Raw genomic sequence first — 57,157 nt, forward strand, 5'->3', positions numbered from 1 at the left:
TGCCCGCCCAGTGGGTCGACTACACGACCATCAACGCAGAGTTCTTCACCGACCTGGGATCCCCCGGCGGCGCCGCGAAGACCGGCGCCCTGCCGTATGACCACCCGGCCGTGGCTGCGCTCCCCCCGCAGGGGCTCTCCGGACTAAGCACCCACGCCAGCGCGGTGGCCGGGCTGCTGTCAATGAAGGGCAAGCGGTTGAACGAGCCGGTACTTGCCGCCGGCGCTCGGTCGTGGTGGCTCGTCTGCCCGCTCGATCTCGACGTGGTCGAGCCCGCTGTTGGCGAGGAGATCGGCGAGCGCGCCGCGGGCGGCCTGCCACGCCTGGTCGGGGTCGATGCCGGTGCGAACTAGGAGCCGAAGCCGGAGCGTGGTCGGGCCGGCGTGGATGATTTGGAACACCTCGATGCCGGGGATCCGGTCGAGCAGCGCCGACAGCGTCAGCGGGGTGACGGTCACCGGGCCGTGCGGGGACGGGAAGCTGAGCAGGTCGGCGGTGCGGCCCTGGACGCGGATCGCGGGCAGCGGGTTGCCGCAGGGGCAGGGGTCGGGGCGGGCCAGGACGCTGTCGCCGAGGTCGTAGCGCAGGATCGGCTGGACCCGGTTGGCGAGGTTGGTCAGCAGAACGGTGTGGGAGCGCCGCCCGGGTGGGGTGGGTTGGTGGTCGGCGTCGACGGGTTCGAGGATGGCCCAGTCGGCGTTGACGTGCAGCCAGCCCTCCTTGCAGCTGTAGGACAGGAACGGGCACTCGGTCGCGGCGTAGGAGTGCCCGACCTTGGCGCCGAAGGCGGCGGCGATGCGCTGGTACTCGCGGTCGGGCAGGCCTTCGGCGGCCAGCACGGCGAGGGTGGGGTGGATGTCCAGGCGGCCGGCCTCCTGCTCGCCGGCGAGCAACGCAGCGGTGCCGGCGTAGGGAGCGAGCACCGCGGGTCGGAACGCGTTGAGCTGGGCGACCAGCTCGGGCAGCGGGGTCTGTACCGAGAAGGCCTGCACCCGCTGTGCCCGCCGGGGCGAGCTGCGCAGCCTCGCGGCGGCCGCGGCGGAGGCGAAGTGGCCCCCGGTCGCGGTGACCAGGGCGATCCGGCCGCCGCCGGCGGCGATGCGGACCAGGTCGACTGGGCGCACCAAGCCGGCGAGCATGCGCCCCATCATCGCAGTGGCCACGGCAAGGGGCAGCTGGTCGAGCAGGAAGATGCCGCGGGTGCCGGTGGTGCCGGAGGTGGTGGCCACGGTGTAGTCGCCGAGGAACTGGTCGCCGATCCGGGTCGGGTCGGCGACGAATGCCTCCACGTCGTCTCGGGTGGCGCGGGGGTCGGTGACCCAGTCGTCGAAGCGGTCCATCAGCTGCGCCTTGCTGGTGACAGGTAGCAGCACCACGTCGTCCACCTGGGGCGGCAGGCCGCGGTAGAGCTCGCGGTAGTAGGGCGAGCGGGCGCGGGCGTAGGCGATCTGGGCGGCGAGGCGGGCTCGTTGGCGGGCCGCGACCGCGGCTGGTCCGCCGCGGTAGGCCCGGCGGGCGTCGAGCAGCAGCCGCGCGGTCCCGGTGCGCGCGGGAGTCGGCGCGACCGCGGCGCCGGGGATGTAGGAGAGCGAAAGGCTCATCGCGCGTCTCCGTTCGTGAGCGGGCGGTCGGCTACTCCGAGCAGGTAGTGGCCCCGGATGCGGGTGGCCCACCGGGTGCCGACCTGCAGGCCCTGGCGTTCCAGTTCGGCGACGAACCCCTCGCCGGTGAACCGGTCGTGGGTGGGGTGGTCGGTCAGCCACCGGTAGCTGCGGGTGGCCAGGGCGAGCGCGGTGACCTGGTCGAAGTAGAACCGGCCCCCGGGGCGCAGCACGCGGGCGATCTCGGCCAGGGCGTCGCGCCAGTCCTCGACGTGGTGGATGATCGCGAAGTCGAACACGGCGTCGTAGCCGGCGTCGGCGGCGTCCAAGCCAGCCTGCAGGTCGGTCACGTCCCCTGCGGCCAGCCGCACCCGGTCGCCGAAGCGGGCCAGCCGCCGACGAGCCCGGTCCACCATGGCCGGGTCGAGATCGATCGCGTCGACCCGGTCGGCGCCGAACCGGGTCAGGATCAGCTCGGTGCCGTAGCCCGGGCCGCAGCCCACCTCCAGCACCCGCGCGCCCGGCGCCAGCATCCCGCCCAGGCGCAGCAACGTCGGGGTCTCGTAGAACCGCTGCAGCGCCCGTCGCGGTGGGCTGTTGACCACCGCCGTCTCGAACCGGTTCATCAACATGACTGGACTCTATCATCGCTCCCACGTATTGACATCGGCAGAATACGATGGATCGCGGCTTCGTCGGCCGCGTCTAGCCCCTGATCGACTGCGGCGCCCGTCACGCCGCTGGCCAACCATTCGATGCGCCCGCTATCATCGTCTTATGACGATTTCACGGGAGATGGCGGGCCCACCGCGCCGGGAGCTGATGCCGGCGGCGGCGCTGTTCCACAGCCTGTCGGACGCGACGCGGCTGGCCATCGTGCAGCGCCTCGCCGCCGGTGAGGCGCGGGTGGTGGATCTGACCGAGCGGTTGGGGCTGGCGCAGTCGACGGTGTCGGCGCACCTGGCGTGCCTGCGCGATTGCGGTCTGGTGGCCGGACGGCCGGAGGGTCGGCAGATGTTCTACTCGCTGACCCGCCCGGAGCTGATGGATCTGCTCGCGGCGGCGGAGACGCTGCTGGCGGCGACCGGGTCCGCGGTGGCGCTGTGTCCGAACTACAGCACCGCTGCCGAGGCGGGGAACCTCGGGGGTGCGCGGTGAGTGACGCCTGCGGCTGCGGCAGCGACGAGCCCACCGTCGCCGGCCAGGAGAGCGGCGAGAGCGAGGGGCGCGAGCCGGAACGGCTGTGGGAGGTCTCTGAGCTGCGGGCCGCCGCGGTAGCCGGGGTGCTGCTGGCGGCCGCGTGGATCGTCGGCTGGGTCGACGGGCCGGCGCCGGTGCAGCTGGGCCTGGAGGCGGTCGCGCTGCTGGTCGGGGCGTGGACCTTCGTGCCGTCCACGCTGCGCCGGCTGGCCAAGGGCAAGATCGGTGTCGGCACGCTGATGACGATCGCGGCGATCGGCGCCGTCGTCCTCGGTGAGGTCGGCGAGGCCGCGATGCTGGCGTTCCTGTTCTCCATCAGCGAGGGGCTCGAGGAGTACTCGCTGGCCCGGACCCGCCGCGGGCTGAGGGCGCTGCTGTCGCTGGTCCCGGAGCAGGCCACCGTGCTACGCGGCGGCGTCGAGATGGTCGTGGCCCCGGGCGAGTTGCGGGTCGGGGACACGATGCTGGTCCGGCCGGGCGAACGCCTGGCCACCGACGGGACGGTCTCCTCGGGGCGGACCGCCCTGGACGTCTCCGCGATCACCGGCGAGTCCGTTCCGGTCGAAGCCGGCCCCGGTGACGAGGTGTTCGCCGGCTCCATCAACGGCAACGGCGTGCTGGAGGTGCGGGTCACCAGCACCGCCGAGGACAACTCGCTGGCCCGAATCGTGCGGATCGTGGAGGCCGAGCAGGCCCGCAAGGGCGCCGCCCAGCGCCTGGCCGACCGGATCGCGAAGCCCCTGGTGCCCGGCGTGATGATCGCCGCCGCGCTGATCGCCGCGGTCGGCAGCGTGTTCGGAGACCCGCTGGTCTGGATCGAACGCGCCCTGGTCGTGCTGGTCGCCGCCTCGCCGTGCGCGCTGGCGATCTCGGTGCCGGTCACCGTGGTCGCCGCGGTCGGCGCGGCCAGCAAGCTGGGCGTGCTGGTCAAGGGCGGTGCCGCGCTCGAGGCGCTCGGCCGGATCCGCGGGATCGCGCTGGACAAGACCGGCACCCTGACCCGCAACCAACCCGTCGTGATCGACGTCGCCACCACCGGGGGCGCCACCCGCGACCAGGTGCTGCACCTGGCCGCCGCGCTGGAGGCGCGCAGCGAGCACCCGCTCGCCCGGGCCATCCTCGCCGCCGTCGATGGCCACACCCCGGCCGCCGACGTCGAGGCGGTGCCCGGCGCCGGGCTGACCGGCCACCTCGACGGCCGCGCGCTGCGGCTGGGCCGCCCCGGCTGGATCGAGGCCGGCGAGCTGGCCGAGCCGGTGCGCCGGATGCAGTCCGACGGGGCCACCGCGGTGCTCGTCGAAGCCGACGGGCAGCTGATCGGCGCGATCGCGGTCCGCGACGAGCTGCGCCCCGAAGCCGCCGAGGTCGTCGCCCGGCTGCACCGCGACGGCTACCAGGTCGCGATGCTCACCGGCGACAACCAGGCCACCGCCGCCGCGCTCGCCGCCCAGGCCGGCATCACCGACGTGCACGCCGAACTCCGACCCGAGGACAAGGCCGCCCTCGTCGGCACGCTGCGCACCCAGCGGCCCACCGCGATGGTCGGCGACGGCGTCAACGACGCCCCCGCCCTGGCCACCGCCGACCTCGGCATCGCGATGGGCGCCATGGGCACCGACGTCGCCATCGAGACCGCCGACGTCGCGCTGATGGGTGAGGACCTGCGGCACCTGCCCCAGGCGCTGCAGCACGCCCGCCGCGCCCGGGCGATCATGCTGCAGAACGTCGGACTGTCGCTGGCCATCGTCATCGTGCTGATGCCGCTGGCCCTGCTCGGCGTGCTCGGCCTGGCCGCCGTCGTGCTGGTGCACGAGCTCGCCGAGATCGTGGTCATCGCCAACGGCGTCCGCGCCGGACGCGCCCAGCCGCTGCCGTCCGCGCCCCCGGATGCAGCAGCGCCGGCTCCCGTCGACGCGGCCGCCGTGCGGGCCTGAGGCAGGCAGCAGCACATCACCGCGAACCGGCACGCGTCGCCCTATCGCCATCCGGCCCACCTCGCACTGCGGCGGTGGGTCGGATGGCACCTGCCGGCCGAGGCGCTCCAGGCCGGAAGAAGAAAGATCAGCCCGAGCAGAGGGTCTCCCAAGGGAATCCGGAGGATCAGCCATGCCCGAGAGCCGCTTCTGGCTGCTGCGTGACATCCGCGCCGCTCGCAAACAAGGGCCGGAGTCGATCCGGCGGCGGCAGCAGGCCCGGCTAGCCGACATCGTCGCCTACGCCCGCGCCCGCTCGCCCTACTACCGGCAGCTCTACCACGGCGTGCCCGATCAGATCACCAACCCGGCACAGCTGCCGGTCACCAGCAAAGCCGAGCTGATGCCGCGCTTCGACGACTGGGTCACCGACCCGGACGTCACGCTCGCCAAGGTGCGGGCGCACGTCGAGGACCCGTCGTTGATCGGCGAGAAGTTCCTCGGCCGCTACACCGTGGCCACCACCTCGGGCACCTCCGGGGCCCGGGGAATCTTCCTGACCGAGGACCGGGCTATGGCGGTGGGCACAACACTTATTGCGGCACGCATCATGCCGACCTGGCTCGGCCCGGCCGGCCTGCTTCGGATCGTGGCGCGTGGCGGGCGCATGGCCGCGGTGGTCGCCACCGACGGCCATTTCGCCGCCTATGTCGGCGCCACCCAGATGCGCAACCGCAGTCGGTTGGGGCGCAAGCAGGCCGAGGTCTTCTCGGTGCATTCGCCGCTTCCGGAGCTGGTCGATGCGCTCAATCGGTTTCAGCCAGCCGTGATTATCGGCTATGCGAGCGTGATCGCGTTGCTGGCAGGCGAACAGGAGTCCGGCCGCCTACGCATCCGTCCGGTGCTGGTGCAGCCCGGGGGCGAGACGCTGGCAGCTGGTGAGTATCAGCGGATCGCCCGAGCGTTCAACGCCACGGTCCGCGACGGCTACGCGGCGACCGAATGTCTCTTCATGGCCTACCGCTGCCAGCACGGCTGGCTGCACGTCAACGCCGATTGGGTTCTGCTCGAGCCCGTCGACGCCGACCACCAGCCCGTCCCGCCCGGCCAGCGCTCCCATACCGTCTTGCTGACCAACCTCGCCAACCGGATCCAGCCGATCCTGCGCTACGACCTCGGCGACAGTATCGAAGCCAGGCCCCAGCCCTGCCCCTGCGGCGACCCGCTGCCCGCAATCGGTTTGCAGGGCCGCGCCGGGGACGTCCTCACCTTCCCCACCCACAGCGGCGACGAGGTCGCCATCACGCCGCTGGCGTTCGGCACCCTGATCGACCGCACGCCCGGCGTCGAACTGTTTCCAGATCGTACAAACCGCGCCGACAACGTTGCGGGTGCGTCTGCGCCTGGCCGGCGACGCCGATGCCGACCGGACATGGCACGCAGTGCACACCGAGATCGCTGGCCTGCTCACCACGCACGGTCTCGACAAAGTCGTCGTCGAACGCGCCCACGAACCACCCGAACAGGCCCCAGGGGGCAAGTACCGCACTGTGATCCCACTACCCGAAATCATTCAAGGAAGCCGCCGCCACACGTCCTCATGAGGCCTTTGGTGGGTGCCCGCCGGCTATGAAGTGATCTCAGGGTCGGCTGCCCGGTCGGGGGTGCACCCGCTTTAGGACCAGCGGCTGCGCCGTCTCGGAGCGCTCCCGCCGCCACTAAAGCTGGCCCTCATCGGTGACCGTACGGTCAGGGCGGCGGGCGCGGTCACCGGGGCTGCGGTCACAGCGCGACACCACGGCACCGCCCGCACCCCAGGACGACGATCGACCAACGCAGCTACGACCGCATCCCTGACTGAATCTCTGCACTCACCCCGCGCCTGGCCGGGTGCGCGTCGCTCGCCGGCGGCGCAGCGGCTGGGCTGCGGCGGCCAGCAGGCCGGCGGCGCCGAGCGCGGCGAGGACCGATTCGACGGTTCCGCCCAGGACGGTGGCCGGAGTGGTCGTGGACCGCAGCGGGACCTGCGCGACCAGGGCGTCGGGGGTGAACTGGGCGGTCTGGTGCCGCACCTGCCCATCGGGGGCAACGGTGGCGCTGACCCCGCTGGTGGCGGCGACCAGCACGGCCCGGCCGTGCTCGATGGCCCGGATCCGGGACTGGGCCAGCTGCTGATAGGTCATGTCGGTGCGCCCGAAGGTGGCGTTGTTGGCCGGCACGGCGAGCAGCTGCGCGCCGCCGCGGACAGTGTCGATGACGGTGTCGTCGAAGGCCACCTCGTAGCAGGTCGCGATCCCCACCCGGGCCCGGCCCATGGCCAGCACGGTTGCCTCGGTGCCGGGGGTGAAGTCGCGTTGCACCCCGTCGACCTTGTCGCTGAACAGTCGCACCACCGAGCGCATCGGCATATATTCGCCGAAGGGTTGGATGCGGCGCTTGACGTAGGTGCCGGTGGGGCCGGCACCCGGTTCCCAGCGGATCGCGGTGTTGCGCAGCCCCCCGGCGGGTGGGGACTCCACCGCGCCGATCAGCACCGGCACCCCGACCGCGGCTACGGCGCGGTCGATCGCCGCCGCGGCGTCGGGGTTGCGCAGCGGATCGATGTCGGCGGAGTTCTCCGGCCAGATCACCAGCTCCGGGCGCGGCACCCGGCCGGCGGCGAGCTGCTCGGTGCGCCGGACGTGGTTGCCCAGCATCGCGGCCCGCTGGGCCGTTGAAGTCCAGACCGACCCGGGGCACGTTCCCCTGCACCACCGCCACGGTGACCATCCGGTCCCCGGCACGGGCCGCGTCGACCAGCGCAAGCGCGGCCAGGCCCGCCACCACCGGCACCAGGACTCACCCCACCGGCCGCCCGAGCCGCAGCGCGCGCCCGCGCCGTCCCCCGGCGCGGGGCAGGAGCAGGGCGGTGATCCCGAACCCGGTCAGTGCGACGCCGAACCCGACCAGCGCCGGGCGGCCAACGGCGCGAACACCCCGTCGGCTGGCCGAACGCCACCCGCCCCCACGGGAACCCACCGAAGGGCACCCGCGAACGCGCCGCCTCCCCGGCCACCCACGCCCCGGCCGCCCACAGCGGCCAGCCGGGCAGCCCGGACACCACAGCGATCCCCGCACCCGTGGCGGCGACGAACCCGCTTGCAGCAGCGCGAGCACCAGCCACGGCAGCGGCCCGACGTAGGCCCCGGTCCAGGACAGCAGCGGCGCGAACACCCCCAGCCCCGCCAGCAGCCCGTAGCCCAGCCCGGCTCGCGCGCGGCGTCCGGACAGCACCACACCGAGCAGGGCAACCCCAGCGGGGCCAGCCACCACAGCGGCCGCGGCGGGAAGCTCAGATACAGCACCCCGCCCGCCGCCAACGCGGCGACGCACCGCAACCAGACTCCCCGCCACCTGCTCCGGGCTGCCGCTCGCGGCCGGTCAGTCGCGGCCGATGTCGCGGCGCTTCCCGCGGCGGACGCCGCAGAGAGGGCGTCGACCCGCGCTTCGGGCATCACAGCGGGAGGGTGTAGCCGCCGATGGGACCGCGCATCCACGCGATGAACGCACCCCACGCCCCGGTGACCAGCAGCCCGCCCAGCAGCAGCAGCATGATCCCGCCGGTGATCTGCAGGGCGCGGACGTGGCGGCGCATCCACCCGGTGGTGCGCACCGCCCACCGGGTGCCCAGCGCGATCAGCACGAACGGGACGCCCAGCCCGGCGCAGTAGGCCAGCACCAACACCAGACCGCGAAGCGTGGTCGGGCCGACCTGGGTGCCGGTGGCCAGCGCGATCACCCCGGTCAGGGTGGGGCCCAGGCACGGGGTCCAGCCCAGGCCGTAGACCGCGCCTAGCACCGGCGCGCCGGCCAGCCCGGCCCGCGGCAGGCGGTGGATCCGCACGTCGCGCTGCAGGGCGGGGACGAACCCGAGGAACACCAGCCCCATCGCGATGGTCACCACCCCGCCGATGCGCTGCAGCAGCAGCTCGTTGCCGATCAGCCAGTCCGACAGGCCCAGCACCAGCAGCACCCCGCCGGCGAACACGACGGTGAACCCGGCGACGAACAGCATCGCCGCGCCGGCCACCCGCCACCGACCCCCCGTGCGGGTCGCCGTCGCCGCCGCGCCCTGGCCGGTTGCGTCCGGAGTGGAGTCTTCCGCGCCCACCAGCCCGGCCAGGTAGGCGATGTAGCCCGGAACCAGGGGCAGCGCGCACGGCGAGGCGAAGGACAGGATCCCGGCGGCCACCGCCAGCGCGACGGCGACCAACAGCGGGCCGGAGATCGCCAGCTCGGTCAGGCTCATCCGGTACCCGCCCCGCCCGGCTGCGGCACGGCGCCGGCGAGCGGCACCGCGACGGGCTCCGCGGCGATCCGCTGCACCACCGGCAGCAACTCGCTGACCCGCAACGCGGTCAGGAAGATCGCGGCGACCCGGTGCTCGCGGTCGAGCACGATCGTCGAGGGCACGGTGTTACGGGGGAACCCGCGCAGCGCGGTCAGCGACCGGCCCGGGTTGTCGAAGATCGACGGGTAAGTGATGCCGCGGTCGCGCATGAAGTCGCGCGCGGCCTCGGCGTTGTCGCGGACGTCGACGCCGAGCAGGGTCACCCCGCTCGGGCGCATCTGCTCGTGGATCTGCTGCAGGCCGGGCATCTCCTCCCGGCACGGGCCGCACCAGGCTCCCCAGATGTTGAGCACGACGACCTGGCCGGGGAAGTCGTGCAGCCCGATCGTGCGGCCCGGTTCGAGCAGGCTCTCCCCGGACAGACCCGTCACGGTGCCGCGCTGCTCGGGCGGGTCGTAGAAGATCCGGTCCTGCCCGCCCGGCGCCACGAACGTGAACGCCCGGGCCTGGCTCTGCGCGTCACCGGTCGGGGTGCCGAACGAGCACCCGGGCAGCAGCACCAGCATCGCCGACACCACGGCGAGCATCCGCAGCCTGGCCAGCGCTGACCGCCGCTGCGGGGCGGCGGTTCCGGCGCGGGCGCGCCTCATGCGGCGTCCCGCTCGCGCAGCGCGCGGCCGCTGAGCCCATCGCGCAGCGTCACCCACATCGCCCGACGGCGGATCACCAGCAGGCCGGCGGCGAGCAGCAGATACACCACGCCCAGCCCGACGCGTTCGATGGTGGCCAGGGCGGGCGGCAATGTCCAGGCCAGGACGAACTGGGCCAGGAACAGCCCGAGCAGCGCGTAGGCGCCACCCCGGGACAGCGCACCGGCCGCGACCAGGGCGACGGCGAACATCGACTGGCCGGCGGTGAGGAACAGCTCCTGGCGCTGCAGCGGGTCGATCGGCAGTCCGCGCAGGGAGCCGGCGGAGACCGCGAACACCGCCGGGATGATCCCGACCAGCAACGTCCACTGGTTGATCTTCGAGGAGATCAGGGCACCCAGCGCGGCTGCGCCGCGCAGCTTCCAGGCCAGGATCAGCACCGCGATGAACTCGGGGGTTTCCGAGGCCAGCGGCGCCACCCACTGCACCAGCAGGAACTCGCTGACGCCGAGCTCGGAGCCGGCCTCGACCAGGCTGTCGGCGAACGCCTCGGCCACGGCGAGGATGACGGCGCCGGCGAAGACCAGCATCCCGATTCCGGCCCACCGGCGGGTGCGGGTGGGTCCGGCGGCGATCCGGGCCGCCGGCCCGATCAGCTCCCCGACCTCCTCGTCCTCGTCCTCGTCGGCTTCGGCGCCGCGGACCCGGACCAGGTAGAGCGCGAAGATGCCGAACAGGATGACGGTGTCGAGCAGGTTGAGGGTGTCGCGCAGCGCGAAGGTCAGCGCGTACAGGCTCGCCACCGCCAGGTAGGCGATCTCCACGGTCTGCACCGGCTCCAGCCGCACCGCCGACCGGTCCTCCGGGCGGGCGTCGGGGTCGCGCCGGCGCCGTGCGGCCAGCGCGGCCAGCACCACCAGCGACCAGCCGATCCCGATCAGCAGCCGGTTGGCGCCGGTCATGTTGGCCAGCGCCAGCGGCGCGTAGGTGTCGGGGTCCTGCCCGGCCTTCCAGGCGAAGACCACGTCCACTGCGTACTCGGGCAGCACCGCGATCAGCGCCAGCAGCGCCAACGCCAGACCCTGGCCGATGTCTCGTTCGATCAGCTCGGTGCCCCAGCTGAGGAAGAACGCCGCCCCGACCACCGCCACACCGAGCACCACCACGGCCAGCGCGGCCGGCACCGGAGCGCCGCTGAACCGCAGCACCACCCCCGGCACCGCGGCCACGACCGGCAGCAGCAGCGCCCAGTTGCGCCGCGCCGACACCGCCATCGAGCTCATGTCGTCGTCCTTCCTGACGTCTGGTCCGGGTCGGCCTGCGGCCGCACCGTTGGCGCGTCCCGCTGTTCGTCGCCGGCGGGGCGCCGGTCACCCCGCCACGACGCCCACAGCAGGGCCAGTGCCCCGAGGGTGATCGCGGTGTCGGCCAGGTTGAACGTCGGGAACCAGCCCAGCCAGAGGAAGTCGGTGACCGCGCCGTCCCCGGCCCGGTCCACCACGTTGCCCACCGCTCCACCCAGCACCAAACCCGCCGGCACCGGCGGGCGCAGATACCCCAGGATGATCGCCGCCGCCACGCCGATGGTGATCAGCGAGGCCACCCCAAGGACCACCCAGGTCGGGAGCCCGTTGCCCAGGCTGAACGCCACCCCGCTGTTGTGGCTCAGCTGCAGCCGCCCGATCCCGAGCTCCACCGGCGCCCCGGGCAACCGCGTGTCGGCCAGCCGCTTGGTCACCACATCGACCAGCACGACCCCGCCCGCGGCTGCCCCGGCCACCGCGGCCGGGCCGACGGCCAGCCGGAATCGGCGGGTCACCGCCCCGACCGGGCCGCGCAGTTGTGATCCCCACCGGGATGCACGATGATCAGACCAGCAGCGATCGTCATACGACGATGATAAATAGCGCAGACGATGACAGCGGAGGCGACCCCGGTGGTACGGAATGATCGAGGCCGGCACCGAGGGCCGGGCGCGGTGCCGGCAGGCGGGCGGTCCCGGTGATGGCGCCTCACCAGCGGCGCGGGGGCTCGATATGCGTGTTGATCGTTCCCGGTGCCGCCGTGCGCCGCTACGCACGCCCGGCGGCCGAGTCGCTGACCGGTCGTGGGATCGACGCGCGGCTGCTGCCCGCCCCGGGCGAGCCGGGCATCCCGGCCGACCTGCGCGGCTACGGTGCCCAGCTCGCCCGCCAGATCAGCACCGCAGCGCCGGTCGATCTGCTGATCGGGCTGTCGGTAGGCGCGCAGGCGGCCGCGGTCGCCGCGGCCGCGGTGCCCCCGGCACAGCTGGGGCGGCTGATGCTGGTCAGCCCGACCGTGGACCCGTCGGCCCGGACCACATCGCGGCTGCTCGGCCGGTGGCTGGCCGGCGGACGCCTGGAACGCCCCCGGCTGCTGCCCGAGCAGGCCCCGGACTGGCGGCGCGCCGGGCCGCGGCGCCTCGCCCGGGTCGCGCGGTCCGCGCTGGCGGTGCGCATCGAGGACCTGCTGCCCGAGGTGAGCGCCGGGTTGACCGTGGTGCACGGGGAACGCGACGTGATCACCCCGCACGCCTACGCCGCGCGGCTCGCCACCGACCACTGTGGTCGGTTGATCCTGGTTCCGCGCGCCACCCATTCCTGGCCCTACGCCGACGCCGACCGCTTCGCCGACACCGTCGAGGCCGTGCTACGAGAGGACGTGCTCGGATGACCCGTCGACCGGCTCGTGGGCTCGCCCCGCAGGACGTGGTCGCCTCGTTCGACTCGGCGACGGTGCTGCACGCCGGCCTGGCCGCCGCGCTGCGCGGGCGACCGTTCCCCCACCTGGGAAACGGCCCACTCGCGGGTGCCGCAGTCCGGGCCGCCGGGCGGCTGCCATGGCCGCTGCTGCGCCGCCTCTACACCCGGATCGGCGCCTCCGAGGGCGTCGACCCGCGCCGGCTGGCCGGCGTGGACATGGCCGCGGTCGCCGGGTGGCTGGCCGACGGCTACCCCGCGCGGCGCTATCCGGCGGCGCTGGTCGGGGCCAGCAACGGCGCCCTCGTGCACCTGGCGGCCGCGATGCAGGTGCCCTGGCTGCCCGGCACCGTCCTGGTCCCGGTCGCCCGCACCGGTGACCCGCACCGCCCGGTGGACGCGTTGCGCTTCGGGGAGCGGGTCGCGCCGCCGCTGCTCGCGGCCAACCCCGACGTCGTCCTACACCACATGCACGATCAGATCCAGGACGAGCTGATGGTCGCCCGGATGACCTACTTCCGGCTGAAGTGGCGGGCCCTGCCCGAGGCGTACGCCCGATTCCTCGCCCGGTCGCTGGCCCCCGGCGCCCCGGTGATCCTGCTCGATGACCGGTCGCGGTGGCCGGTGCTGCGGGTGGGTGAGCGGCACGTGTTCCAGGCCGGCGCCCAGGGCGGACAGCGGCCGGACGACTACCTCGCCCGCCCGCACACCCCGCGCGCGGACGGGGAAGCACCGGAGGCCGAATGGGGCGGCGACCCGAACCTCGCCGCCTCGCTGGCCGAGTGGTGCGCCGCCCACGGGCACCCGCTGCTGCGGCTGAGCTATCCCGGCCCGCAGGCCCCCGCCCACGCCGTCGCCGCGCTGATGCGGGAGTGGTATCGCCGCCGCGGCGAGCCGGGCGAGCGGCTGCTGGTCCCCTCGTTCATCCTCGGCGACCCCTGGCGCACCATCACCGCCGCCGCCGTCCCGTTCTGGACGTTCTTCTCCGTCCAACCCGCGCTGCACGCCCTCGACGCGCACCTGCAGGCCAGCGACCCCTACCGCGCGGTGGACATCCTCCTGTTCCAACACGGCGTGACCTCCGCCGGGATCGCCCACCCCGACCAGTGGCTGGCAGTCGCCCGGCGGCACGGCGCCGCCGCCCGCCTACTCGCGCTCGACCCCCGGCGTTTCCCGCACGACATCGCCTCGCTCGGCCGCTACGGCCAGGCACTCGCGGCCCTGCCCCCGGCACAACGGCCCTGGTCGCCCCTCGAAGTCACGGCTGCGATGCAGGGGTTGCGCGACGCCGGTCTGGACGGCTGCCGCCCCTGATCGACGCGGGGGCAGGAGCAGCGAGGGGGCGCCAAGCTGCTCGTGCGACAGAACGCGATCGGAGGTGTTGATCGCTGCGGTGGAACCGACGCAGGCGGCGTATCCACCGCGTTGCGCGGGTAACACCGATGACATCGACGGGAGGAGTGATCGTCAGTGAGCGAGGCCGAGACCGACCGGCAGGCGATGCGCAGCCGCGGGCTGAGGCTCGCCTGGTTCATCGTCGCCTGGGACGTCGTCGAAGGCGCGGTCGCGGTGACCGCGGGCCTGATCGCCGGGTCGATCGCCCTGGTCGGGTTCGGCCTGGACTCCGCCATCGAGGTCTTCGCCGCGCTGGTGGTCATCGGGCAACTGCACGGCAAAGCGCGGTACACGACGGCGCTGAAGCTGATCGCCGTCAGCTTCTTCGCCCTCGCCGCCTACGTCACCGTCAAGGCGGTCATCGACCTGGTCACCCAGGCCAAACCCGACCCGTCGCTGATCGGGATCGGGCTCAACGTAGTCGCCCTCGCCGTCATGATCCCGGTCGCGATCGCGCAGCGCCGCACCGGCGACGCCCTCGGCAACCAGGTCCTCGTCGCCCAGTCGGACGAAACGTGGATCTCCAACTATCTCTCGGTCAGCCTGCTGGTCGGGCTGGGGCTCAACGCCTGGGTCGGCTGGTGGTGGGCCGACCCCGTCGCCGCCCTGGTGGTGTCCGCGGTCGCGGTGTGGGAAGGCCGGGAAGCCTGGCAGGAGTCGCGGAACGCCGACCGGGACGAGTGACAGCGGCCAAGCGACCGGTCACGGGCTCCTCTTGGGGAAGATCCTCCCCGTCCGCTCCATGTAGGCCCGGTACTGCTCGCCGAACTGCTCGAGCATCATCTGCTCCTCCCGGGGCACCCGCGACCGACAGAGCAGGGCGAACGACACCGGGCCGGCCGGCCCGGCGACCCGGTTCTGCAGCAGCAGCGCCTGGGCGATCCCGAGCAGCCACCCGGCCGCGTACATCGGGTGTCGGACGTGCCGGTAGATGCCGCCGGTGACGAGCTGGTGTCCCTGCCGCAGCTGGACCGAGTCCGACCAGTACCGCCCCAGCTCGGCGTGCGCTCGCCACAGCAGCCAGACACCCGCCGCCTGGCTGGCTGCCCCCGTCCAGCCCGCCCAGGACGGCAGCCGGCGGTCGGCGAACCGCAGCCACCGGGTGGACAGGTGGATCAGCGGGAGCACCCCCATCCCCACGCTCAGGAGCGCGAGGTGGGACAGCTCCGCCGCCGTTTTGCGATCGACGACGACCGAAGCCGACCGCGCTCGTCGGCGGGCGGGGAGACGGATGAGCGCGATGAGCACCCAGCCTGCCCCGTAGACGATCTTCAGGATGCCCTGCTGCTTCACGACGTCACCCACCATCTGCCCGTACAATGAGAGGAGTAGGACGATATCATCGCGCCCAGACGATGCCAATCGTAGGGTTCGGGCGGCAGCGGGAGCCAGGGGCGGTCCTCGCCGGCGGCCAGGAACCCGTCGGGGAGGCGGGTGAGGTGGGGCCCGCTTGATCCTCTCAGCGTGGCTTCAGCGTCCAGCCAGGGTCCTCAGCATCGCCTCAGCGACGAACCCGCACTGTGTGGCCCTCGCCCCGGACGTTCCGCGGGCACCGACGCCCAGGAAGGACCCGATGACGATCTTGCAGGCTCGCCCGGTGCCCGCCCGTCTCCGCTCGTCATTGCGGTCCAGGCCGCTGCGGGGCTGGCGGACCCCGCAGCACCGGGACGGGATCGCGCTCGTCCTCGGCCCCGGCCCCGGCTGCTGTTCCGGGTGCTGGCCGTACGGCTGCACGACCCGGCGACGGTCGGCGTGAACAGCAGCATGCTGTCGGCGATGACCCTGGGCACCGCGGCCCAGCTCAACCTCGGCAACGCGTTGCTGCGCCGCCGGATTGGACGCGGCAGGTCTGAATCGTGCTGAAGCGTCTGCTCCGCGAGATCCGGCTCGCCCTCCTCAGCTACCGGCCCACCATTGACCCACTGTTCTGCGAGACGTGCGGACGCAGGCTCGATCGGGCCTATTGGACTAACGGATTCCCGTTCTGCGACCTAGCCTGTTCCCAACGGCATTTCAGTGACCTGCTGTGACCCAGCCCCGCTTCCCGTCGGGAGTCGACGGGCTCACCGGGTACCCGCGGGCCGCCCCGGACCTTAGATGCGCAACCCACACCAGCACCGGCGTCGAAACCCCACCATCGACAACAGCACCGCCACAGCCGGCCACCGCACACCTCGATCTTGTCCCCCCGCCCCCCAAGCCTGGGCGCAGTCCCACGACCAGCAAGATCCACGACCAAAGATCAACCCAGGTGGCTGTCATGGGTTTTGGGCGGCTGTGGGGTCAGGGGCGGTTCGCGGCGGCGAGGAACTCGTCGATGAGGCGGGTGAGCTGGCCCGGTTGGTCTTCGGCGACGAACGGGCCGGCGTCGTCGAGGACCTCGAGGCGGGCGTGCGGGAGCAGGCCGGCGAGTCGTCGGGCGTGGGCGAGCGGGAAGAAGTTCTGCCGGGACCAGGCCAGCAGGGTGGGGCGGTCGAATCCGGGCAGGGCGGCCGCTGCATCTTCGGTGTAGCGGGTGGAGATGGCGCGCACCAGCCGGGCGAAGTCGCGGCGGGTGCCGGGGTGGTCGCGCAGTGGGCCGGTGTAGCTGGCCATGATGTCGGCCGGGATCGACCGGCGGGTGAGCAGCCCGAACGCGATCGGCAGCCGCTGGATGGGGCGGAACCGCAGCGACTCGGCGAGCACCTTGAGCCCGGCCGATGTCTGCCCGAGCAGCTGCAGGTGCTTGATCGGGAGCGGCAGGAAGTTGTCGAAGGCGTCGCAGGGGGTGAGGACCAGGCGGGCCAGCCGGGCGGGGTGGCGAGCGGCGACGGCCTGGCAGACCGCCCCGCCGGTGTCGTTGCCGACGAGTGTGACGGCGTCCAGGTCGAGCGCGGCCAGGGTGCGGTGGACGAGGTCGGCGAGCCCGAACAGGGAGAAGTCGGTTCCCTCGCGCATCGGCAGCTCGTGGCCGCCCAGCGGCCAGTCCGGGGTGATGCAGCGGTAGCGGTCGGCGAGGCCGGGGACGACGTGGCGCCAGACGTCGGCGTTGGCGACGATGCCGTGCACGAACACGATCGGCGGTCCCTCGCCGCGTTCGTGGTAGCGGATGCGGCCCTCGGGAAGCTGGACCTCGTGCGTCGGTCCGAGGGCGTCGGTGCGGGTGGCCATGATCAGGCTCCTTCCGGGTGGGGGCTGTCCGCCGGATGCGGTGCCCTTGCGAGCAGTCCGGGCAGCAGCAGCCCGAGCAGGGCGGTGGTGGTGTGCTCGGCGTCCCAGCCGTGCGCGCTGCGCAGGTGCAGATAGGTGCGGGGCACGATGTTGAACAGCAGCGTCGCGGTCTCGTCCGGGTCGATCTCGGGGCGGATGGCGCCTTCGGCCATCCCGTCCCGCAGCAGCCGCTCGAACGGGCGCACGTAGACCGCGCGGGTGTCGCGGCCCTCGCCGGTCGTCGGCTCGTCCAGGTGGAAGACCGGGTCCGGGGCGCTGCTCAGCCCGGCCAGCAGCGCCAGATGTTCCTCCACCACCTCGCAGCAGGCCCGCAGGGCCGCCTCCAGCCGCTGGGCCGCGGTCCCCTCCCCGGTGAGCGCGGGCCACAGCGCGGCCTGCCAGGCCTGCGCCGCGCCCACGGTGAGCGCGTCGACCAGCACCTCGCGGGTGACCCCGCGCCGATACAGCGTCACCCGCGAGACCCCGGCCGCCTGCGCCACCCGCTCCAGGGTGAAGTCGTGCCAGCCGTGCGCGGCGATGACCTGCGCCGCGGCCCGCAGCACCGCGTCGTCGAGCAACGGACCCGATTCAGGCATGAGGCCTTGTGTCCCCTCTCGTGCAAACCCTATGTTGCAACTTCGCAACTCCAGTGTGCAAGGGGGTAGTGATGAGCGGGTGGATGCGTGGGGTCGCGGCCGGGCTCGCCGGTCTGGCGGCCACCGAGGCCGTGGCCGCGGCGTTGCGGTCCCGGTCCTTCATCGACGCGGCCGGGCAGCTGGTCGTCGACACTGGACCGCTCCCGCTGGTGGAGCGCACCGTGCAGGTGCTCAAGACCGCGGACAAGCCGGTGATCCGGGCCGTGGTGGCCGGCACCGTGCTGGCCGCCGGCGGACTGCTGGGGCGCGTGCAGCGCAGGCCCATGCGGGACCTTGCGGCGGTGGCGGCCGCTGCCGCGCTCGGCGGGACCGTGTCGCTGCGCCGGGCCGCGGACAGCACAGCCGGCGCCGCCGGCGTCCACCAACGGCGCGCAGCCGGCCTCACCGCCGGCGCCGGGCTCCTCACCGCGCTCGGGGTGCTGGCCGTGCCCTCGGTGGCGGCCCCAGCGGCCATCGGCGGCGGGGCCGTGCTCGCCGCGGGAATGATCGCGCAGTCCCGGCACCGGACACGGCACGACACCCGGACGGCCACCCGGTCGCTGCGGGTCGACCGCCCGCTGCCGCCGGCCGTCGACGGGGCCGAGGACTGGCCCGGCGTCTCACCGCTGCTGACACCGCTCGAGCGGTTCTACGTCACCGACGTGAACATGCGCCCGCCGGTCGTCGACATGCGCCGGTGGCGATTGGCGGTCAGCGGCGCCGTCGCCGCACCGCTGTCACTGACCTACGACGAGCTGATCGACCTCGGGATCGTCGAGTTCGACGCCGCCCTGGTCTGCATCCACAACCGCCTCGGCTGGGACCGGCTGGGCAACGCACGCTGGCTCGGCATCCCTCTGCGCCGGCTACTGGCCACTGCGCAACCGGATCCGGCGGGCTCGGTCCTCGTCACCCGCGCCGTCGATGGCTGGGAGGCCAGCCTCCCAGTGCAGCTGCTCGACGAGCTGGACGGCTACGTCATCCTCGGCATGGCCGGCCGGCCGCTCACCGCCGCGCACGGCTTCCCCGCCCGGGTGTTCGTCCCCGGCCTCTACGGCCAGTACACCGGCGCGAAATGGCTGACCGAGCTGCGGGTGCAGACCGAGCCGAACCGTGACTACTGGCTCCCCCGCGGCTGGCCCCGCGGCCCCGTCCGGGTGCGTCCCCTCTCCCGCATCGACGCCCCGAGCGACCACGCCCTGGTGGCGGCGGGAGAGACCGACATCGTCGGGGTGGCCTGGGCCCCGCCCGGCGGCGTGGCCGCGGTGCACGTCGCCGTGGACGACCAGCCCTGGATCCCCGCGGAGCTCGCCGCCGAACTCGCGTCCGCCGCCTGGCGGCGCTGGCGCGCCCGCATCGCGCTCACCCCCGGCGGGCACCGGGTGCGGGTGCGCTGCATCGCCCGCGACGGCACCGTGCAGGACGCCACACCGAGGCCCCCGTTCCCCACCGGTGCGAGCGGCCACCACACGATCACGGTGACCGCGAGGTGATCGTTTGACATCGCACCCGCGATGCCGGCTCGGCCAGCAGCGGCACGGCCCGACCCAGGTCCAGCGGGACGCCGAGGCGTGGAGGCGGGCGTGACGGCCAGGGCCGTTGGTCACGCGAGAAGCCCCATCCAGTAGGGCCAGAATCGTGCCGCGATCAACCCGACGATCACGAGGAACCACACGGTGAGCACCGCGCCGTGGTACCGCGCGACAAGCATTCCCGCCCGTTGCGCCCCCGGAGCGGCAGCCGTCCAGCGGTCAGGTTGTGCAAGGTCGTGTACCAGAACGTCGTGATCGTGACGACCCACACGACCATGCAGTACGGACACAGCGCGCCGGGCTCGCTGCCCTGCTGGCCGACGCGGACGGGCCGGGCGTGCTGTGGCGGGACCGCCCCGGGCAGGTCGTCGCGGGCGCCGGCGCGAACCTGCCGCACTACCGCAAGGCCGACCGGGTCGTCGCGACCGAGCCGGATCCCGCGATGCGTCGGCGGCTGGCCGGCCGACTCGACCGAGCGACCGTGCTGGCGGTGGTCCGCGAGGACCGGGCAGAATCGCTGTCCGACCCGGACGACACCTTCGACGCGGTCCTCAGCACCGCCGTGCTGTGCACAGTGCCCGACCCGGACCGAGCGCTGGCCGAGGTCGCCCGGGTACTGAAGCCGAACGGCCGGCTCGTAGTGCTCGAGCATGTCCGCGGATCGGGCCGGCTCGCGGAATGGCAGGACCGGCTGGACCCGGTGTGGACCCGCATCGGGGCCGGTTGTCACGCCAACCGTGACACCCGCGCCGCGATCGAGCGAGCCGGCGTCACTTTCGAGCTCTTCGAGGAGTTCCAGCCGGTGCCGGCCTGGGTGCCGACCAGCCCGATGATCGAAGCCGTGGCGACGCGGCCGAGCTAGGGACCGCCAGCCGGACAGACATTTCCGGACGAGCACTTGTTGCAGGCAGTCAGATGCGTCGATGTACTATCTCGGTACGGAGGCCGGAGATGAGCCTCCTCCGGCCCGGCGTGCTCGGGGCCTTTCGCGAGCCCGGGAGACGCCGTCCCGCTGGCCGATCGGCGCTCTGCAAACGGTAGGAGGTTGATCTCAGTGACAGGCTGCACCGCGGCAATGGGGTGGTGGGGCGCGCTCTCCTTCTTGGCGGTTGTCGCGATCCTCACGGTGGCCGTCCTCGGGGGGATCTGGCTGCTCCGCCGATCCTCCGCTCACGCCGCCCGGACCGAGCTGATGGACAGTGATCCCGCGCGTGACCGGCTGCGCGAGCGCTACGCCAGCGGGGAGATCGACGATGAAGAGTACGAGCGCCGCCTGGCAGGACTGACGTGGCGGTGACTCTCAGCGCAGCTCGTGGGTGAAACTCCGGTAGCGGGGGCTCCGCCGGCCGGCGCCACGCGCCGCTCTCCCGGCGGGCTAGGCATCGCGCTCGGCGTGGCGAGCCTCTCCGCCGCCCTCGTGACTGCGGCCGTCGTCTTGCAGGTGGGCGGTGGCGCAAGCGCGGAGCCCATTCCCGGCATTCCAGGGCCTGGCCCGGTGACCACGTGGGTGCTGCCGGCGGCACGGGTGCTCCGCGACGTCGCGGCCGTCGTGACGGTCGGGCTGCTGCTGGCAGCCGCAGCGCTCGGCCCGATTCCCGGGCCGAGCGCACAGGCAACCCGGACGATGGGGTCACATGCCTACCGGTGGGTGCTGGCCGCGGGCTGGTCGGCGCTCGTCTGGTTCACCGTCACGGTGCTGGATGTCGGCTACACCGCCTCCGACGTTCTGGGCCGCCCCCTCGGCGAGGTGGTCGGCGATCTGCACGTGCTCGGCTCGGCGCTTGATCTGTCGCCGATCCCGGGCTTGGTGGTGGTCGCCGGTCTCGTCGCGGTGCTCGTCGTGGCCTGCCGGGTCGTGCTCTCCCGGTCCGGCGTGGTGATGCTCCTCGCGCTGGCGCTGGCCGCGACACTGCCGCCGGCCTTCGGTGGCCACTCAGGGGCCGGTTCTGGGGATCATCGGATGGCCGTCTCCGCAATGCTGGTGCACGTCGTCGGCGTCGTGCTCTGGGCCGGCGGGCTGCTGGCGTTGACGCTCGCCCATCGGCTCCCCACGCCGGATCTCGCCCGCGCTGTCCATCGCTACTCACGGCTCGCGGGGTGGTGTCTCGTCGCGGTGGGCCTGTCCGGGGTCGTGAACGTCCTGGCCCGGATCGACCCGCTCAGCGGGCTGTGGCAGAGCTGGTACGGCTGGCTGGTACTGGCCAAGCTCGGCGCGTTCGGGGTACTCGCCGCCGTCGGTGGTCTCCACCGTCGCCGCACGCTTCCCCCGTTGCGGCGAGGGCGGCGCTCGGCGTTCGTCCAGCTGGCGATCGTCGAACTGGTGATCTTCGCGGCGACCGTTGGCCTGGCAGTGGGGCTGTCCCGCACGCCCACACCCGGCGGTGCGTCGGGCGCAAGCGCCCACGCGGCAGAGATCGACAGCCTTGTCATGCCGGAGGCACCCGGGGTGCGTTCGCTATTGCTGGACGGGCGGCCCGAACCCGTGTTCCTCGCGGTGGCCGGCGTCGCGATCGCGCTCTACCTCATCGGCGTTCGCCGCCTTCGTCGAGGCGGGAGGGTCTGGCCGCCGGCGGCGACCGCCAGCTGGGTCGCCGGGTGGCTGCTCGCCGCGTGGGCGACCAGCGGTGGGCTCGCCCGCTACGCCGAGGTGCTCTTCAGCGCCAACCTGGTCCAGCACCTGGCGCTCGCCCTGCCCGTCCCCCTGCTGCTGGTTGCCGGGCGCCCGGTCACGCTCGCCCAGCGCACGCTCACGCCGGCCGACGACCCCCGTTGGCCAGGACCACGCGAGTGGCTGTCGGATCTGCTCGGCTCGCGCCCACTGCATGTCCTGGTGCGGCCCCCGGTCGCGTTGGCCGTGCAAGCTGTGCTTGCCGGCGTCGTCTACTTCGCCGGGCTCTACGAGACCGCGCTGCGCTCCGAGACCGGCACCATGTTCGCATACGGCCTGGTGTTGATGCTCGGATATGCCTTCTGGTGGGGCGTCATGGGAATCGACGCCGCGCCGCACCGTCCGACTCCGCTGACTCAAGCGGTCACGCTCGGGGCGAGCGTGGCCCTGCTGAACCTCCTGGGCCTGGCACTGATGCACGCGCAGACCGACATCGGCGGCTACCGCGACACCGGATTGTCCCGCCCATGGGGGCCCCGCGTGCTCGGCGATCAGGTCCTCGCCGGCGAGATCACCCTGTGGGTTGCCGGGTCGGTCAGCGTGCTCATCGTCGTTGCCGCCCTACTCACGACCCGAAGAGCGAGACGGGCCGGCCCAGCGCACGGCCACTCCCAGCCCCGTCCCGTTGCCGACGCCCACGCCAGCTGATCGAAGGAGCCGACCTGCATGACGCACACGGCACTGTTGCCTGGCTGGCTTCGCGGCGTGTGGATCGCCGCGGTGTGTGCGGTAGTCGTCGTCCATCTTCGCCACGTCTGCGTCATGAGCGGGCAGCGTCGCTACTGGCATGTCGGGCATGTCTTGATGGCTGCCGGTATGGCCTACATGTACCTCCCTCATTCGTACCAGCCGATCCCGGGTGAGAGCGGCACGGCAGCCTTCGCGGCGGCGGCAGCCGCATCAATTGCCGCCGCGGCGTTGTTTCGGATGCGCTATGGCGTTCTCAATCCACTCTAGATTCTGACCACCGCGGAAATGGCCGTGATGGCCTACATGTTCCTGCCCATGCAGGCGCGATCGCCGCTGCTCAGCTACCTACTGGCCGTGTACCTAGCGGGAATCGGCGCCGCGTGGGCGCTGGGCCGGTGGGATCACCATTACCTATCCGATCACCGTCCGGTCCACGCCACCTCGCCATCAGTTCAACGGACGCCACCGGCGCTCCGGGTCAGTCTCGCCACCATGGCCGGCGCGATGGCGTACATGCTCTTCGCGATGTGACGGTGGACTGCGTCTACTGCCGAAAGCGGAAGCCCAGCGGGCCGGCCGCTCTGTTGTCGCCGCTCAGTCGGCTTGCGAGGCAGGCAGGTACGACAGCACCGATGCCATACCGGCGGCCATGTGGTAAGCGGCGTGACAGTGGACGAGCCATTGCCCGGGATTGTCGGCGGTGAAGTCCGCCAGTAGCCGCTCGCCGGGCGCAACCATGATGGTGTCCTTGCGGGTGCCCGCCGGCAGGTTCGTGTCCCCGGCTCCGCTGGTGGATCCGATCCCCCGCAGGGCGACGGTGTGCCCGTGCGGGTGCATCGGGTGGTACATCGGCGTCTGGTTGATCAGCTCGAGCCGGACGCATTGCCCCTCACGCAGCGCCATCGGGGTGATGCCGTCGAACGGTCGCCCGTGGTTGTAGGTCTCGGCGTTGATCCGCCACTCGAACCTCGACATGTCGCCCGTCAAGTACAGCCGGTGGGTCACATCGGGCGCCCGATCGTCACCGCGGACCTCGGGCGCCGCCTTCAGGTCGGCGAGGGCGAGGAGCCGACCGGCCAGCTCGCGCGGTGCGACCGTCGGAGGGGGAACCGGGCCGCCCGCGGTGCGCACGACCCCCATCGCCTGCGCGCCTTTGCCCTCGGCGACCGCGACCAGCGGGAACGCGCCATCGCCAAGGGTGACCAGCACGTCGTAGCGCTCGCCCGAGCCGATCTGCAGAGTGTCGACGGTGACCGGCTCGACCGGGAACCCGTCCGTGTGGGTCACGGTCATCCGGTGCCCGCCGAGGGCGACCCGGAACACCGTCGCCCCCGCCGCGTTGATCAACCGGATGCGGGCCCGCTGCCCGGGCCTCGCCCGGAACGTCTCCGGCGCCGTCGGCAGCCGCCCGTTGAGCAGGTAGAAGGGGAACTCGACGCTGCCGGCCAGGCGGGACGCCGCCGACACCGCGGCGATGCCCGGTGGCGGGTTCGCCAGCGCCTCGGGCACGTGGTACTGCCACGTCCCGGACCGGTCGGCGATCCGCCCGACCTGCACCGGTGTCTGGAACCTCGCCTCCACGCCGCCGGCACGCAATGCGCTCAGCACCTGGTCCGGGGCCGGGCCGGCGCCGTCGATCCAGTCGTCGACCACGACGATGAACTCGACGTCGTAGTCCCCGGCATCGTGGGGATCGTCGATGATCAGCGGTGCGTACAGCCCGCGCTCGCGCTGAAGGCCCACATGCGGGTGGAACCAGTAGGTGCCCGGGTCGGGCGCGATGAACGAGTAGCGCATGCTCTCGTCCTCGGCGATCGCCGACTGGGTCAGGTTCGGCACCCCGTCCATGTCGTTTCGGATCCGCAACCCGTGCCAGTGCACCGTGGTGGGCTCCGGCAACCGGTTGATCACCTCGACCTCGAGCTGATCACCCGCGCTGCACCGAAGGACCGGCCCGGGCACTCGCCCGTCGTACGCCCACGTCTGCACCGTCCGGCCGCCCAGGTCCACCTCGACCGGCTCGGCGGTGAACGACGCGCGCACCGCGCGACCGGTGCCCCGGCTGCGCCGGGCCTCCTCGACACGCCGCACGTCCCCGGAAGACGCCGACACGCGCTCCGTCCCGACCGCCTGCGCCGGGCGCGCAGCCCACCATGCACCGGCGGTCAGGGCGGCACCGGCGGAACCGACCGCCCCCAACAGCACGCTCCGGCGCGACATGACCGGCTCTGGCATCGCGCTCCGTTCCTACGCCCATCACCCAACGAACTACGTAGAGAGATAGTAGAAGCCGGTGCGGGCTTGGAGCACGGAGGGCTATCGTCGGCATCTGTCGGGGCCGACGGCGAGCAATCCGGAGACACGCCGGTGTGGCCGAGGATCATCAGTGCCGGAGTGTTGGTGGCCGCTGCACTACGCCTCGTCCGAGGATGCCCCTGAACCCGCCCTGGCAGGCGCCCAGATCTACCGGACGCACCCCACACCCTTCCCGTCGGCTGCCGCCGCCTGCCCTATCTCACACAACGCCTGGCCGGACGCTCGATCTACTGGTGGCTCTCCCACCGGGCCTGATGCAGATACCGACGCCACGACCGGTCGGCCCGTGGTTGCGCGCCCACGACTTCCTCATCGGGCCCCGTGTCGGCCTGCAAGCCCTGCTGGCCGCGTTCCCCCATGCGCACGTCGTCGGGGTCGACCCGTCCACCGCGCTCCGCGCCCAGGCCACCCGGCGCAACCATGGCGCGATCGCGAGCGTCCGGCTGCGGCTGGTCGAAGGCGACGCCCCCCTCGCCACCGTAGGACAGGCGACCTCATCGTCGGGCTGCACGTGCTGTGCTTCTGGCACCCCCGGGCCGAGACCTCACTCAGGTCGCGGGGCTGCTCGCTGGCGGCGGCCGGCTCGCGCTCGGCTACGAGATCCGGCCTCACATGCCCGCCCTGGCGCAGCGCGGCTTCTCACGGAGAGCACACGCTCTACGCGTCGGACGACGAGGTCCGGCACGCGATGGGGAACGCCGGGTTCGAGACCGCTGAAGAGATGGACTTCGGTGCGGCAGCCCGACCAGGCGGACGCCTCTGCTCGCCACGCGGCGCGAGTCGGACAGCTGACGCTGCCCCGGGTCAGCTGCAGCGTGTCAGGACACGTGGTGTGCGGTGTACCCGAGCTCGGTGACGGCGGCCATCACGTCGGCGATGACGTCCGCCGGGGTCGGTCCGAGGTCGAGCTCGACGATGCTGCGGCTCTGCTTCATCGAGGTCTGGGTGCTGCGGACGCCGGGCAGGTCCGCCAGGGTGTCGTCGATGAGCAGTGCGCAGCTGGCGCAATGCATGCCTTGAATCCGGAACGTGTGGATAGCGGTGGACACGTGCTCTCCCATGATCTCAAGCGGCGGTGATGGTGCCGGTGTACATACCCATGCCGCACGTGTAGGGCAGCACGCCGGGCTGGAGGACGCCGAGGTCGATGCGGGTCTCGCCGTGCACGGGCAAGATCTCGTCCACGCCTCGGCTGGGGACGAGGAACGAGCGCACGCAGCCTTGGGCGTTGTCCGAGCGCACGATCAGCGTCGTCGGCACGCCGGCCTCGACCTGGACGTTCGCCGGCGAGTAGGAGCCAGTACGCGCATTGATGAGCACTTCCTGCCGCCCGTCCTGCGTCGACTCCACTGCCACGGTCGCCGGAGCCGTGGCCTGAGGTCCGAGCGCTTGGGCGATCCGGGACGCGGCCAGCGGGGATCCGGCCAGCTCCAGCCCTCCGTTGAGGGTGTAGAGGCCCATCGCCACGACCACGAGCCCGGTCACCAGGGACAGCCGCCCACGCCATGCGGTGGCAGCCCGACGGGCGGCGTACCCGAGCAACGCGAACAGCGGGGCGGTGCCCAGCACGAACACGGCCATGATCGCGGCACCGGACGCCGCCGACCCCGACGCCAGCGCCAGCGCCTGCACCGACAGCGTCACTCCACATGGGATCAGCACCGTCACCACGCCGAGCAGCGCCGGAGCGAGCGCAGACCCGGACCGCGACCGGTTGCGCACGATGCGCATCCAGGACGGCGGTGGCTCCAGCACGATCCCGCGGAACCCGGGGACGCCGAGCTGAGCCAGCCCGAAAACGATGATCAGGACGCCGGCGAGCAGCTGCAGCGTGGTCCGGGCACCGATCGAGAGCTGCACGACCCCGCCCAGGGCGCCGAGAAGGGTGCCGAGCGCGGCGTGCGAGACGAGCTTGCCGGCCAGAAACCCGCCAACCGGGGCGACATCGTCGCCGAGCTGTTGACGCCACGCGGTCGGGGGCGGCGCGGTCTCCCGGCGTCGCCGGCGTCCCGCAGACGCCGGTACGGCGGTGCGCTGGCGGGCGAGCAGGCCGGTGAGCAGGCCGCCCTGCACGGCGGCACACGAGACACCACCGGCGAACAAGCCGGTGACAAGAACAGCTGTGAGGTTCATGAACGATCCTTAGGGGAGCGGAGAAGGGCCTGTGCGAACGCCCGATCCACGGACGCCCAACGGCGCAGTCAGACTCGAGCGCCGGAAAGGACAGACCTGTCTTCTACGTCCGCAACACGCAGAGTTCGACCAGCGCCGGGCGCCGCGTGGGCCGCCCGAGGAGCCGTCGGCGCTCCTCCGCAGCTCGCCACAGCACGACAGCACGCACCGAGCACGGGGGGCGTAACCCGAACGCGACCGCGAGGACCGCGATCGCGAACGCGACGCAGGCCAGAAGCGTCCCGCCCGGGATCGGCGAACCGGCGGCCGACGAGGAAGGACTGGTCGTGCCCGCGCCGCACTGCACGACATCGAGCTCTGCCACCCCCGCAGGGCAGGAGTAGCCCACGCTCGGGTGCACGGGCTCCGGATCTTGCGAGGCACCGATTGAGTCGGCGGCCGATGCGTGGGTGGCATGAGCCATGGTCATCGACATGCCGTCGCTGCAGAGTGGAGCGATCAACACCACGAGTCCCGCCACGACTGCCACGAGTGTGACGAGCCGAGCGAGCAACCCCCGCCTGGCATCGGCGTCGTCGCGTCCCGCCACGCGGGAGACCCTAAACGGCCCCCATCACTGGCCGATCGACCGGGTCCACCCGACCGCGCGTGCGACAGGTCGCCGCCGAAGACAGACAGGACGTGCGGGGGGGAGCAGTAGCGACGACACCGCGAACGCAGCCAGCCGACCAGCAGGAGCCGGTCGACGGGCTGCGGGGCCGGGCAGATCACAACATCGCTGCACCCTCCCGGCCCCGCCTGTCACCCGGTTCAGCCCCGGCCGACCCGCAGCGCGGCAATCACGCCACCGACGACGAGCACGACGGCGCCGACGATCCACGGCCACAGCGGCGCACCGCCATCGTCGGCAGTGTCGCCAGATGACGCGGTGGCCGGCGCTGTGGCGGGGGACGCTGCCTGCGCCGGCGCAGCGGGTGCGGCAGTGGCCGGTCCCGGCGCCGTCAGGGTGAACCCGACGCTGCCCGTGACCGGATGCCCGTCGGCGGACACCACGCGGTAGCCGATCTCGTAGTGGCCGGCCGACCCGAGCGGCTGCACGGCGATGCTCACCATGCCGCCGTCGGCGCTCACCTCACCGGTCTCGTACCGCCCACCGTCCGGTCCGACGACGGTAAGCGTCGCGAACCCAGGCGCAACAGCCTCATTGAAGGTCAGCGAGACACGCTCCGGACCGGAGTCGAGGCTCGCACCGTCGGGCGGGTCGCTGGCGAGCAGGCGGGTGTGGGCCATGGCCGGCGCCGCACCGAGGAGCAACGCCAGCCCGGCGAGCACGGCGACGGTGACTCCGCGCAGGGCGCGTTTCATGATTCGGCTCTCCGAGTCCGACGGGAACGCAGCAGCGCGCCCACACCGACACCGAGCCCGAGCGCCCCGACGAGCAGACCGCCGCCGAGCCACCTGGCGGTGGTGTCGGTAGCACCGACATTGGCGGCCGTGGCGTTGGTGGCACTGCCGGCCGCTGCCGCGTGCGATGTGTCGTCGGCAGGTGGCGTGAGCATGACCACCGGGGCGGACCGTTCCGGCTCCGCCCCGTCGGCCGTCGGCGGCTGGTCCCACGCGACGACCTCGCCGTCGTCGTAGGTCTGCACGGCCGGCAGCACGAGCCGGTCGGTGTCGGTGGGCAGTGGGCCGAGCGAGAGCGGGAACTCGGCGAACTCGCCGGGCCCGATGCGGTAGCCAGGCTCGGCGGTCCAGATCACGGTCTGGACGGCCTCGGTGATGGTCCGTCCATGCGATTCGATCGGCGGGTCGAGCGGAACCCTCGCCATCGTGGCCGTCCAGCCGGGTCGCGGCGTGGTGCGGACCGAGGTGACCGGATGGTCGGTGGGCAGCGTCACCTCGAGCTTGACGGTACCCGCCGTCTCCGACTCGGTCGGGACGCGGAACGAGATGACGCTGTAGCTGCCCTGCTCGGCAGTGTCCGGGTTGGCGGTCACGTGGGCGAAGGCGGGTGCCGCGCCGATGACGGCGACGACAGCGGCTGTCCCGAGTACGGTGCCGGCGCGCAGCGCGCCGCGGCGGACGGATGAGGACATAGGTGTCTCCGGTGGGGTGTCAGGTGCGAGGTGTGGGGTGCTCAGCACCCCACCGGAGGGCCGCGGCGGACGTGGGCGACGGCGTGAGCGCGCGCGAGTCGCGCCTGGATGGCGGGACTGGGTATCGCCAGGACCGGCAGGGGCCGGTTAGCTGGCGGTGGGTAGAGCCGGCGCGGCAGCACACGGGACATGGCCCGGCGGAGCGCAACCAGAGCGCGGTCGGCGTGTGCGAGGGCGATTGCCGTGGCCAGCGTGGCGGCCCCGTGCATCGCGAGCATCTGTATGCCCGGCGGCAGCACCGGTTGCACGGCGGCCTGGTGCGCCGGATGCAGCAGCTCCATGATCTGGTGGAGAGCGAACTGCCCAGCACCCAGCACGGCGATGGCGCTCGGGATCCGGCGACAACGCTCCGCCAAGCTCGTGAACAGGCCGGCGAGCGGCGGGAACAGCACCACCAGCACGGCGAGGTCAGGCGCTGCGCCGCCGCCCGCACAGTGCCCGACGGCCGTGAGCAGCGCGCTCAACCCGGCCAGTGCAGCGCCGCGCAGCAGACCGCCACCGGCATCGCCATCCACGGACGACGACCGTAGACGCCGACAAGGAGCCCCACCAGCGCACCCCCGCTCGAGGCTGCCCCTACGTATCGGCGGCCACGCGAAGAGGCTTGTCGGCCAATGGTGACGATGAAGTAATGGCCCACGTCGGGAAGGTCGGAGGGCAGTCCGGCAGCGCGGCAGCGAGCCCGCGTCCGTGTCCAGTTGGCACGCTGGAGCGGCCGTATCCGGCGGACCACGGTCACGAGGACGATGTCGAGGGCGGCTGGCAGCGACGGGTCGGGCCGGCGGATTTGGCTGACGTTTCGGTGCTGATCTCCCGGCAACCTCCGTAGCCTCTACGTAGAGCCCGGGAAGGGCAGCGACATGATGGACGGCGGGATGACGGGCGGCGGGATGTGGGGGGCCATGGGGATCTGGGCGTTCCTCGCGATCCTCGTCTTGCTGGCCATCCTGGTCGTCGCCGCCCTGGCCAGCATCTGGCTTTTCCGGAAGCTGCGCGAGGACGACCGCGACACGATGGCCTTCGGCATTGATGAGACCGCCTACGAGGCCGTGCGGCGGCGCTACGCCGGCGGGGAGATCGACGACGACAACGAGTACGAGCGCAGGTTGGCTGTGCTCAACCGACGCTGAGATGCATCTCCGGGACCCGAGGTGCGGCCCCGACGTGGTCGGCAGGGAGGTTACGCGGGACAACCCACCGGCGGATGTCGAGGAACACGAATGGCCGGCCCCCGCCACCGCGCGCTACTCGCCGCGGCTGGGCGTCTACGAGGCGCCGAGGCCGCCGGTTCCGAGCGGCAGCACGAGGCCGCTGACGATCCCGAGCACCAGCGAAGCGACGGCGGCGACGTACGCACCGATCCGCGACCACAGCGCTGCCGGGGCGAGGGCAGGTGAGTCGGGGGCCGGGGCCGGGCTGAGGAAGGCCGGGGCGATCCAGCGCAGGTAGTAGAAGACGCTGGCGATCGTGTTGATGACGGCGAGCACGGCGAGCCAGGCGAAGCCGCCGTCGACGGCCGCGGTGAACACGGTGAGCTTGCCGACGAACACCGCGGTGGGTGGGGTACCGACGAGCCCGAGCAGGCAGACGACGAGCACGGCGGCGAGGCCGGGGTGGCGGCGAGCCAGCCCTCGGTAGTCGTCGAGCGCGCGGGCCCGGGGCAGCTCGGCGACGACGGCGAACGCGCCGAGGTTGGTCACGGCGTAGGCGGCGACGTAGAACAGCAGGGCGGGCAGCGCGAGCTCCGCCCGGCCCGCGACGGCGACCGCCATGAGCGCGTAGCCGACCTGGCTGATCGTGGAGTAGGCGAGCAGCCGCTGCACCGAGGTCTGGAAGAACGCGGCGAGGTTGCCCAGGGTCATCGAGGCGGCGGCGAGGACGGCGATGAGCAGCGGCCAGTCCACGGCCTCGGGTGGGATCGCTTCGAGCAGCAGGCGGTAGGCGGCGATCAGGCCGCCGATCTTGGGGATGGTGGTGACGATCGCAGCGACCGGCGGCGGGGTGCCGTCGGTGACGTCAGGCACCCAGAAGTGGGCCGGCACGGCGCCGATCTTGAACAGCAGCCCGGCGAAGACCGCGACCAGACCGACCCCGGCCGCCGCTGTGGGGCCGGCCGCCAGGCCGTCGCGCAACAGGGGGTAGGCGGTTGAGCCGCCAGCGCCGTAGAGGACCGCGACACCGACGAGCGTGGTGACACCGAGGAACGCGCCCGTGAGGTAGTACTTCATCGCGGCCTCGACCGCACGTGCGTCCTTGGCCCAGCCGACCAGGGCGTAGAACGGGACGCTGGCCAGCAGGAACGCGGCGAACAGCAGCAGCAGGTCGTTCGCGCCGGCGAGGATGATCGTGCCCAGCGCCCCGAGCTGCAGCAGGACGTAGTACTCGGTCTCGCGCCGGTGCCCGGCGACGGTGTCGACGGACAGGCCGAGGGCGAGCAGCGTCGCGGCCAGCACGACCAGCCGGGCGGCGTGGGTGGCGGTGTCCACGACATAGCTGCCGCCGAACACCAGCTCCGCAGGGCGGGTCATCGAGGCGGCGGCGGCAGCCAGCCCGGCGACGGTCACCCCCGCCGCGAGCAGCCGGACCAGCCACTGCCGGTGCCGAGGCAGCCAGGAGCCGAGCAGCACGCCGAGCACCGCGCCGGCCAGCAGCAGGAGCTCCGGGATCAGGGCGCCCGGGTTCTCGTTCATGCCCGTCATCGGGCCACCAGCTCCAGCAGCGTTCGGGAGGCCGGCTCGATGACGTCGAGCAGGAACCGCGGAAGTACCCCGATGACCGTGGCCAGCGCCAGCAGGGGCATGATCGCGGCCATCTCGCTAGCCCGCAGATCGGCGAACGGGCGCGTGGCCCCCGGCGCGTCGGGCACCCGCAGCTCGCTGAGGAACAGCCGCTGCAGCGCCAGCAGGAACAGCGCCGCGGTGATGACGATGCCGGTCACCGCGATCACGGTGGCCACCGGTGCGGCGTCGAGGGCGCCGGTGAAGATCTGGAACTCGGCGATGAACCCGGCGAAACCGGGCAGGCCGAGCGAGGCGAACGCCGCCACCGCGAACACGCCGGCGAACACCGGGGCCCGGGCGGCGAGCCCTGAATAGGCGCCCATCTCGTACGTGTGGCCGCGGTCGTAGAGCACGCCGGTGAGCAGGAACAGCGCACCGGTGATGAGCCCGTGGCTGACCATCTGCGTCACCGCGCCGGTGGTGGCGAGCTGGCGGGCCTGCTCGTCGGTGCCGGTGAGGATGCCGGCCGCGCCGATCCCGAGGATCACGTAGCCCATGTGGTTGACGGAGGTGTAGGCGATCATCCGCTTGACGTCGGTCTGCGCGAGCGCGACGAGCGCCCCGTACACCACGGAGACCACGCCGACGACGACGATCACACCGGCGTACTGCCGCCAGGTCTCCGGCAGCATCGGCATCGCGATCCGGACGAAGCCGTAGGTTCCCATTTTCAGCAGCACCCCGGCCAGGACCGCCGACGCGGGAGCCGGGGCGTCGGTGTGCGCCGGCGGGAGCCAGGTGTGGAACGGCACCGTCGGGGTCTTGACCGCGAGCCCGATCCCGACAGCGAGCAGCACCAGCGCCGCGTACATGCCGCCACCGGCCAGCGGGTTGGTCTCGATCAGGGTGACGATGTCGAACGTGTTCGGCTCGGCCGCGAGGTAGAGGCCGATGAACCCGAGCAGCAGCGCCAGGGAGCCGAGGAAGGTGTAGAGGAAGAACTTCAGCGCCGACGCACGCGCCTGCTCCCCGTGGCCCCACCCCGCAATGAGGAAATACATGAACACGATCGACAGGTCGAAGAACAGGAAGAACAGGATCAGGTCCAGCGCGGCGAACAGACCGAGGCTCACGGTCTGCAGCCCGAGGAACAGCGTCACGTAGGCCTTGACGCGGCGGTGCTCGCGCAGCGAGAACACCGCGCACGCGGCGAACAGCACCGCGGTCAACGCGACCAGCGGCAGCGACAGCCCGTCCACGCCGACGTGGTAGGAGATCCCGGCGGTGGGGATCCACGCCGCCTGCTGCTCGTACTGGAACCCGACGCCCGGCTCGAGACCGAGCCATAGCGCGACGACGAGTGCGAGGTCAACGACGCTGACGGCGATCCAGGCACCGGTGAACAACCGCCTCGGCGCGGTGCCCGGCACCAGTAGCAGGGCGGCGGCGACCGCCGCGGGCAGGAACACGATCAGCGAGAGCACGGGTCACCTCAGGACGATCACGAACAGGGCCAGGGCGGCCAGGACCGCGGCGGCCTGGGCGTAGTAGTGGTGGAGCTGGCCGGTCTGCGGGCGGCGCGCCAGCCGGCCCAGAGCCCGCGCCCCCGCGGCGATCCCGCGAACGGCGCCGTCGACGGACAGCTCACCCCGCCGGTCGAGCCCGGAGGCTGTGACTCGGGTGGTGCGAGCAACGGCGATGACCCAGCCGTCGATCACGACATCATCGAAGCGGGCCAGCGCCCGGGCGAGCCCGAGCGTCGGCCGGACCACGACCGCGTGCGCGGCCCGCTCGAGCCCGAGCCAACCCGCCAGGACATGTGCCTCAGGAGCGCGGTGTCCGAGCCGCCACGTCAGTGCGACGGTCCCGGTCGCGAGCACAGCCGAGAGGGTCAGCTCCCACCACTTCGGCGCCGGCTCCACCGTGAGCGGAACGGCGAGCAGCCCGAGCACAGCTGCCGTCCCGGCCAGGCCGACCAGCGGCGCGCGCATCGATGCGCTCACCCGTTCGGGCGGGTCGACCGCGCCGCCCGGCGCCGGCTGCCAGACGAACCACACGGCCTTCGTCGCATAGACGGCGGACACCACGGAGGCGGCGAGCCCGGCGCTGTAGAGGGCCGGGCTGCGCTCGAGCGCGGCGGCGAGCACCGCGTCCTTCGTCACCCACAGCGACAGCGGCGGCAGCCCGGCCAGCGTCGCCGCGCCGACCGTGAACGTCACCCCGACCAACGGGTACCGCCGCGCCGCCCCGCGCAGCTCGCCGAGCCGCTTGGTGCCCAGCACCACGAGCCAGGCACCTGCGCCGAGGAACAACAGGCTCTTGGTCGCCGCGTGCGCAACGAGCTGCAGCCCCCCGGCGGTCACCCCACCCGCGCCCGCGGCGAGCACCATGAACCCGATTTGCGCGCAGGTCGAGGCGGCGAGCAGCTGCTTGAGGTCCGCCTGCGCCACGGCGACCAGCCCGAGCAGCAGCGCAGTCGCCGCACCGATCGACGCCACCGTCGGCGCGGCCCAGCCCGTCGCGTCGAGCAGGAGCACCAACCGCAGCAGCAGGTACGCCCCGGCCGCGACCATCGTCGCGGAATGCAGCAGCGCCGAGACCGGGCTCGGCCCCTCCATCGCCCGCGACAACCAGAAGCTGAACGGCAGCTGCGCCGACTTCCCCAGCGCGGCGACCACGACCCCGGCGGCGACGACATGCAGCCACGGCGCGGCGGCGCCCGCCAGCCCGTCCAGGGCGAGCGTCCCCACACCGCCGGCAAGCGCCGCCCCGGCCGCGACGTAGAGCCCGAGGTCGGCGAGGCGAGTGGTGAGGAACGCCGTGTGCGCGGCTCGGACCTTCTGCTGCTCACGCCAGTCGTAGCCGACGAGCGCCCAGCTCATCGCGCCCATGACCTCCCAGGCCATGAGCAGGACCGCGAGCGTCGTCGCGGTCACGGTGACGAGCATCGCGCCGGCGAACAGCAGCACGAACCCCACGAAGCGGGCAGTGCACAGCTCCGGCTCGCCGGCGGCGAACACCAGAACGGCCAGCGTCACGCCCGCGACGGTGAGGACCATCAGCGCGGACAGCCCGTCGACGCCGAGTCCGGCGCGGATGCCGGCGAACAGCGGCGCGTCGACGGCCGGGCGGACGAGCGCCGCCGCCGTCGCGAGCGCCACGACCACCGTCGCGACGAGGCCGCCGAGTACTTGGGCCGCGCGGTCGGCGCGGCGCCCGGCCAGGGCGAGCAGCCCGCCGGCGACCAGCGGCAGCGTGACCAGCGACCAGAGCAGCACCGGTCAGCCCTTGAGGTCCGCGGCAGAGTCGGTCACGTCGACCTGCCGCGCCCGGTACAGCGCGGTGACCACGGCGAAGCCCATCGCCATCTCGATCGCCATCGTGGTGATCACCACCACGACGAGCACCTGCCCGTCCGTACCCGCCGGCGCGACGTAGAACCAGAACGCGGCGGCGGCGAGGATGACCCCGTTGAGCATCAGCTCCAAGCCCATCATCAGCATCACGATCGACTGCTGGGACAGCGCCCCGTACAGGCCGATGGCCAGCAGCCCGGCCGCGGCCAGCAGGAACAGCTCCAGACTCACCGCCCGGCACCTCCCCGCACCGGATCGTCGGCCCGCGGCCGGCGCAGATCATCACCGAGCCGGTCGTAGCGTCCGCGGTCGGTGGACAGCACCACGGTGGCGACGATCGTGGCGAACAACCCGACGCCCAGGGTCATCATCGTCAGCATCTGCCCGCCCATCAGCGCCTCTCCGAGGGCGAAGGTCGGGTCGGGCGGGGGCTCGCCCTCGCGCGTCGGCCAGTCGACGAGCAGGATCCCGGCGGCCAGCACCGCGAAGGTGCCCACCGAGATCGTCATGGACCCGGCCTTGTTGTGATACATCGCCATGGGCATCAGCCCGGCCGGGTTCATCATGTACATGATCATGAAGACGGCCATGATCACCATTTCGATGACCATCATCAGCGCGATCACCACGCCGAGGTAACCCAGGCCCAGCAGCAGTACCAGCCCGGCCACCGCGAGGAACGAGGCCAGCAACGCGAAGGTCACCTGCGCCATCGAGTTCAGCCGGAACACCAGGAACCCGAACACGACCGCGGCGATAGCCAGCACCCAGAACAGCACGATCGACAGCACCTACGCCCCTCCTCTCTGCAGCACGATCAGGGCGACAACCAGCGCCTGCGCGATGGTCAGCGGGATCAGCACCACCCAGGCGAACTCCATGTAGCGATCCATCCGCAGCGTCGGCAGCCGCCGGCGCAGCCAGATCAGCACCGCCAGCACGCCGCCGGTCTTGACCGCCACCCAGGCCCAGGCGGGCAGCACCGGGCCGGCCCCGCCGCCGAGGAACAGCGGCACCGCCATCGCCGCCGCCACCACGAACAGCAACCACCGACCGCCGGCGAACATCAGACGGTCCACACCGGACAGCTCCGCCGCCGCTCCTCCCGCCACGTCGCGCGCCACCGGCGCGTCGAACGGCCCCCAGAACGCCATCGCGGCCGCCGAGAGCAGGTACACGACGAACGCGGCCGGCATCAGCACGACGAACCACAGATCGCGCTGGGCGTCGACGATCGCTGTGATCCGCAGGCTCTCCGCGCCCAGAGCGGCGGTGATGATCGCGAACATGTGCGGCAGCTCGTAGGCCAAGCCCTGCGCGACGAACCGGTAACCGCCGATTAGGCTCAGCGCGCTGTTGGCGCCCCAGCCGACCATCCACACCGCGGCCCACGCCAGCACCTCCATGGAGTTGAACCACACGACTCCCACGGAGAGGTCGGCCACCGGGCGCTCCCCCAGCGGCACGACGGCCGCAGCCAGCAGCGCGGCCACCGGGAGGATCCCGCCGCCGATGCGCCACAGCACACGGTCGGCGGCGACGGTCCGCCGACGCTGACCGACCAGCAGCCGCGCCGACTCTCGGACCGGCGCCGCGACGGCTACCCGCAGACCGGCCGGGCCGCCGCGCGCCCGCGACGTGAGCGCGGTATCAAACGCCAGCGCCCCCCACGTCGCCAGACCGAGCAGGACCGGCAGCAGCAGCACCGACCACACCGGAAGCGACTCGGTCTCACCCACGCAGCACCCCTTCCCGGGTCTCGACCGGTTCGGTGTCCGGGTCGAGCACCGCAACGATCAGCCGGGCCGCCGCGAACTCGGCGCCGACCAGGAGGTCCGGCAGGGCGTCGGCCGCGACGTGGGTCGGCGGTGCCGTAGCGCGGTCGGTCATCGCCGCCTCCACCGCGGCCAGCCGCGCCTCCAGTTGGGCGCTGACATCGGCCGTGCCGGTGCCGATCCCGCCGACGAGCCAGCGCAGGGTGCGGGAGCGGCGTAGCCGACGGACAGTGGCCGTCGCGACTCCGGCGACCTGTTCGGTGGGGGCACCGGCCAGCAGCGCGTCCCTGACGCGTCGCGCCCGCGCAGACTCATCGGCCCATCCCGCGACGGCCAGGAAGCGGCCGATCCCGTCGAGCTCCCGAACCACCGCGTTGTCGGCATTCCAGAACGCCGCCCCGTGGTCGCGGTCGAGGACCTCAGCTCTGGCCTCCTGGATCACGTCACCTTGCACGAGAAGGTGCACGACGAGGCCGGACGGCCAGTCCGGCAGCACCGGGCCCAGCGACACGTGCAGCCGATCGAGCATCAGCCCGTCGCGGTCCTCTCCCAGGTCCGCCATCGGCAGGCCTCCCGGCAGCTCCATGCCGCCGTGCTCATCGTGCTCAACCTGGCCGGCCTCACCGCTGTCGCCGCCGTCCTGACCCCCGCGCTCCCCGTGGCCGTCATGCGGGTGCCCGCCGCGAGGTCCGTCCGCGTGCCTCCCTGCCCGGTCCTCGCCGTCGTCACCGCCACCGCTCGCGCGCCCGGCGCCGGTCCGGTCGGCAGCTTGACGCCCGGGGTCGGCCAGGGCAGCCGCCGCGACGTCGAGCGCGCCGGTGACATCGGAAAAGCCGGTCACGTCCGCCCGGGCCCGCGGCGCCGAAACCTGCGCCCAAATCCGGTCGATCACCGATGCGAGCCCTCGACCAGGAGCGCCCGCGATGGCGACCAGATCGGCATCCGCGGGACCCATCGCCTCGGGCCAACCCCGACGGGCCAGTTCGGCTTCCACGGCAAGCCGAGCGGCCGTTCCGCCCACGGTCGGGATCACCAGCGCGTGCGGGCGGCGGGCTCCGACACGGAGCAACCGCGACGTCAGGTCCACCGCAGCGCCCCCTCACGCCAGGCGTACACCACGCCGGCGAACAAGATGCCGAGGAACAGAAACATCTCGACCACAGCCGGCGCGCCGACCCGCGAGACGACGAGCGTCCACGGGTACATGAACAGCATCTCCATGTCGAAGGCCAGGAACACCAGGGTCACGGGGTACCAGCGGACGTGGAACCTGGAGAAGGCGTGCTCGACGGGCGGCAGCCCGCCCGAGTACGGCGCGACCTCGATCATCGTGGGTCGGACGGCGAGTACCGCCGACAGGCCGTAGCCGGCCGCCACGATCCCGACCGCGCCAGCAAGCAGAACCAACACAGGGGTGAACTCACCCATCCCACCGACCTCCCCACCCGACCTCATCGCGTGCCGTCGACTTCCGGTGCAACTACGTAGGTTCGTACCCACAGGAGTGGCGCGGTAACGCTCATCTCGATGTTCACGCGCTCGCCGGTCGAGGACGACGTCGTGCTGGCCGGCCCTGCGCAGGCCGACCGGTGGTCGCGCTCGATGCGCGCCACCAACGTCGGCTCCGAGACAGCCCTGGCTAGTGCCTCGTCCGAGAAGGTTGGCGTTGTAACCCGGTCCTGGTGATCGGCTGGGAGGCTGTCGTCGGAGGTGGGCGATGGCACGACAGCCTGAGGTTTTCGTCCGGAAGCTGGATCCGGCCGAGGCACAGCGACTTGTGAAGATCACCCGCACGGCGCGGGACCGGGTCCGGCTACGTCGGGCGGGGATCGTGCTGGCCTCTGTCCAGGGCCGCAGCGCGACCGAGGCTGCCGCGATGTTCGCCGCGACCGCGCAGTACGCGCGGGAGGTGATCCACGCGTTCAACGACAAGGGGTTCGCGGCGCTGGACCCAAAATGGAGCGGGGGCCGTCCTCCTAAGTTCGGCCCCCACGCTCGCGAGCTGATCTGTCGGGTCGCCCGGACCCCGCCACAGCAGGTCGGGCTGCCATTCACCACGTGGAGCCTGTCCAAGCTGGTCGAGCACCTGCGCGAGCGGCACCGGATCGAGATCAGCACCGACACCGTGCGCCGGATCCTGCGCACCGCGAGAGTGCGCTGGCAGGCCACGAAGACCTGGAAATCCAGCAAGGACCCGCAGTTCGCCGAGAAGATGGCCCGGATACTCGAGCTCTACGACCGCTCCGCCGCCGGGCAGCTGACCGAGGGTGCGCGGGTGGTCTGCGTGGACGAGTTCGGGCCGCTGAACCTGCAACCCCGCCCGGGCAGGGCTGGTTCCCCAGCGGCCGTCCGGCACGGCTGCGGGCGACCTACAACCGCTACGGCGGTGTCCGGCACATGCTCGCCGGGCTCGATCTCGCCTCCGGTCAGCTGTTCTACCGGCTGCGGGATCGCAAGCGCTGGCAGGAGTTCCTCGCGTTCCTGCGCCAGCTCCGGGCCCCGGTTCCCTACCGGCCGTCTGCACGTCGTCTGCGACAACTTCTCCCCGCACCGCAAGGCCGAAGTCGCCGACTGGTGCGCGTCCAACGACGTCGAGTTGGTGTTCACCCCGACACATGCGTCCTGGCTGAACTGGATCGAGGCAGGGCCCGGTGGTCTGTGACGGCCGTTGTCCAACTGGTGGCGGCGAGGGTGGCGAGTGCGTCGATCCAGCGTCGTTGCAGGCAGTCCAGGAGCTGGGCATCGAGTTCGGGGGCGACGTGGCTGTAGACGTGTTGGATCTTGTCCGGGATCCGGTGGCCGAGGCGGACTGATTGGGCGACCTCGGGGATGTGGTCGGCGATCATCCACGTCTTGTGGCTGTGTCGGAACCCGTGGAACGTCAGCCGAGGCACCGCGGGTGGGACGGCGACGGCGGGACGGGGTCGGTGGATGGTGCCGTCGGCGGCGGGGCGCATCGCGCGGCGGGAGAAGTTGGACCGGCGCAGGAACGCGCCGTCCGCGGCGACGAACACGTAGGGGTGGCGGTGCCCGGCGAGATGGTGGTGCAGCAGCTCGGTCAGGAACGGGGGCAGGGTGATTTCGCGGGCGGACTCGGCGGTCTTGGGCGGACCGAGGTAATGCCGGCCGTCGACTTCATGCAGGGCCCCGACGTCGGGGGCGATGACGATTCGCCCAACGCTGTCGGGGTGCAGGTGGGTGTTGTCGCGGTGCAGACCGGTGAGTTCGCCCCAGCGGGCACCGGTCCAGGCGGCGGTGAGCATGAGGATGCCGGTGGCGGGCCCGGCCAGGCGGGCGCTGTTGAGCGCGACCTGCAGTGCCTGTTCGGGGCGGGCCCACACCGCCTTGGTGACGGTCTCGTGGCGGCGCCGGCCACGACGGTGTGGGCGGATCGGGTTGGCGGGGATGAGGCGCTCGTCGGCGGCGTCGGCGAGCATCATGTTCAGCAGCTTGAGGATGGTGGTGACGGTGGCGCTCGCGTAGCCGTCGGCGCGCAGCTTCTTGACCCAGGCGGTCACGGCGATTCCGCTGATCTTGTTGAGGCGGGTGGTGCCCCACCGGGGCAGGATGTGGTTGCGGGTGAGGCTGCGATATTGGGCCAGCGTGGTGGGGGCGACGTCGAGGGCGTCGAACCAGGCCTCGATCCACTCGGCGAGGGGGAGGTTGCCGGCGTCGGGGTCGGTGAACGCGCCACGTTGACGGTCGGTATCGATCGCTCGGGCTTTTGCCTCGGCGGCCTTCTTGGTCGGGAAGCCGGGGATGGAGCCGTGGGTGCCGTCGTCGCGCCAGAAGCGCACCCGCCAGCTGCTGGTTCCGGTCTTCTCGACGAAAGACATCCCTCGGTCCTTCCCCTGATGTGGCCGCGGCTGCATGCGGTGGCTGACGTTCATGGACGCTCGATACTGCCCAGAGCGCCAGTCCCTGATCGATGTCCTCGGCGCGACGCCCGCGGCGCACCGGCCCGGGCGGCCGGTCAGCCGAGACGTCGTTCCCGCCGGACCGTCCGGGGCGGCCGGCTGGTGTGGGCGGGCTGGGCTGCGGCAGCGGCGATGGCGGTGATGTCGGCCGGGGAGAACCGCAGGTGCTTGCCCAGGAAGGTGCACGGAACGGCGCGCGCGGTGGCCTTGCGCCGCAGCCAGGACTCGCGCACGGTCAGCAGCTCGGCCGCCGCGGCGGGGGTGTAGAGCGGCAGGAGCGTGGGGCCGGGCGGGTTAGTCCCGCCCGGCGGGGGCGGGCTGTCCGGTGTGGAGGGCCGGGGCGCTCGTGGGCGATCGGCCGAGTCGGTGCCTGAGACGTCGGCGCCGAGTCCGGTGCGCGGGACGGCCGGGCGACGGGGAGGGTGCGGCATGACGATCTCCATTCAATACTGGTGCGCCGGCGAGCTGCGGTGTCGGATGAGTCGCTGGCCTTGCGCTACACCGTGCCGTCGTGTGCGGCATCCGCCGTTCCGCAGCGATCCGCGCGCGACCAACGCCCGCCAGCAGCTCGTCGACGAATCACGCCGCTCTGCCCCCGGATCGCTGGCCAACCCGAGCGCTCGACCTCGAAGATGGCGGCGACGACCACTCGGGTTCCGGCCGAGGATGCGTCAGGTCTTCTGAACTGCCGGGGAACTGTGCCGTCCGGAACACCACGACGTCCTCGTGGGCGATCAGGTGCAGGGGCAGGCCGGCCGCCCGCTGCTTGCGGATGAAGTCGCGCTGGAAGAACGAACCGCGGGCGACGAGACCGTCGTCGGCGACACGGCCGAGCAGCGCGACGCAGCGTTCGACGGGCACCAGTCCGGCGCGGGCGCCGCAGGCGAGGATCTGGGAGGGCAGGTCGATCAGTTCGGCGTGCTCGCGCCACGGCCGGACTGTGATGGCGATGTGGGCACCCGGACGCAGGACCTCGGCGAGGGCGGCGAGGATCCGCTGGAACCCGGCCAGGAGGCGGTGGTGACCGATGTTCGCGAGGTTCCCGCGGTCGAGCAGGTTGCCGTAGAGGTGGTGGTACTTCTGGACGCCGCCGCCGGGGATGACCGACACCTGCCCGTGGGTGGAGGGCCCGTAGGGCGGGGAGGTCACCACGAGCGCGGCCTGCCCGACGAGGTCCGGTGGGAGCAGCGTGGTCAGCTGGCGGGCGTCGCCGTGGAACACCTGGGAGCCGTCGAGGACGGCCGAGTCGACCCCGTGGCTGACTGCGTGGTCGCGGGCGAGGTCGAGGTTGGCGCGGGCGGCGTCGACCCAGTGCGGCTCGTACTCGACGCCGACGGCGCGGCGTCCGAGATGGATGGCCTCGATGAGGGTGGTGCCGATCCCGCACATCGGGTCCAGGACGAGGTCCCCGGGGCGGGTGTAGTGGGCGATGGCGTGGGCGGCGACGGCGGGCAGCATCTTCGCCGGATGCGCGGTCGAGGCCGGGGTGTAGCGGTCCCGTCGCTGGCTGGCGGGAGGCTGCTGCGCGGTGGTCCACACCGACAGCGGCAGGTCCTCGATGTCGGGGACGGACTCGACCGGGAGCGGTTCGGGGTGGGCGGTGTCGGGCATCGCGGTACCTTCCGGGTCGGCGGGCGTGGGGTGGCGGTCGGACGTGGAAGTCACGGCCGTGGTGAGTGGGCCGTGGCGGGGTGGGCGCCGGCGTCGTGGGGCTGGGCGAAGATCAGGACGTCGCTGTGTACGCGCCTGTGCGCCGCGGGCGTCCGGCCGTCCGCGGCGCCGTCGGCCCGGTGGGCGGGGCGCGGGCGGAGGTGGGCGGGTGGGAGGTGCACGGCGACGACGTGCTGGAGGTAGAGCAGGTCGGCGTTCTGCCCGGCGGTCACCATCGGGCCGGTCGGGTCGACGAGGACCCCGTCGCTGCGATCACAGTGGGTGAGTACGGCGAGGACGCCGCCGAGCCGAAGTGCTCGGGCCGCGAGCCGGGCGACGGTGTCGGTGTGCTCGGTCGCGTCGTGCCGTGCGGGCATGACGGTGATCAGCAGATCGACCCGGCGGGCGACGTCGGGCCCGAAGTGATCGGCGTCGTTCCAATCGGCGTCTGCGGGGTGGTCTCCGATGCGCGGGCGGCGGCCGAGTTCGGTAACCGCGGCGACGGTGGTTTCCGGGACCGTTTCTCCGTGCCCACCTCGGGTGGCGGCGGGCCAGGGCAGGAGCAGGACGGTGGCGCCGGGTTCGGTGAACGAGATGACGGCGCGGGCCAGCACGGACAGCGGCCAGACCGGGCCTGACGGCTCGATCTCCGGCGGCCCGCCTGGCCTCGACAGGCGCACAGGTCCGTTCACGCTGGCGGCGTCCGGGGCGGTCTCGTGCCGGGTCGGCGTGAACCAGATGGTGGACGGGGTCGGCTGGTTGCCGCGCCGGGTTTCGCGGCGCCCGGAGTTCGCCGGGCTGCGCCGCGTGCGGGTCGGCGCGGTCGGGTAGGGCCGGAAGTCGACGACCGCTCGGACTCGGCGCGCCTGGCTCAGGATGGCAGGGGCGGGGGCAGCGGGGTTCTGTTCGTCGCGGGCCGCGGGATCGTCGGACTGCACAGGGGCGCTCCTGGGGTCAGGGCCGGGCCGCGCTCCAGGCGCAGCCGAGGACACCCCTGAACTCCGTCGTCGAGGCCCGCCGGGGACATCCCGACATTCGCCTGCCGGTACTCGGAACGCTCGCGTCACCCGTCCACTCGCCGTCTGCGTCGCGGCACCCGACCGATGAGCACCCCGACGTGCGCAGGACGGCTGACGGGGTTCAGGAATATGGCGGTGGCGCACTCGTCCCGCCGTGCGGTCGAACGACCGGTACCAACCGGGTACCGGCCACATACCGATGAGGTACCGATCGGGTACCGCATCAGATTCTGCCTGGTCAAGGACGTGATCGAGATTCAGGCGTCGCCGGACCAGGCCGCGCTTCGAGCCGCCGAACCCGTACGAACAAGAGCCTCCGAGTGGTTGGCGGTAAGCGTTTCGTACCTCTCCGGTAAGTGAACGGGAGCGGTTCGGTACCACCGGCTGTGGCGTCCTTTCCTCGCTGATTCATCGAGCGAGGCGAGGAGCCGACGGATGCAGGACAGGAACAGGATCCCGAGGGCCGCTTTCGGCCCGACCGACATGCCGCTCGACGCCGCGCGCTCGGCGTTCGGGTGGCTGGTCACCGGGCCCGAGCCGCTGTCGGTGGACGGGCGTGAATTCGCCGGGCTGCCCGACCGGACGGTGCCGCTCGACGAGGTGCGGCAGCGGCTGTTGCGCCGCCGCTGCCCGCAGCCGGTGCGCGACGCGGTGTGGGCGCACCTGGTCCGACGGTCTCGGGCGGAGGCCGGGGCGTCGACGGTCGGGTGCGTCGGGGTCGCGTTACCCGCGCTCACCGGTATCGCCGCGAAGCTCACCGCCCGCTTCGCCGGCGACCCGCGCGACATCCATGCCGCGGTCCTGGCCGGGTTCCTGGCCGAGCTACCGGTGATCGACCTCGCCAGGCCACGGATCATGCTGCGGCTGCGGTGGGCGGCCTACCGCGCCGGGCACACCTGCCTGCGGGAGTCCCTCGACGCGCCGACGCCGTCCGCGCGGGCGTTCCATTCCGCCGCGCCGCCCGCACCGGCCGGGCACCCGGATCTGGTGATGGCCCGCGCGGTCACCGCGGGGGCCATCACGCCGGTCGAGGCCGAGCTGATCGGCAGCACCCGACTGGAGGAGGTGTCGCTGGCCGAGGCCGCGGCCCGGCGCGGCACCGGCTACGAGGCGGCGAAGAAGGCTCGCCAGCGCGCCGAGCACCGGCTCGTCGCCTTCGTCCGCGAGCACCAGTCCGAGCCCGACGACGACCAGCTCGACCTCGACGCAATGACCGCCGACGACTCCCGTCGGACACACAGGGTGACCGTCGAGGTGGCGTCCGGAACGCACCGGCGCCGCGTGCGCCGCCGGATGTCCCCGGACGCACCACACGGCGGAGTTCAGGTGCGCGGACGGGACCACCCCGTCCACAGCCGGGTGCCCCACAGCCCGAAATCCGGCGACGGCTCCCGCAGCCAACGTCCGCGACCACCGGCCGCCGAGTCTGCGGGCCGCACGAGCTCCCGGCCGGTCGAGACATCGGGCCGCACCCCGCGACAGAGCACGGAGGGACCGCGATGCGCGTGAACCGACACACCGGCCCTCCTCGCGACCGGGGGCACCGCGTGCGCCGCGCGCTGTTGGTCGGCGCCCTCGTCGCCGGGAGCCTGCTCACGACGGCCGCCGCCGCGAACGCGGCCAGTCTGGAAGTGGCCGACGCCGGGGTTGTGGTGCTGTCTCAGGCCGAGTCGGTCGAGCAGGTGCTGGAGAACGTCCGCGGCTGGGTCGTCGGGATCCTGGCGTTGCTGGCCACGGTGTTCCTGACCATCGGCGGGGTCCGCTACATCCTGGGCGGCGGCGATCCCGGGGAGATCGAGAAGGCCAAGGTCGCCTTCCGCAGCGCCTGCGTCGGTTACGCCCTGGCGGTCCTCGCACCGCTGGTCGTCACCGTGCTGCAGGGCATCGTCGGGGCCTGACCGGTGCCCGCGACCCCACAGCCGACCCCGGGCGCCCCGACGCGGAGACTCCGCGCGGCTCACGCCACGAGGACGGACCACGCGCCCGGACGCCTCGCCCGGTGGATACCGGTGCTACTCGTCGCCGGGCTCCTGTTCCCGGGACTCGCGCCGGGCGCCACCGAGATCGCTCAGCCGGTCCTCGTGGCTGCCACGGTTCCCGCGCAGCCGCCGGACACCACCCCCACTCCAGAACCGGCACCCGTCCCCGTTCCGGACGGCTGCGAGGACGGCCTGCCGATCCCGGTGTGTGCCCCGGCCACGCCCGACGCCCCTGGCGACGGGTTCCCGCTGACCCTGCCGGACGCGCCGCCCCCCGGTGACTCAGAGCCGTGCGAGGGCTTCGGGTGTCTTCCCGACGTACCCGCACCCGGCGTCGATCCGGGTGCGGTGGGCGGTTCCGCTCCGGGCGTCGAGCCTGCGCGGGAGCCGTGCGGGTTCACAGACCTGGGCGGGTGCGTCAGCAACGCGATCAACGACTTCTTCCGCGGTCTGGTGACCGCGGCGCTCAACCCGCTGCTGGACCTGCTGTCGAACACGCTGCTCACCACCCCCGAGCTGGACACGCTGCCCGGCCTCGCCGAGTTGTGGAGCAACTCCTGGCAGATCCTGCTCGCCTGCTACAGCCTGCTCGTCCTGGTCGCCGCGATCGTGATCATGTCGTTCGAGAGCCTGCAGACCCGCTACACCGCCAAGGAGATCGCCCCGCGCATCGTGGTCGGCTTCCTCGCCGGAGCGCTGAGCCTGTGGGCGGCCACCCGCGCGGTCGAGGTCGCAAACGGCCTGTCCCGAGCGGTCATGTTCGACGGCCTCGACCCGGCCGACGCGGGTCAGGCGCTGCGCGAGATCACCCTCGAATCGCTCGACGAGGGCATCTTCATCCTCTTCGTCGGGGTGTTCCTCGTCGGGATGCTGCTCGCGCTGCTCGTCGGCTTTGTCATCCGTGTTGCGCTGACCGTCATCCTCGTCGCCGGTGCGCCGATCGCGCTGATGTTCCACGCCCTGCCCCAGACCGAGCACATCGCCTACTGGTGGTGGAGGGCGCTGGGCGGATGCCTGGCAATCCAGGTCGTGCAGAGCCTCACCCTGATCACCGCGATGCGGGTGTTCCTGACCCCTGGCGGGTTCACCCTGTTCGGCCCGACCGGCGGCGGGCTGGTCAACCTGCTCGTCGCCTGCGCCCTGATGTACGTGCTGTACAAGATCCCATTCTGGGTGCTCGGCTCGATCCGCGGCGGTGGCGGGCAACGATCACTGATCGGGTCGCTGGTGCGCGGGTTCATCGCCTACAAAACCTTCGGCCTGCTGTCGGGCCGCGGCAGCAAGGGCGGCGGACGCGCGGCGGCCAGCCGAGGCGGGCGGGGACGCGGCGGCCGGACAGGCGGGGGCGGTACCGGTGACGCTTCCGGCGACGCCTACGGAGGAGTGCGCGCCGACTCCGACGGCCAGTACATGCTCCCGCTGACCGGGCTGCGCCGAGTCCGCCCCGCCCGCCGATCGGGCGGCGACACCCCGCCCGCGCAGGACGCGAGCCCGCGCGGGCGGGGTCGGCAGCTCGCGCTGCCGCTCGGCGAGGACTGGCCCGAGAACCGGCCCGTGCTCGGCCACGACGGCCAGTACCGGCTGCCCATCGACGCACCCCGGCGAGCCCGCACCAAGTCCACCCCACCGGGAACGCCGAAGCAGAGCTCGGCGACGCCAGCACCCGCGCCACGGCGGCGACGATCGGGCGTTCAGCTCGAACTGCCACTCGACCCCTACCAGGGCAACCGGGCTCGACGCGACGGCCAGTACCCACTTCCCCTCGACGGCGTGCACCGGGTCCGCCGCACCCCGACACCGACACCACCGGCGCCACCGCGCCCGACGACGACAGGCCCGCGACCGCGACAGCTCGAGCTGCCCTTCGACCCCTACCGGGACAACCGTCCCGACCAATCCGGCCAGTACCCCCTCCCGCTCGACGACCTACGCCGTGTCCCCCGCCGTCCGGCAACGGCAGTGGCCCCGACCCCGGTGGTACGACCAGCACCGGCTCCGGCGCCACCGGCCGCCCCGCGATCAGGCGGTCAGCAACTACGCCTTCCGATCGGCCTCCCCACACCGACCCGGCCACCAGCAACCCCGCCGCCACCCGCACCGGCGCCGCGCCCACCCGCGCGCCGTCGCGCCGCGGGGACCGGCGCCACACCCGCCGCCCGGCCGGCAGCCGCCGCACCGGCTCGCGACGAGCCCGGCTCGCCGCCCGCCTCCGCCACCCCGCCCGCGCGCCGCACACCCCGCGCGCCCCGCAGGCCGCGCCGGTCCCGACCCGCAGACCCCACCGGAGGAACGACATGACCTCGCCCGTCCGGATCCCCGCCGACGTCGACATGGCCGACCGTGTCATCGGCTCGTTCACCGCCCGTCAGGTCACGATCCTCGGCCTGACCGGTCTCGGCCTCTACCTGGCCTGGGACGCGGCCCGGTTCGCCGTGCCGACCGCGGTGTTCCTCGCCCTCGCGGTGCCGATTGCGGTAGCCGCGGTGATCCTGGCGCTCGGGCGCCGTGACGGCGTGTCGATGGATCGCCTGTTCGTCGCCGCGATCCGCCACCGCCTCGCCCCCCGAACCCGCACCGCCCACCCCGCCGGCGACGGACCCGGCGGCAGTCATGGCGGAAGGGCGCCGGCCTGGCTCGATGCCCGCGGTCGTCCCGCCGAGGAGCCCGCCGCCCGCGGACGGCGCGGGGTTCTCCGGCTACCCGCGCGCTCGGTCGACGCCGGGAACAGCGGGACCGACGTCGGGGTGGTCGACCTCGGCACCGACGGGCTGGCCACGGTCGCGGTCGCGTCCACGGTCAACTTCGCGCTGCGCACCCCCGCTGAGCAGCAGGCCCTCGTCGCCACCTTCGGTCGCTACCTGCACAGCCTGTCCGCGCCGGTGCAGGTCCTCGTCCGGGCGCAACCGCTCGACCTGACCGGGCAGGTCGCCGACCTGCGCGCCCGAGCCGGCGAGCTGCCGCACCCGGCGCTGCGTGCCGCGGCGCTGGAGCACGCCGACTACCTCACCCGGCTCGGTGGGCACGCCGTGCTCCTGCGCCGCCAGGTGCTGCTGGTGCTCCGCGAACCGCTCGGCCCCGCCGAACCGGTGGACGGGCTCGGCGGGCCCTCGCCGCTGGCCGCGGCACGCGCCGGCCTGGCGTCGCTGACGGGCACCCGCCGCCCCGCGCGCCCGCACCGGCCAGGGAGTGGTGGCGCGCGCCGGGCCGCCGAGGCCCGCCTCGTCCGGCGGCTGGGCGAGGCGATGGAGCTGCTCGCCCCGGCCGGTATCACCGTCACCCCGCTCGACGCCGCCCGCACCACCGCCGTGCTCGCCGCCACGTGCAACCCGGACCCGCTCCTCCCGCCGACCCCGCGACGTGCCGGAGCCGACGAGGTCGTCCACGCCGCGCACGGTCCGACCTACTGGGAGGGCGACGACCCGGACGACGACTACGACGCGCCAGGACACGACGCGGACCAGGACTACGACGCCTGGGACGACGAGCCGCCCGCGCCTGGCGACGGCGATGGCTGGGAGTACGAGGACCGGGGCGACGACGAGGACGACCTCGGGTGGGACGGGCGAGCCGTCGGTCCACCAGAGGCCCGGGACGGACGAGCGTGGCGGACGGCGCCCGAACCCGGGGCACTCGACTGGGACCGGAGCCGTCGACGTCACACGCCTCGCGCTCGCGGAGGTCGGCGATGAGTCGCGGCCGGGATCGGCGCAGACCGCGCACGGCGGGCACGGCGGCGTCCGCGTTCGTTCCCGACACCCTCACCGTCGGCTCCCGGCACCTGGAGATCGGCGACAGCGAACACGTCGCCTCGTTGGCGGTCGTCGGGTTCCCCCGCGAAGTGCACCCGGGGTGGCTCGACCCGCTGCTCACCCACCCCGGCCGGATCGACGTCGCCGTGCACATCGAACCCGTCGACCCGGCCACCGCCGCGAGCCGGCTGCGCTCCCAACTCGCGAAGCTCGAGAGCGGACGGCGCTCCACCGCCGAACACGGCCGGCTGCACGACCCGCACGTCGAAGCAGCCACCGAGGACGCCTACGACCTGTCGAGCCGTGTCGCCCGCGGCGAGGGCCGCCTGTTCCGGGTCGGGCTCTACCTCACCGTCCACGCCAGCAGCACCGCAGAGCTGGCCGACGAGGTCGCCGCGGTCCGCGCACTCTGCGCGAGCCTGCTGCTCGACGCCCGCCACACCACCTACCGCGCACTGCAGGGCTGGGTCACCACCCTCCCGATGGGGCTCGACCCGGTGGCGATGCGCCGCACCTTCGACACCTCCGCCCTGTCCGCAGCGTTCCCGTTCACCAGCCCTGACCTGCCTGCGCCCGACCCCGCGAGCGCCGCCGTCCCGGACGGGGTGCTCTACGGCTACAACCTCGGCTCCCAGGGCCTCGTGCACGTCGACCGCTTCGCCGGGCACATGCACAACCACAACGCCGTCGTGTTGGGCCGTTCTGGCGCGGGCAAGTCCTACCTGGTCAAGCTGGAACTGCTGCGGTCGCTGCACCGCGGCGTCGAGACCGTCGTCATCGACCCGGAGGACGAGTACACCCGCCTGTGTGACGCCGTCGGCGGCACCCGGATCGATCTCGGCGCGCCGGCGATCCGGCTCAACCCCTTCGACCTGCCGATCCACACCGGCCCCGACGGTGCCCGCCTCGCCCCGCGCGACGCGCTCGCCCGGCGCAGCCTGTTCCTGCACACGACGGTCGCGGTCCTGCTCGGCGAGCGGCCCGACCCGGGTGCGAGAGCGGCGCTCGATCGCGCGATCACCGCCAGCTACACCGCCGCCGGCATCACCGCTGACGACCCCGGCACGTGGACCCGGCCCGCTCCGCTGCTGCGCGACCTACGCGACACCCTCGCCGACCCCGACGGACCAGCCGCCGCGAGGGAGCTCGCCGACCGGCTGCACCCCTTCGTCGACGGCAGCTTCAACCGGCTCTTCGACGGCCCGACCACCACCCGCCCCGAGGGCCACCTCGTCGTGTTCAGCCTGCGCGAGCTGCCCGACGAGCTCAAGGCCACCGGCACCCTGCTCACCCTCGACGCGATCTGGCGCCACGTCACCAACCCCGCCCTGCGCCGGCCCCGGCTGGTCGTCGTCGACGAGGCGTGGCTCCTGATGCAGGACCGCGCCGGGGCCGAGTTTCTGTTCCGGATGGCCAAGGCGTCGCGCAAGCACTGGGCCGGGCTGACCGTCGCCACCCAGGACACCGCCGACGTCCTGGGCACCGACCTCGGCCGCGCCGTCGTCGCCAACGCCGCTACCCAGGTGCTGCTCCGCCAGTCCACCCAGGCCATCGACGAGGTCACCCGCGTGTTCGACCTCTCCGCCGGAGAACGCCAGTTCCTGCTCTCCGCAGACCGCGGACAGGGCCTGCTGTCCACCGGCACCACCCGAGTCGCGTTCCAGGGAGTCGCCTCCGAACTGGAGGACACGCTCTCCACGTCCAGTCCGGCCCAGCTCGCCGAGCAGGACATCGACTCCGGCGACGAGGAAGGCAACGCGCCGGGCCGCGACGGAGACGGCTGGATCGACCTCGACAAGTCCCACTCTCCGGATCGGCGACGCCGCAGACGCGACTCCGCCTATGTCGTCCTCGACCCGTCCTGACCCCGGCCGAGCCGATCCAGCTGGACCAACCAACCCCCATCACTCCACTCGGCCCGGAGGCCATGCCGTGCCCACGCCCGTTCTTGCCATCACCTCGCGAACGACACCCATCGGCGGCCCGCTCGGCGACCTCCTGCGTGATCCGAGTGACGCGCTCGGGCGATGGTTCGCCGACAGGCTTGGGCCGGTCGTGTCCGTGCTCGTCACGCACTGGACGGTCACCCTGACCGCCCTCGCCGTCATTGGAATGGTGACCACGCTCGGGTGGCGGCGATTCACGCGCCGCCGCGACGACCGGCTCCTCGCCGACGCCCGGCAGGTCACCGTGCTCGCCCCACCCACGGTTGACCCGGCCGGCGGCGAGGCTCTATGGGCGAACCTGGTCGGCCTGCTCCGCCCGACCTGGCGTCGCCTCCTCGCCGGCCAGCCGCATTTGGTCTACGAGTACGTGTTCACCAACACCGGGGCGACGATCCGGCTGTGGGTGCCCGGCGCCGTCCCACCCGGGCTGGTCGAGCGGGCCGTCGAGGCGGCCTGGCCCGGATCGCACACCCGCACCGAGCCCGCCGCCGCGCCCCTGCCGGCCGTCGAGCCCGGGCGCCGGCGGGTGGTCACCGGCGGCGAGCTGCGCCTCGCCCGCCCGGAGGCCCTGCCGCTGCGGACCCGGTTCGACGCCGACCCGGTCCGCGCCCTGCTCGGCGCGGCCGTCGGTCTCGGGCACCACGAGACCGCCTGCGTCCAGGTGATCGCCCGCCCGGTCACCGGCCGCCGCGCCTCACTGGCCCGGCGAAGCGCCCGACACCTGCACGGCACGAACGGATCACCGGCCGGTCTCCTGGCCGGGGTGCTGTCCGAGCTTCTCGACCTGGTAACCCCGCACCCACTGCGTCCAGCCCGCCGCACCGGCGCTCTCCCGGCGAGGGGAGCGCGCAGCGGGCCGGGCCAGGACCGGCAGACCGCGCTCGACTTGTCCGCCCAGGCCCGGGCGGTGGTCGAGAAGCAGCGCGGCGCCCAGTACGAGACCGTCGTCCGCTACGCCGCCGCGATCGACCTGCCCCTCGCCCCGACCGGGAAGAACGCCGCAGACGATCCAGCCGCGACGGCGCGAGACCTCGTACGCGGTCGCGCCCACGCGCTGGCCGCCTCGTTCGCCTCCTACACCGAACACAACCGCTACGGCCGCCGCCGGCTGCGGCACCCCGCTGAGACCCTCGCCTCGCGCCGCCTCACCCACCGGCCGCGGCTGTGGGGGCGTGACGGCGACGTTCTGTCGGTACGCGAGCTCGCCGCCCTCGCGCACCTGCCCACCGACGACCACGTCCCCGGCCTGCTCCGCGCCGGAGCCCGCGCCGTCGCCCCTCCCCCAGGCATCGCCCCCGCGGGCCCAGACGCCAAACCCCTCGGGATCACCGACACCGGGCACGAACGCCCGGTCGCGCTGCTCGTGCCTGACGCCCGGCAGCACCTGCACGTCATCGGCGCCACCGGCTCGGGCAAGTCGACCCTGCTCGGCAACATGATCCTCGCCGACGCCGACGCCGGTCGCGGGATCCTGCTCGTCGACCCCAAGGGCGACCTCGTCACCGACGTCCTGTCCCGGCTACCCCGGCGCAGCGCCGACCGCGTCGTGCTCCTCGACGCCGATGCCCGCTCCCGCCCGCCCTGCCTCAATCCCCTCGACATCACCCGAACCGGCCCCGGAACACCGTCGAGTGACCTGGCGGTGGACAACCTGGTGTCGGTGTTCCGGCGGGTCTACGCCGCGTTCTGGGGGCCCCGCACCGACGACGTCATGCGCGCCGCCTGCCTCACTCTCGCACTCCAGCCCGACACCCCCACCCTCGCCCAGCTCCCCGGCCTGCTCGCCGACCCCGCCCGCCGCGACCGGCTCACCGCCGCGGTCACCGACCCCGTCCTGGCCGGGTTCTGGGACTGGTACGCACAACTCTCCGACGCCTCCCGCGCCCAGGTCGTCGCGCCGCTGCTCAACAAGCTGCGCGCGTTCCTGCTACGCCCCTTCGTCCGCGCCGCCGTCGCGGCCGGCCCCTCCACCATCGACATGACCACCGTTCTCGACGGCGGCATCTGCCTCGTCCGGATCCCCAAGGGCTCGCTCGGCGAGGAGACCACCCGCCTCGTCGGGTCGCTCGCCGTCGCCGCGGCCTGGCAGGCCACCACCGCCCGCGCCCGCACCCCCCAGCGCGACCGCGCCGACGCCTCGCTCGTCATCGACGAGTGCCACAACTTCCTCAATCTGCCCTACCCCATCGAGGACATGCTCGCCGAGGCCCGCGGGTTCCGGGTCGCGATGACCCTGGCCCACCAGCACCTCGGACAGCTCCCCCGGGAACTGCGCGAGGGCCTCTCGACCAACGCCCGCTCCAAGATCTACTTCAACGCCGGCCCCGAGGACGCCCGCGACCTCGCCCGCCACACCGCCCCGCACCTGACCGACCACGACCTGACCCACCTCGGCGCCTACCACGCCGCCGCCCGCCTCGTCCTGCACGGCGAGCAGGCCCCCGCGTTCACGATGCGCACCCGACCGCTCCCGCCACCGGTGCCCGGCCGGTCCCGCGAGATCCGGGCCGCAGCCCGCCACGCCGACGGGGCGCGCGTCCGTGCCGCCCGCGACCGGGCCGCGAACGGCCGCGCGACGGCGACCACCGACGCCCCGTCGGACCGGCCCACGACGGACGCGGTCGACCCGCGTCGCCGTGGCTGACCCGACATCACCACCACCTACGGAACGGAAGTCCGCACGATGATCAGCAACCCGATCCAGCAGCGAACCCTGCGTGGTGTCCTCCCGAGCCACCCGACCGCGCGGCCCGGCGGGCGCGTCCGCAACAGCGCTGAGCACCAGGCCACGCTCGCGTGGCGGCTCACCCCGCGCGACCACTGGATCGTCGCGATGCTGGCCGAGCACCGTGTCTTGACCGCCACCCAGATCACCGACATGGCCTTCCCCTCGTTTCGGTCCGGCCGCCAGCGGCTGCGCGAACTCCACCAGTGGTCCGTCGTCGACCGGTTCCAGCCCTTCGCTACCGTCGGCAGCGCCCCCATGCACTACGTCCTCGCCCCCGCCGGAGCCGCGGTCCTGGCCGCCGCGCACGGCCTCGAACCGCGCGACCTGGGCTACCGCCACGACCGCACACTCGGCATCGCACACAGCCTGCAACTCGCCCACACCGTCGGCGTCGCCGAGTGGTTCGCCTCCCTCGTCTCCGCCGCCCGCCACTCCACCGCCCAGCACATCACCGAAACCAAACCGACAGCGCTGGAGACGTGGTGGTCGGAGACCCGGTGCGCCCGCCTGTTCGGCGACCTCGTCCGCCCCGACGGCTACGGCCGCTGGACCACCCGCGGTCGCCGCGTCGAGTTCTTCCTCGAGTTCGACCTCGGCACCGAGGCCCTGAGCCGCGTCGCGGCGAAGCTCGCCGGCTACGCCGCACTCGCAGCCGCCACCGGAATCACGACACCACTGCTCGTCTGGCTGCCCACCCCCCGCCGCGAGGCCGGGGCCCGCACCGCCCTGCACCGCGCCTGGCGCGACCTCGACCGGCCCGCCACTGTCCCCGTCGCGACCGCCGCCGCCGGGCTGCTCGACCCCCACGCACCGCACCCCAGCCCGGCCGACCCCGTCTGGCTGCCCCTGCACGCCACGAGCACCCGCCGGGAGGGTGCCCGCCTGCCCCTGCACCGCTTCCCCGACGTCTGGCCCCACCTCGACGGCCCCCACCCCAACGGCGCGGCCCCCGTACAGACAGGCCCCACCGGCATGACCGACAGCGGGACCGGGCCACATCGGCTCCCCGCCCCGTTGCCCATGCCACCCGCCGCCTCGCCACGCGGCACAACCACCCCGGGGCCGTGAGCGCGCGGATCGGGGCCGCCCTCCTCGCGATCGTCGTCCTGCTCCCGATCCTCGTCCTCGCCGCCGTGCAGAGCGCCGTCACCTCCGTGTTCGGCGCGAGCAGCCCCAGCCCGAACGCGCTGACCGACATCCCCACCGACTACCTCGCGCTCTACCGTAAGTCCGCCCCGACCTGCCCCGGGCTCGACTGGTCGGTCCTCGCCGCGGTCGGCAAGGTCGAGACCGACCACGGCCGCTCCCCACTGCCCGGGGTCCGCGACGGCGAGAACGCCTCCGGTGCGGCCGGGCCCATGCAGTTCCTCGCGCCCACCTTCGCCGAGGTCGTCGCCCGCCACCCGCTCCCACCCGGCGGCGCCCAGCCACCCTCGCGCTACGACCCGCACGACGCCGTGCACGCCGCCGCTCACTACCTCTGCGACAACGGCGCAAGCACCGGCGACCTCAACGCCGCCCTCTTCACCTACAACCGCGCCGGCTGGTACGTCGGCAAGGTCCTCGACCAGGCCCGCGCCTACGCCGCGACGCAGCCCACCGGGACCGGGGACTGCAACGCCATCGCGGCCACCGGCCCGGCCACCCTCGCTGCGATCAACTACGCCTGCGGCCAGCGCGGTCTGCCCTACCTGTGGGGCGGCGACGGCCCCGACAGCGGCGAGGCCGGGTTCGACTGCTCCGGGCTCACCACCGCCGCCTACGCCGCCGCCGGCATAAACCTCCCCCGAACCGCCCAGACCCAGTACCTCGCCGGCCCGGCCGTCCCCGAGGGCGCCCCGCTGCTCCCGGGCGACCTCGTCTTCTACGGCACCCCCGGCACCACCGCCACGGCCCGCATCCACCACGTCGCGCTCTACCTCGGCGGCGGGCAGATGATCAACGCACCCCGCTTCGGCGAACCCGTCCAAGTCGAGCCGTACCGCTGGAACGGCGACGACTACGCGGGCGCCAGCCGACCCGCCGGAGTCTCATGAGCGGTGCCCGAAGCTGTTTCCGCTGCTCTACGAGGTGTGCGCGCTCCGCTTGACATCCCCGACGAAGGAAGCGTCCATAGGTCCGTAGCCCGCACCACCGGCAGCGCACCGGGGGCCGCACACGCTCCGGCCGGGGCATGACCACCGCTTCGCACCACCAACGACACGGAGCTCGTCATGTCCATCGACTTCACCACGCCCGACAACCTCAACACCGCCGAACCCGACGGCGAGAGGCGGCCCGCGACCGACCGCGCCGCCACCGCAGCCGATCACCTCTGGGCCGCGCTGCACGCCCGCCCCGGCGGCACCGCGGAGGAACTGTCTACGGACGCCGGGATCGGGCGGTCGACCGCTGCCAAGATCCTGGCCCGCTGGGTCGCCGACGGCACCGCCGCCCGGGTCCCGATAGACGGGAAGCGGTCGGCCTCCCGCTTCGCGATCCCGACCCCGGACGACAGCACCCCGGTACATAGCACGGACCGCGCGGCAACGGTCCCCAGCGACCCGCACGCGGCGCCCCAGGCCGCACTGCTGAGCGCCGCCCCCGCCACCGACGGCCCCACGGCCGCCGAAGGCGACCCCGACGAGGAAGCGGACGCCGTCCAGGACCGCGACCATCTGGAGAACGTGGCGGACGATGGCGCGGACCACGAGCCCGCCGACGCGGGCACCACGGAGCACTCGGCGAGGCCGCCTGACGCGGGCGACGTCGAAGCGCACCCCGCTACCACGACCGGCTCGACGCCCGACCCCGCCGTCATGACGCCGGAGCCTGTTCGCGACCCGGCCGCTTCGGCGAGCACCTCCGCCGACGGTGCAGTCGATGACGGCGACAGCACTGACGGGGACTCCCCCGTCACCAACGGCCGGGGTCCCCGCCTCGCACCCGGCGCCCTGCACGGCATGGTCGAGGACTACCTCCGGGATCACCCCGACGAGGAGTTCGGCCCGACGAAGATCGGCCACGACCTCGCCCGCAGCACAGGGGCGGTCGGCAACGCGCTCGAGCGGCTGGTCGCCTCCGGCTACGCGATCCGGACCAAGGACCGGCCCAAGCGCTACGCGCTCGCTCCGACCGGGTCGACGAGCGGCGACGCCGGATCGTCCGGGGACCACGACGCGTAGGGGTGCGACAACCTGAGGCGGGCGGG

At 72.9% G+C, this 57,157-nt stretch carries 52 protein-coding genes and 1 pseudogene; 24 read left to right on the forward strand and 29 right to left on the reverse strand.

All coding sequences use genetic code 11. From position 1 onward, the window contains the following. Window positions 1-179: 179 nt before the first annotated feature. Window positions 180-1,601 carry a phenylacetate--CoA ligase family protein gene (locus CFP66_RS40205; RefSeq protein WP_233160097.1) on the reverse strand — a complete coding sequence of 474 codons (1,422 nt, stop codon included), beginning with the start codon at window positions 1,599-1,601 and terminating at the stop codon, window positions 180-182. Next, entirely contained in the window at window positions 1,598-2,233 is a 636-nt protein-coding gene (locus CFP66_RS40210) for a class I SAM-dependent methyltransferase (RefSeq protein WP_233160098.1), read from the reverse strand. The genes CFP66_RS40205 and CFP66_RS40210 overlap by 4 nt, the downstream gene beginning before the upstream one ends. A 145-nt stretch (window positions 2,234-2,378) precedes the next feature. On the opposite strand from CFP66_RS40210, the gene CFP66_RS40215 reads away from it, so the two are divergent. From CFP66_RS40215 to CFP66_RS40225, 3 genes are all read left to right on the forward strand, one after another. After that, window positions 2,379-2,759, forward strand: coding sequence for a metalloregulator ArsR/SmtB family transcription factor (locus CFP66_RS40215; protein WP_094930628.1), 381 nt, complete (start codon window positions 2,379-2,381; stop codon window positions 2,757-2,759). Continuing rightward, window positions 2,756-4,735, forward strand: coding sequence for a cation-translocating P-type ATPase (locus CFP66_RS40220; protein WP_094930629.1), 1,980 nt, complete (start codon window positions 2,756-2,758; stop codon window positions 4,733-4,735). The genes CFP66_RS40215 and CFP66_RS40220 overlap by 4 nt, the downstream gene beginning before the upstream one ends. A 172-nt stretch (window positions 4,736-4,907) precedes the next feature. Continuing rightward, window positions 4,908-6,347 (forward strand): phenylacetate--CoA ligase family protein, encoded by a 1,440-nt coding sequence (locus CFP66_RS40225; RefSeq protein ID WP_233160099.1) that lies wholly within the window; start codon window positions 4,908-4,910, stop codon window positions 6,345-6,347. A gap of 238 nt (window positions 6,348-6,585) precedes the next feature. On the opposite strand, the gene lnt is transcribed toward CFP66_RS40225, so the two are convergent. From lnt to CFP66_RS40250, 6 genes and pseudogenes are all read right to left on the reverse strand, one after another. Continuing rightward, window positions 6,586-7,497, reverse strand: a complete 912-nt coding sequence (lnt, locus tag CFP66_RS49575) for an apolipoprotein N-acyltransferase (protein WP_255413934.1) — start codon at window positions 7,495-7,497, stop codon at window positions 6,586-6,588. Window positions 7,498-7,751: 254 nt separating this feature from the next. Continuing rightward, window positions 7,752-7,877: pseudogene (locus CFP66_RS50530) on the reverse strand (hypothetical protein); the annotation flags it as partial. Between the two features lie 330 nt (window positions 7,878-8,207). Continuing rightward, complete coding sequence (locus CFP66_RS40235; protein WP_094930630.1) at window positions 8,208-9,002, reverse strand: cytochrome c biogenesis CcdA family protein; 795 nt, start codon at window positions 9,000-9,002, stop codon at window positions 8,208-8,210. After that, a complete protein-coding gene (locus CFP66_RS40240) occupies window positions 8,999-9,694 on the reverse strand; it encodes a TlpA disulfide reductase family protein (protein ID WP_094930631.1) in 696 nt (231 codons plus the stop codon). Before CFP66_RS40240 ends, CFP66_RS40235 begins: the two co-directional genes overlap by 4 nt. Then, a complete protein-coding gene (locus CFP66_RS40245) occupies window positions 9,691-10,977 on the reverse strand; it encodes a sodium:proton exchanger (protein ID WP_198962004.1) in 1,287 nt (428 codons plus the stop codon). The genes CFP66_RS40240 and CFP66_RS40245 overlap by 4 nt, the downstream gene beginning before the upstream one ends. Continuing rightward, a complete protein-coding gene (locus CFP66_RS40250; RefSeq protein ID WP_158228408.1) occupies window positions 10,974-11,513 on the reverse strand; it encodes a signal peptidase II in 540 nt (179 codons plus the stop codon). The genes CFP66_RS40245 and CFP66_RS40250 overlap by 4 nt, the downstream gene beginning before the upstream one ends. Before the next feature lie 224 nt (window positions 11,514-11,737). Here CFP66_RS40250 and CFP66_RS40255 point away from each other — a divergent pair, with 224 nt between their 5' ends. From CFP66_RS40255 to CFP66_RS40265, 3 genes are all read left to right on the forward strand, one after another. Beyond that, window positions 11,738-12,388, forward strand: coding sequence for an alpha/beta fold hydrolase (locus CFP66_RS40255; RefSeq protein WP_158228409.1), 651 nt, complete (start codon window positions 11,738-11,740; stop codon window positions 12,386-12,388). Then, window positions 12,385-13,728 carry a hypothetical protein gene (locus tag CFP66_RS40260; RefSeq protein ID WP_143517541.1) on the forward strand — a complete coding sequence of 448 codons (1,344 nt, stop codon included), beginning with the start codon at window positions 12,385-12,387 and terminating at the stop codon, window positions 13,726-13,728. Before CFP66_RS40255 ends, CFP66_RS40260 begins: the two co-directional genes overlap by 4 nt. Window positions 13,729-13,884: 156 nt before the next feature. Then, a complete protein-coding gene (locus CFP66_RS40265; RefSeq protein WP_233160104.1) occupies window positions 13,885-14,493 on the forward strand; it encodes a cation transporter in 609 nt (202 codons plus the stop codon). A gap of 18 nt (window positions 14,494-14,511) precedes the next feature. On the opposite strand, the gene CFP66_RS40270 is transcribed toward CFP66_RS40265, so the two are convergent. After that, the gene (locus tag CFP66_RS40270) at window positions 14,512-15,117 is read right to left on the reverse strand and encodes a protein-S-isoprenylcysteine O-methyltransferase (protein ID WP_094930635.1); all 606 of its coding nucleotides are present in this window, start codon (window positions 15,115-15,117) and stop codon (window positions 14,512-14,514) included. 405 nt (window positions 15,118-15,522) lie between these two features. On the opposite strand from CFP66_RS40270, the gene CFP66_RS48300 reads away from it, so the two are divergent. Next, window positions 15,523-15,672 carry a hypothetical protein gene (locus CFP66_RS48300; RefSeq protein ID WP_158228410.1) on the forward strand — a complete coding sequence of 50 codons (150 nt, stop codon included), beginning with the start codon at window positions 15,523-15,525 and terminating at the stop codon, window positions 15,670-15,672. A 420-nt stretch (window positions 15,673-16,092) separates the two neighbouring features. Here CFP66_RS48300 and CFP66_RS40275 read toward each other — a convergent pair whose 3' ends face one another. Together CFP66_RS40275 and CFP66_RS40280 are read right to left on the reverse strand one after the other, a co-directional pair. Continuing rightward, on the reverse strand, window positions 16,093-16,959 hold the full coding sequence (locus tag CFP66_RS40275; RefSeq protein ID WP_094930636.1) for an alpha/beta fold hydrolase: 867 nt from the start codon (window positions 16,957-16,959) through the stop codon (window positions 16,093-16,095). Window positions 16,960-16,961: 2 nt separating this feature from the next. Then, window positions 16,962-17,594 (reverse strand): TetR/AcrR family transcriptional regulator, encoded by a 633-nt coding sequence (locus CFP66_RS40280; protein WP_094930637.1) that lies wholly within the window; start codon window positions 17,592-17,594, stop codon window positions 16,962-16,964. Between the two features lie 71 nt (window positions 17,595-17,665). Here CFP66_RS40280 and CFP66_RS40285 point away from each other — a divergent pair, with 71 nt between their 5' ends. The 6 genes from CFP66_RS40285 to CFP66_RS40315 all read left to right on the forward strand — a co-directional run bounded on the left by CFP66_RS40285 (window position 17,666) and on the right by CFP66_RS40315 (window position 23,054). Further along, on the forward strand, window positions 17,666-19,126 hold the full coding sequence (locus CFP66_RS40285) for a molybdopterin-dependent oxidoreductase (protein WP_094930638.1): 1,461 nt from the start codon (window positions 17,666-17,668) through the stop codon (window positions 19,124-19,126). A gap of 376 nt (window positions 19,127-19,502) precedes the next feature. Then, complete coding sequence (locus CFP66_RS40295; protein ID WP_233160105.1) at window positions 19,503-20,027, forward strand: class I SAM-dependent methyltransferase; 525 nt, start codon at window positions 19,503-19,505, stop codon at window positions 20,025-20,027. Between the two features lie 192 nt (window positions 20,028-20,219). Continuing rightward, window positions 20,220-20,462, forward strand: coding sequence for an SHOCT domain-containing protein (locus CFP66_RS40300; protein ID WP_233160106.1), 243 nt, complete (start codon window positions 20,220-20,222; stop codon window positions 20,460-20,462). Window positions 20,463-20,660: 198 nt separating this feature from the next. Beyond that, window positions 20,661-22,481 carry a bifunctional copper resistance protein CopD/cytochrome c oxidase assembly protein gene (locus CFP66_RS40305; protein ID WP_094930641.1) on the forward strand — a complete coding sequence of 607 codons (1,821 nt, stop codon included), beginning with the start codon at window positions 20,661-20,663 and terminating at the stop codon, window positions 22,479-22,481. An 18-nt stretch (window positions 22,482-22,499) separates the two neighbouring features. Further along, the gene (locus tag CFP66_RS40310; RefSeq protein WP_094930642.1) at window positions 22,500-22,790 is read left to right on the forward strand and encodes a DUF5134 domain-containing protein; all 291 of its coding nucleotides are present in this window, start codon (window positions 22,500-22,502) and stop codon (window positions 22,788-22,790) included. A gap of 18 nt (window positions 22,791-22,808) precedes the next feature. Further along, entirely contained in the window at window positions 22,809-23,054 is a 246-nt protein-coding gene (locus tag CFP66_RS40315) for a hypothetical protein (protein ID WP_094930643.1), read from the forward strand. A gap of 63 nt (window positions 23,055-23,117) precedes the next feature. On the opposite strand, the gene CFP66_RS40320 is transcribed toward CFP66_RS40315, so the two are convergent. The 6 genes from CFP66_RS40320 to CFP66_RS40355 form a co-directional block, all read right to left on the reverse strand. After that, complete coding sequence (locus tag CFP66_RS40320) at window positions 23,118-24,758, reverse strand: multicopper oxidase family protein (RefSeq protein WP_094930644.1); 1,641 nt, start codon at window positions 24,756-24,758, stop codon at window positions 23,118-23,120. Between the two features lie 899 nt (window positions 24,759-25,657). Beyond that, entirely contained in the window at window positions 25,658-25,888 is a 231-nt protein-coding gene (locus CFP66_RS40330; protein WP_233160107.1) for a heavy metal-associated domain-containing protein, read from the reverse strand. A gap of 16 nt (window positions 25,889-25,904) precedes the next feature. Further along, on the reverse strand, window positions 25,905-26,972 hold the full coding sequence (locus CFP66_RS40335; protein ID WP_094930647.1) for a sulfite exporter TauE/SafE family protein: 1,068 nt from the start codon (window positions 26,970-26,972) through the stop codon (window positions 25,905-25,907). Window positions 26,973-27,782: 810 nt separating this feature from the next. After that, on the reverse strand, window positions 27,783-28,337 hold the full coding sequence (locus CFP66_RS40345) for a copper resistance CopC family protein (RefSeq protein WP_094930649.1): 555 nt from the start codon (window positions 28,335-28,337) through the stop codon (window positions 27,783-27,785). After that, window positions 28,334-29,068: a YcnI family protein gene (locus CFP66_RS40350; RefSeq protein WP_094930650.1), complete on the reverse strand. Its 735-nt coding sequence runs from the start codon at window positions 29,066-29,068 to the stop codon at window positions 28,334-28,336. Before CFP66_RS40350 ends, CFP66_RS40345 begins: the two co-directional genes overlap by 4 nt. Window positions 29,069-29,109: 41 nt before the next feature. Next, window positions 29,110-29,643, reverse strand: a complete 534-nt coding sequence (locus CFP66_RS40355) for a hypothetical protein (protein WP_094930651.1) — start codon at window positions 29,641-29,643, stop codon at window positions 29,110-29,112. A gap of 345 nt (window positions 29,644-29,988) precedes the next feature. Here CFP66_RS40355 and CFP66_RS40360 point away from each other — a divergent pair, with 345 nt between their 5' ends. Next, a complete protein-coding gene (locus tag CFP66_RS40360) occupies window positions 29,989-30,258 on the forward strand; it encodes a hypothetical protein (protein ID WP_094930652.1) in 270 nt (89 codons plus the stop codon). Between the two features lie 135 nt (window positions 30,259-30,393). Here CFP66_RS40360 and CFP66_RS40365 read toward each other — a convergent pair whose 3' ends face one another. The 8 genes from CFP66_RS40365 to CFP66_RS40400 all read right to left on the reverse strand — a co-directional run bounded on the left by CFP66_RS40365 (window position 30,394) and on the right by CFP66_RS40400 (window position 38,407). Further along, on the reverse strand, window positions 30,394-31,827 hold the full coding sequence (locus tag CFP66_RS40365) for an NADH-quinone oxidoreductase subunit N (protein WP_233160108.1): 1,434 nt from the start codon (window positions 31,825-31,827) through the stop codon (window positions 30,394-30,396). Then, complete coding sequence (locus CFP66_RS40370) at window positions 31,824-33,332, reverse strand: NuoM family protein (protein WP_094930654.1); 1,509 nt, start codon at window positions 33,330-33,332, stop codon at window positions 31,824-31,826. The genes CFP66_RS40365 and CFP66_RS40370 overlap by 4 nt, the downstream gene beginning before the upstream one ends. A 3-nt stretch (window positions 33,333-33,335) precedes the next feature. Then, on the reverse strand, window positions 33,336-35,126 hold the full coding sequence (locus CFP66_RS40375; RefSeq protein ID WP_233160109.1) for an NADH-quinone oxidoreductase subunit L: 1,791 nt from the start codon (window positions 35,124-35,126) through the stop codon (window positions 33,336-33,338). Window positions 35,127-35,129: 3 nt separating this feature from the next. After that, window positions 35,130-35,435 (reverse strand): NADH-quinone oxidoreductase subunit K, encoded by a 306-nt coding sequence (locus CFP66_RS40380; RefSeq protein ID WP_094930655.1) that lies wholly within the window; start codon window positions 35,433-35,435, stop codon window positions 35,130-35,132. Beyond that, entirely contained in the window at window positions 35,432-35,995 is a 564-nt protein-coding gene (locus tag CFP66_RS40385) for an NADH-quinone oxidoreductase subunit J (protein WP_094930656.1), read from the reverse strand. Before CFP66_RS40385 ends, CFP66_RS40380 begins: the two co-directional genes overlap by 4 nt. Then, on the reverse strand, window positions 35,996-36,943 hold the full coding sequence (locus tag CFP66_RS40390) for an NADH-quinone oxidoreductase subunit H (protein WP_233160110.1): 948 nt from the start codon (window positions 36,941-36,943) through the stop codon (window positions 35,996-35,998). Further along, window positions 36,936-37,871 carry a hypothetical protein gene (locus CFP66_RS40395; RefSeq protein WP_233160111.1) on the reverse strand — a complete coding sequence of 312 codons (936 nt, stop codon included), beginning with the start codon at window positions 37,869-37,871 and terminating at the stop codon, window positions 36,936-36,938. The genes CFP66_RS40390 and CFP66_RS40395 overlap by 8 nt, the downstream gene beginning before the upstream one ends. A gap of 185 nt (window positions 37,872-38,056) precedes the next feature. Continuing rightward, the gene (locus CFP66_RS40400) at window positions 38,057-38,407 is read right to left on the reverse strand and encodes an NADH-quinone oxidoreductase subunit A (RefSeq protein ID WP_094930700.1); all 351 of its coding nucleotides are present in this window, start codon (window positions 38,405-38,407) and stop codon (window positions 38,057-38,059) included. Window positions 38,408-38,696: 289 nt separating this feature from the next. Between CFP66_RS40400 and CFP66_RS40405 the strand changes: the two genes are divergently transcribed. Beyond that, on the forward strand, window positions 38,697-39,641 hold the full coding sequence (locus CFP66_RS40405; RefSeq protein WP_233160113.1) for an IS630 family transposase: 945 nt from the start codon (window positions 38,697-38,699) through the stop codon (window positions 39,639-39,641). Here CFP66_RS40405 and CFP66_RS40410 read toward each other — a convergent pair. The 4 genes from CFP66_RS40410 to CFP66_RS49595 form a co-directional block, all read right to left on the reverse strand. Next, window positions 39,583-40,815, reverse strand: a complete 1,233-nt coding sequence (locus CFP66_RS40410; RefSeq protein WP_094930658.1) for a tyrosine-type recombinase/integrase — start codon at window positions 40,813-40,815, stop codon at window positions 39,583-39,585. The two genes, CFP66_RS40405 and CFP66_RS40410, sit on opposite strands and share 59 nt — an antisense overlap. Window positions 40,816-40,952: 137 nt before the next feature. After that, window positions 40,953-41,327 (reverse strand): DNA-binding protein, encoded by a 375-nt coding sequence (locus tag CFP66_RS49590; protein ID WP_233160114.1) that lies wholly within the window; start codon window positions 41,325-41,327, stop codon window positions 40,953-40,955. Between the two features lie 148 nt (window positions 41,328-41,475). Then, a complete protein-coding gene (locus tag CFP66_RS40420) occupies window positions 41,476-42,507 on the reverse strand; it encodes a TRM11 family methyltransferase (protein ID WP_094930659.1) in 1,032 nt (343 codons plus the stop codon). Window positions 42,508-42,557: 50 nt separating this feature from the next. Further along, window positions 42,558-43,484, reverse strand: coding sequence for a hypothetical protein (locus CFP66_RS49595; protein WP_233160116.1), 927 nt, complete (start codon window positions 43,482-43,484; stop codon window positions 42,558-42,560). Window positions 43,485-44,000: 516 nt separating this feature from the next. Between CFP66_RS49595 and CFP66_RS48785 the strand changes: the two genes are divergently transcribed. The 9 genes from CFP66_RS48785 to CFP66_RS40470 all read left to right on the forward strand — a co-directional run bounded on the left by CFP66_RS48785 (window position 44,001) and on the right by CFP66_RS40470 (window position 57,131). Continuing rightward, window positions 44,001-45,074, forward strand: a complete 1,074-nt coding sequence (locus CFP66_RS48785; RefSeq protein ID WP_198962006.1) for a hypothetical protein — start codon at window positions 44,001-44,003, stop codon at window positions 45,072-45,074. Beyond that, entirely contained in the window at window positions 45,065-45,463 is a 399-nt protein-coding gene (locus tag CFP66_RS40435) for a pilin (protein WP_094930660.1), read from the forward strand. The genes CFP66_RS48785 and CFP66_RS40435 overlap by 10 nt, the downstream gene beginning before the upstream one ends. 111 nt (window positions 45,464-45,574) lie before the next feature. After that, entirely contained in the window at window positions 45,575-47,842 is a 2,268-nt protein-coding gene (locus tag CFP66_RS40440; RefSeq protein WP_094930661.1) for an ABC transporter permease, read from the forward strand. Then, window positions 47,839-49,233, forward strand: coding sequence for a PrgI family mobile element protein (locus tag CFP66_RS40445; RefSeq protein ID WP_094930662.1), 1,395 nt, complete (start codon window positions 47,839-47,841; stop codon window positions 49,231-49,233). Before CFP66_RS40440 ends, CFP66_RS40445 begins: the two co-directional genes overlap by 4 nt. Further along, window positions 49,230-51,158, forward strand: a complete 1,929-nt coding sequence (locus tag CFP66_RS40450; protein ID WP_094930663.1) for a VirB4 family type IV secretion system protein — start codon at window positions 49,230-49,232, stop codon at window positions 51,156-51,158. The genes CFP66_RS40445 and CFP66_RS40450 overlap by 4 nt, the downstream gene beginning before the upstream one ends. Before the next feature lie 190 nt (window positions 51,159-51,348). Then, a complete protein-coding gene (locus tag CFP66_RS40455) occupies window positions 51,349-53,883 on the forward strand; it encodes a type IV secretory system conjugative DNA transfer family protein (RefSeq protein ID WP_369805271.1) in 2,535 nt (844 codons plus the stop codon). 39 nt (window positions 53,884-53,922) lie between these two features. Beyond that, window positions 53,923-55,035 carry a replication-relaxation family protein gene (locus CFP66_RS40460; RefSeq protein ID WP_094930664.1) on the forward strand — a complete coding sequence of 371 codons (1,113 nt, stop codon included), beginning with the start codon at window positions 53,923-53,925 and terminating at the stop codon, window positions 55,033-55,035. After that, window positions 55,032-56,003, forward strand: coding sequence for a C40 family peptidase (locus tag CFP66_RS40465; protein ID WP_094930665.1), 972 nt, complete (start codon window positions 55,032-55,034; stop codon window positions 56,001-56,003). Before CFP66_RS40460 ends, CFP66_RS40465 begins: the two co-directional genes overlap by 4 nt. Before the next feature lie 177 nt (window positions 56,004-56,180). Then, entirely contained in the window at window positions 56,181-57,131 is a 951-nt protein-coding gene (locus CFP66_RS40470) for a hypothetical protein (RefSeq protein WP_094930666.1), read from the forward strand. Window positions 57,132-57,157 lie beyond the last annotated feature (26 nt).

Origin of the sequence: Pseudonocardia sp. MH-G8 (assembly GCF_002262885.1) — a bacterium.
Lineage (GTDB): Bacteria > Actinomycetota > Actinomycetes > Mycobacteriales > Pseudonocardiaceae > Pseudonocardia.

Bases quoted from the DNA above. Each gene is read 5' to 3' on its own strand.
- CFP66_RS40410 (WP_094930658.1), bottom strand. From the start codon at position 40,815: ATGTCTTTCGTCGAGAAGACCGGAACCAGCAGCTGGCGGGTGCGCTTC.
- CFP66_RS48785 (WP_198962006.1), top strand. From the start codon at position 44,001: ATGCAGGACAGGAACAGGATCCCGAGGGCCGCTTTCGGCCCGACCGAC.
- CFP66_RS40225 (WP_233160099.1), top strand. From the start codon at position 4,908: ATGCCCGAGAGCCGCTTCTGGCTGCTGCGTGACATCCGCGCCGCTCGC.
- CFP66_RS40345 (WP_094930649.1), bottom strand. From the start codon at position 28,337: ATGAAACGCGCCCTGCGCGGAGTCACCGTCGCCGTGCTCGCCGGGCTG.
- CFP66_RS40285 (WP_094930638.1), top strand. From the start codon at position 17,666: ATGAGCGGGTGGATGCGTGGGGTCGCGGCCGGGCTCGCCGGTCTGGCG.
- CFP66_RS40405 (WP_233160113.1), top strand. From the start codon at position 38,697: ATGGCACGACAGCCTGAGGTTTTCGTCCGGAAGCTGGATCCGGCCGAG.
- CFP66_RS40460 (WP_094930664.1), top strand. From the start codon at position 53,923: ATGATCAGCAACCCGATCCAGCAGCGAACCCTGCGTGGTGTCCTCCCG.
- CFP66_RS40435 (WP_094930660.1), top strand. From the start codon at position 45,065: ATGCGCGTGAACCGACACACCGGCCCTCCTCGCGACCGGGGGCACCGC.
- CFP66_RS40320 (WP_094930644.1), bottom strand. From the start codon at position 24,758: ATGCCAGAGCCGGTCATGTCGCGCCGGAGCGTGCTGTTGGGGGCGGTC.
- CFP66_RS40315 (WP_094930643.1), top strand. From the start codon at position 22,809: ATGGCCGTGATGGCCTACATGTTCCTGCCCATGCAGGCGCGATCGCCG.
- CFP66_RS40335 (WP_094930647.1), bottom strand. From the start codon at position 26,972: ATGAACCTCACAGCTGTTCTTGTCACCGGCTTGTTCGCCGGTGGTGTC.
- CFP66_RS40235 (WP_094930630.1), bottom strand. From the start codon at position 9,002: ATGAGCCTGACCGAGCTGGCGATCTCCGGCCCGCTGTTGGTCGCCGTC.
- CFP66_RS40400 (WP_094930700.1), bottom strand. From the start codon at position 38,407: ATGGGTGAGTTCACCCCTGTGTTGGTTCTGCTTGCTGGCGCGGTCGGG.
- CFP66_RS40260 (WP_143517541.1), top strand. From the start codon at position 12,385: ATGACCCGTCGACCGGCTCGTGGGCTCGCCCCGCAGGACGTGGTCGCC.
- CFP66_RS40310 (WP_094930642.1), top strand. From the start codon at position 22,500: ATGACGCACACGGCACTGTTGCCTGGCTGGCTTCGCGGCGTGTGGATC.
- CFP66_RS40210 (WP_233160098.1), bottom strand. From the start codon at position 2,233: ATGTTGATGAACCGGTTCGAGACGGCGGTGGTCAACAGCCCACCGCGA.
- CFP66_RS40445 (WP_094930662.1), top strand. From the start codon at position 47,839: ATGACCTCGCCCGTCCGGATCCCCGCCGACGTCGACATGGCCGACCGT.
- CFP66_RS40205 (WP_233160097.1), bottom strand. From the start codon at position 1,601: ATGAGCCTTTCGCTCTCCTACATCCCCGGCGCCGCGGTCGCGCCGACT.
- CFP66_RS40280 (WP_094930637.1), bottom strand. From the start codon at position 17,594: ATGCCTGAATCGGGTCCGTTGCTCGACGACGCGGTGCTGCGGGCCGCG.
- CFP66_RS40450 (WP_094930663.1), top strand. From the start codon at position 49,230: ATGAGTCGCGGCCGGGATCGGCGCAGACCGCGCACGGCGGGCACGGCG.
- CFP66_RS40245 (WP_198962004.1), bottom strand. From the start codon at position 10,977: ATGAGCTCGATGGCGGTGTCGGCGCGGCGCAACTGGGCGCTGCTGCTG.
- CFP66_RS40350 (WP_094930650.1), bottom strand. From the start codon at position 29,068: ATGTCCTCATCCGTCCGCCGCGGCGCGCTGCGCGCCGGCACCGTACTC.
- CFP66_RS49590 (WP_233160114.1), bottom strand. From the start codon at position 41,327: ATGCCGCACCCTCCCCGTCGCCCGGCCGTCCCGCGCACCGGACTCGGC.
- CFP66_RS40270 (WP_094930635.1), bottom strand. From the start codon at position 15,117: ATGGTGGGTGACGTCGTGAAGCAGCAGGGCATCCTGAAGATCGTCTAC.
- CFP66_RS40215 (WP_094930628.1), top strand. From the start codon at position 2,379: ATGACGATTTCACGGGAGATGGCGGGCCCACCGCGCCGGGAGCTGATG.
- CFP66_RS40365 (WP_233160108.1), bottom strand. From the start codon at position 31,827: ATGACGGGCATGAACGAGAACCCGGGCGCCCTGATCCCGGAGCTCCTG.
- CFP66_RS40420 (WP_094930659.1), bottom strand. From the start codon at position 42,507: ATGCCCGACACCGCCCACCCCGAACCGCTCCCGGTCGAGTCCGTCCCC.
- CFP66_RS40275 (WP_094930636.1), bottom strand. From the start codon at position 16,959: ATGGCCACCCGCACCGACGCCCTCGGACCGACGCACGAGGTCCAGCTT.
- CFP66_RS40240 (WP_094930631.1), bottom strand. From the start codon at position 9,694: ATGAGGCGCGCCCGCGCCGGAACCGCCGCCCCGCAGCGGCGGTCAGCG.
- CFP66_RS40470 (WP_094930666.1), top strand. From the start codon at position 56,181: ATGTCCATCGACTTCACCACGCCCGACAACCTCAACACCGCCGAACCC.
- CFP66_RS40360 (WP_094930652.1), top strand. From the start codon at position 29,989: ATGATGGACGGCGGGATGACGGGCGGCGGGATGTGGGGGGCCATGGGG.